Here is a 56482-nt window from a genome sequence, read left to right as displayed (position 1 = left end):
GCCGAGCCCGGTTGGGCGCAGGTAGAGCCTTGCCTCTTCTGGCAGGGACGACAGCGATGCGCGGGCGTGGTCGAGATCGGTCATGGCAGGCCACCCAAAAGAAAAGCCCCTCTCCAGGGAGAAGGGCTTTTCTTAACGTCATTCCCGACCGATCGGGAGTGTCTTGTGTTGGCCTTGTGCCTTAGCCCTGGGGCTGCGGCTCCGGCCCGCCGAAGGACCGGCCGCCGGTCTTCGGCACCGCCGACACGCCGGTGGACGGCGGCGGGGTGTCTTCCTCCACATCATGGCGCTCGATGGACTTGCCCTCGATCAGCGCCTTGATCTCGTCGCCGGCCAGCGTCTCGAATTCGAGCAGCGCCTTGGCGATCTTGTGCAGGTCTTCCTTGTGATCGGTCAGAACCTTCTTGGCGCGCTCGTAGCTCTCCATCACGATCCGCTTCACCTCGGCGTCAATCAGGCGCGCCGTCTCTTCCGAGATGTTCTGGGTACGGGCGATGGAGTGGCCGAGGAACACCTCTTCCTGGTTCTCGCCGTACATGAGCGGGCCGAGCTTGTCCGACATACCCCACTGGGTCACCATGGTGCGGGCCAACGAGGTCGCCATCTGGATGTCGCCGGATGCGCCCGAGGTCACCTTGTCGTAGCCGAAGATCAGCTCTTCCGCCACGCGGCCGCCCATGGCCACCGACAGGTTGGCGTACATCTTGTCGCGATGGTAGCTGTAGCTGTCCCGCTCCGGCAGGCGCATCACCATGCCCAGCGCGCGGCCGCGCGGAATGATGGTGGCCTTGTGGATGGGGTCGGAAGCCGGCTCATGCAGCGCGACCAGCGCGTGGCCCGCCTCGTGGTAGGCCGTCAGCGCCTTTTCCTCTTCGGTCATGGCCATGGACTTGCGCTCCACGCCCATCATGACCTTGTCCTTGGCTTCCTCGAAGTCGGTCATCGCCACCAGGCGCTTGCCCTTGCGGGCTGCCAGCAGCGCCGCCTCGTTGACGAGGTTGGCAAGATCGGCGCCCGAGAAGCCCGGCGTGCCGCGCGCGATCACCTTGGCCTTCACGTCCGGCGCCAGCGGCACCTTCTTCATGTGAACGCTGAGGATCTTCTCGCGGCCCTGAATGTCCGGGCGCGGCACCACGATCTGCCGGTCGAAGCGGCCTGGGCGCAGCAGCGCCGGGTCCAGCACGTCCGGACGGTTGGTGGCCGCCACGATGATGATGCCGTCGTTGGCCTCGAAGCCGTCCATCTCCACCAGCAGCTGATTGAGGGTCTGCTCGCGCTCGTCGTTGCCGCCGCCCAGGCCCGCGCCACGATGGCGGCCCACGGCGTCGATCTCGTCGATGAAGATGATGCACGGCGCGTTCTTCTTCGCCTGCTCGAACATGTCGCGCACGCGGCTGGCGCCGACGCCCACGAACATCTCGACGAAGTCGGAGCCCGAGATGGAGAAGAAGGGCACGTTCGCCTCACCCGCGATGGCGCGGGCCAGAAGCGTCTTACCAGTGCCCGGAGGGCCCACCAGCAGTGCGCCCTTCGGAATCTTGCCGCCCAGGCGCTGGAACTTCTGTGGGTCCTTCAGGAAGTCGACAATCTCCTGAAGTTCCTCGCGCGCCTCATCGATGCCGGCCACGTCATCGAAGGTGACGCGGCCCTGCTTCTCGCTGAGCAGGCGGGCGCGGGACTTGCCGAAGCCCATGGCGCCGCGACCGGCGCCGTTCTGCATCTGGCGCATGACGAAGATCCAGATGCCCAGCACCAGGAGGAACGGCAGCATGTTGAACAGCAGCTGCATCAGGAGGCTCCGGCTTTCCTCCGGCGCGGCCTTGAAGGTCACGCCCTTGGAAGCCAGCCGATCCACCAGGTTGGGATCGTCCGGCGCATAGGTGCGGAACGCCTGACCGTCGCTCAGGGTGCCGGTGATTTCAGGCCCCCGGATCTGGGCCTCCCGCACATGCCCTTCCTCCACCTGCGCCAGGAAGTCGGAATAGGCCAGCTGCGAGGCTGCGCCCGTCTGCTGCTGCGGGGAGAACATGTTGAACATCAGCACCAGGACGACGATGATGATCGCCCAGAGCGCGATGCTCCGGCCCAGGGTGCTTGGCCCACGTTTATCAGGCATAATTCTTCCTACGCTTCATGCGGCACGACTCTTCGCCGCCTTTGGCTAAGATAAGTTCTCTGTGCGGCGAAACAACTACCGGAATGCAGCATTCGACCGTCGGCCGCGCCGCTCCGCCGCGTTGGATACACAGGGACGGCCGGTCAGCGCCTGCGCGCTTCCGGCGTAAGCATCAAACCGCGTCCCGTCACACGCACCAGCGCGCCGCCCAGCGTTGCGCTCTCGCCGCGCTTCAACCCCTCGATCAGCCGGTCCAGTTCCTCCCCGCGCGGGGTGGTACGGGCAACTCCAACCTTGGCGATACAGTCCATCAGAGCACGCCGCAGGATCTCATCGGGGACATTAAGAAAGGCTTGCCGATCAGCGATGCTGAGGCCGCCTGTCTCGCACACCTCAACATAGGCGGTCAGGTGCCGCTCCACCACCCAGGCGATGGCGTCATTGGCCGCAGCCAGATGCCGGGCTGACGCAGCAATGCGCCTTGTCATCGCCTCCCCGTCCGGCTGTTCCACCAACCAGCGCCGCACCCGCACGCGGTCGAACCGCTCGTTCTCGTTGCTGGGGTCCTCGATCCACGGCTGGCCCCGCATCTCCAGCGCGGCGCGCAGCTGCGCCTTGGTGGCGTCCAGGAGCGGGCGCAGCAGCCAGGTGCCGCCGGCCAAGCGGCGCGCGGGCTGGATGGCGGCAAGCCCGGCAAGACCGCTGCCGCGCGCCAAGCGCATGAGGAAGGTTTCGGCCACATCGTCCCGGTGGTGGGCCGTCAGCACGGCAGGAACGCCATGACCCGCGCACCACTCATCCAGCAGACGGTAGCGGGCGGCCCGCGCTTCCGCCTGAATGTTGGCGGCGGGTTTTTCCCCTTCCCACAAAAGCGTCGTATGAGGAATGCCACGTGTGGCCAGCCACTGGCCCACCTGCGCCGCCTCCGCTCCCGATTCGGCGCGCAGGCCATGGTCAACGGTGAGCCCGATGATCCGCCCCGGCAGGCTTTCCGCCACCAGCAGCGTGAGCGCCAGGCTGTCCGCCCCGCCGGAGACGGCAACCGCCAGCCGCTGCGCGCCTTCGCCAAGACCGTCCAGCCCGGCCCACGCCGCCGCGCTGAGAAGAGCGGCGCGCACGGCCTCGGGCGTCAGGACGGCTTCTGGTTCATCCACCCCTGGCAGCTCACCCACACTTGGCCTTGGACCGGCCCTCGCCCAGGCGGGCCTTCAGCGAGCCGGTGATCTTGGACGGGTAGACCGCCTCCAGCTCGTTATAGGCCTGGCAGGCCTCCTCCGGCTTGCCCAGGCCCATCAGCGCGTCGCCCAGCCCCACCAGGCTGTCGGGCGCGCGGTTGGCCTTGGGAAACTGCTGGTAGGTATCAAGGAAGGCCTTGGCGGCCTGGGCATAGCTCTTGCGGACCAGATACACCCGGCCCAGCCAGTACATGGCATCGGGCGTGCGGGCGGACTTGGGGTTCCTGTCGATGAAGGTCTTCAGCGCCGCCTCGGCGCGCGGGTAGTCGTTCTGGTTCACGAAGGCGTAGGCCGCCTTGTACTGCTCCTCCGGCGTCAGGCCGGCGGCGGCAGCCGCATTCGCATTCGGATCGGTCGCGTTGGCGCTGGTCTCCCCGCTCTTCGGATCGAAGCCCGGCGGCGGGAACGGCTGGGGCTCGCCCGGCTCAGTTGCCGGAGCCGGGGTCTGGGCCTGGGCGCCGGGCGCCGGCGTCCGCACGCCAGCCGTGCCCGCGCCGGCAGCGCCGCCGGCTGCCGCTCCTGCGCCGGCAGCCATGGGATCGCCGCCCTCCAGCACGGTCAGGCGATATTCCATGTCCTCGCGCAGCTTAGTCAACGTGTCCTCGGCCCGGCGGGCGCGGAAATTGGCTTCCTCCACCTGGCCGGTGAGGTTGGCCAACTGCTCCTCAAGCTGGGTCAGGCGCGCCTGCATGTCCGCCAGAAGATCGCTGCGCGCAGTATCCTGCGCCGGGGCGGCCGGTGCGCCTGCGCCGCCTTGCGCTCCGGAGAACTCGGGCTCGAAATACTTCGAAGCCCCGCCCGGAAACACCTGACGCTGCACCGCCCGCATTTCCGCTTCCAGCTTGTCGATGCGCTTGCCCACATCCTCCGCCGACTGGGCCTGGGCCGGCCCCTGGACCAGGGGCATGGACAGCACGGCTAGGATGAGCGCAACGGACACCTGACGGCACTTCAGCATCGGGACAAGCCTCCTCTCGGCGGGTCTGCTCACGGCACTTCACATTTGGCTGATTAGTTACTGCCTGGCACCAGATTATGCCAGCATTGCGTGGCATGGGCCGCCGGATGCGCGGCTTGGCCTGAAAAACCAAACGCTCCGGCGCGGGGACGCACCGGAGCGTTCAGCGGTTTGGCGAAGATGCCAGGGTTTAGCTGGCAGCGCCCTGCAGCACGGTCACGCCACGGCGATTCTTGGCGTAGGATTCTTCATCCGAGCCCAGAACTTCCGGACGCTCCTTGCCATAGGAGATGGTGGTGACGCGGCCGGCCTCGACGCCCTGAGCAACCAGGAAGTTGCGGACGGCGTTGGCGCGGCGATCGCCCAGAGCCAGGTTGTATTCACGGGTACCGCGCTCGTCGGCGTGACCTTCGACGGTCACCTTCACGTTCGGGTACTTCTTCAGCCACTCGGCCTGCTTCGACAGGGTCGCGCGGGCGGCATCGTCCAGCGCATAGCTGTCATAGGCGAAGAACACGCGGTCGGAACCAGCGGTGTTCACGAAGTCCTGAACGCTGCCGGGGACAACCGACGGCGTCACGGGAGCCGGGGCCGGAGCCGGGGCCGGAGCCGGAGCGGCCGGGGCCGGCGGCGGAGCCGGCGGCAGCTGCTCTTCCTTCTTGGCGCAGGCGCCCATCAGAGCAAGCCCGCCAACAACAGCGATCAACTTGAATTTCTGCATGATTTCTTCCTTACGGCAACCAGTGGCGCGACCAGCCATTACGTACCGGTCGCCACGGTAGCGGTTATAGAATAGCGAAAATAACCGTCAAGCTACTGCATTGGCAAAGCGGAACAATTTTGCCCAACTGCGACCTAAAACCTACGGTAACAGGGGAGACCACGCCGGGTCCGAGCCATCCAGCGGGGTTGGCACCGGCCGTTCGTTCTGGCCGGTCAGGTCCACCGACCACAGCTTGCTGCCGCCGCCCGTGCCGCCCCGGCCGTACTTCTCCGTGCGGAAGAACACGATCACCCGGCCGTTGGGCGACCAGGTCGGTCCCTCATCCTGCCAGGCGTCGGTCAGCACGCGCTCGCCCGAGCCGTCCGGCTTCATCACGCCGATGCGGAACTTGCCCTCGTCCATCTTGGTGAAGGCGATGTAGTCGCCGCGCGGCGACCACACGGGCGTGGCGTAGCGGGATCGCTTGTTGCGGGTATCAAACGAAATCCGGTGCGCGTTCGTGCCGTCCGCGTTCATCACATAGAGCTGCTGCGAACCGCCCCGGTCCGATCTGAACACGATCTGCGTCCCATCCGGCGAGAAGCTCGGCGCGGTATCGATCGATGGCGAATGGGTGAGCTGGCGCAGCCGGCGGGTCCGCAGGTCCATCAGGTAGATGTCCGTGTTGCCGCCCCGGCTGAGGCTGACCAGCACCGAGTTGCCATCCGGCGCGAAGCGCGGCGCGAAGCTCATGCCGGGGAAGTCGCCGATCACTTCCTGCCGGCCGCTCTGCACGTCATAAAGGAATACGCGCGGCTTGTTCTGGTAGTAGGACAGGTAGGCGATCTGCTGCTGCGAGGGCGAGAAGCGCGGCGTCAGCGCCATGCTCTGGCCCGAGGTGAGGAAGCGGTGGTTGGCGCCGTCCTGGTCCATGATCGCCAGCCGCTTGATGCGGTTGGTCTTGGGGCCGCTCTCGCTCACGTAGACGATGCGGCTGTCGAAGTAGCCCTTCTCGCCCGTCACCTTCTCATACACGAAGTCGGCGCACTTGTGGGCGGTGCGCCGCCAGTCCCGCGGGTTGCGGGCGGTAAAGCCGGTGCGGCCCATCTCCTCCTCGCCGAACACGTCATAGACGTAGCAGGCAACGAGCAGCGAGCCGTCCGGGTTGGGCTGCACGTAGCCCGTCACCAGCGCCTGTGCCGCCACGGTGCGCCAGGCGGCAAACTGCGGGCTGGTGGCATCGGCCGGCGTCACCTGGGTGGTGAAGGCGCGCGGATCGATGGGGCGGAACAGGCCGGAGCGGTCCAGGTCCGCCGAGATCACCTTTGGAAATCTCTTGCCCCAACTGGCTGGCCGAACCGGCCGGCGTTGCCGTGTCGGTCGTCGCCGGGAAGGCGGGCACCGCCACCGGCACCGGCTGCACCACGCCGCCGGTCACGTCGATCCGGATAACGGCATGGGCGGGAGAAGCAGTAGCAAGAAGCGCGGCAAAGGCTGCAAGAAGCAAACGTTTCACGGCTCAACCTTTCACAATCGGGCGCGTTACATGAGGCGCGACGGATCGAAAACCAGTTCCATTTCCTGACCGGCCCAGATGGGGGCCAGCTCGGCAGGCAGCGAATAGGGCGCACAACGCAGAATAGCCCGTCGCGCCGCGCTGGCCAGAGCCTGGGCATAGGCCTGGTTGCCTGCGGTCACGCCGGTCTGGCCGACAATGACGGGCTGATCCAGAATCCGCCCCTGCGGATCGAGCCGCAGGCGCACGCTCACGGTCATGTCCATCACGTCGCGTCCACCGGTGGGCGGATTGAAGCAGCGGGAGACCTGCGCGTCCATCAATTGCTGGATGGTCGCGGCGGCGCGCGGGTCAAGCTTGGCGTTCTTGGAGATATCCTTCTCCAGCGTTTCCGCCAGCTTGGAGACGTTCAGCGGCTTGCGGTCCGCCTTTTCCAGCCGCTTGTCGATCAGGTTCTCGAGCTTGGAAGCGTTCAGCCGCTCCTTGGGCTTCTCCGGCTTCTTTGGCTCTTGCTTTTTCGGCGGCTTGGGCGGCTCGGGCTTGGGTTCCGGCTTCTTCGGCTCGGGCTTGGGCTCAGGCACGGCGTCAGGCTTCGGCTCGGGCTTGGGCGGCGGCGCGGGTTCCGGCTCCGGTTCGGGTTCCGGCTCGGGCTCGACCGCATCCGGCTCCACCGTTTCCTGCGGCGCGGCCTCGATGGAGGGCTTGGGCTTTTCGGTCACCTGCGGCACGTCGGCCACATCGACCAGCTCGATCGGAATGGGGTCCGTGGGCAGGCGCTCGGGCGCCGACACCGGCCAGTTGAGGGCCAGCACCGCTGCAAGCGCCGCATGGCCGACGCCCGATATGACCAAGCTCGACCGTTTCACGCCTTACTTCCCCTTATGCTCCGTAATGAGCGCAACCTTCTTGAAGCCGGCGGTGTTGATCGTGCCCACCACCTGCATCACCGCGCCATAGTCGAGGGTCAGAATCGGCCCGCACATAGATGCGCGGCTCATCGCGGCGCGCCTCGGCGATGGCGGCCAGCTTCGGAGCCAGCTCTTCCAGCGAGATCTGCATCTCGTCGATGAAGATCGCGCCCGAGGGGTCGACCGAAATCTGCACCGGCTTGTTGTCCTCGTCGTTGAGGGCATTGGCCTGCGCGTTCGGCAGGTCGACCGGCACGCCGGTCACCAGCAGCGGCGCCGTCACCATGAAGATGATGAGCAGCACCAGCATCACGTCGACCAGCGGCGTGACGTTGATGTCCGCCATGGGACGACGGCCGCGTCCGCGCCCGCCGCCGGATGGTACCACATGCATCGCCATGTCAGCCGTCCCCTCTCAATCGACCTTTTCGTCGAGCTGGCGCGACAGCTGCGCGTGGAACTCGTCGCAGAAGGTGGACAGGCGGTTGCCATAGCGGCCCACCTCGCCCTGGATCTTGTTGTAGCCGATCACCGCCGGAATGGCGGCGACGAGGCCGATGGCCGTGGCGAACAGCGCCTCGGCGATGCCGGGGGCCACCACGGCGAGCGAGGTGTTCTGGGTCTGGGCGATACCGGTGAAGGCACGCATGATGCCCCACACCGTGCCGAAAAAGGCCGACGAACGGCGCGACCGAGCCCACGGTCGCCAGGAACGTCAGGTTGCTCTCCAGCTTGTCCATCTCGCGCTCGAAGGTGACGCGCATCACGGTCGCCAGGCGCTGCTTCACCGAGGCCTTGTCGACCCGGCCGCCGGTGAACGAGCGCCGCCATTCCTCCATGGCCGCGCCGAACACCATGGCGAACGGGTGGTTGCCCCGCGCCTTGGCGTTTTCATACACCTTGTCCATCGAGGAGCCGGACCAGAAGCTGTCCTCGAACCGGTCGGCCTCGCGCTTGATCTTGGCGACGCGCCGGCCCTTGTCGATCATGATGGCCCACGTCCAGATGGAGGCAAGGACCAGGCCGATCATCACCGCCTTGACCACCATGTCCGCCTGCCAGAACAGAGCCCAGGCGGAGAAATCAACCTGACCCGCCGCAAGCGACACCGTATTTACAGCTTCTTCCATCACGCTTCCTCTTGGAGTTCCTCGCCCCGGCAGAGCGTCTCGAACTGCTCCCGCCAGGCAGCCGGCTGACGCCGCGGCCGTCCACCCTCGCCCACAAAGGCGACCGTGACCCTCGCGTCAGTCAGTATTTCATTCTTCCTGACAATCCGTTGCCGGATGATGCAGCTTGCCGGCCGCACGGCCTCGACCGTGGAGACCACCGTCACCACGTCGTCCAGATGGGCCGGCCGCTTATAATCGATCTGGAGGGACCCGACGACATAATTACCCTTGTCGGCTCCTTCCGCCTCAAGCCCCTGCCGCTGTTCGATGCCAACACATCTGAGCATGTCGGTTCGGGCGCGCTCCATGAACCGCAGGTAGTTGGCGTGATAGACCACGCCGCCCGCATCGGTATCCTCGAAGTAGATTCGCAGCGAATACCGATGGATACCGTCGTCGATACGGCCCTGATAGGCCACGTCGTCGTGCTGTGCCTCAGTCATGACGAGCCGATCGCATCAATGGAGCCCCCTGGTGCCGAACATGCGCTGCCCTTACCCTTCCCCGTCAAGAAGGGGAAGCGGCTGTTGCGTTCGGCTGGGCGGGGCAAGCCCCAGATGCTCGAACGCCGCCGGGGTCAGCATCCGCCCGCGCGCGGTGCGGGCGACGAACCCGATCTGGATCAGATAGGGCTCGATCACCTCCTCCAGCGTATCGCGGGGTTCGGAAAGCGCGGCCGAGATGGTCTCAACCCCCACCGGGCCGCCGTGGTAGGTGTCCGCGATCATGGAGAGGTAGCGCCGGTCCATCATGTCCAGCCCCAGCCGGTCCACGTCGAGGCGCGTCAGCGCCGCATCAGCCACGTGCCGGTTGATGACCGTCTCGCCCGCCACTGCCGCGAAATCTCGCACCCGGCGCAGCAGGCGGCCCGCAATACGCGGCGTGCCGCGCGAGCGCGCCGCAACCTCGCGCGCGCCGTCCGGCGCAATCTCGGTGCCCAGCACCTTTGCCCCGCGCCGCACCACCAGCTCCAGCTCGTCCGTGGTGTAGTATTGCAGCCTGACTGGAATGCCGAAGCGATCCCTCAGCGGCGTGGTGATGAGGCCGGAGCGTGTCGTTGCTCCCACCAGCGTGAACTGCGGCAGGTCGATCCGCACCGACCGCGCCGATGGCCCCGAGCCGATGATGAGGTCCAGCTGCCGGTCCTCCATCGCCGGGTAGAGCACTTCCTCCACCGCCGGATTGAGCCGGTGAATCTCGTCGATGAACAGAACGTCGCCTGCTTCCAGGTTGGTCAGCAGCGCGGCCAGATCCCCCGCCTTGGCGATGACCGGACCCGACGTCGCCCGGAAGTTCACGCCCATCTCGCGGGCGATGATCTGCGCGAGCGTGGTCTTGCCCAGCCCCGGCGGGCCGAAGAACAGCACATGGTCCAGCGCATCGCCGCGCGCCTTGGCGGCCTCGATGAAGACGCGCAGGTTCTCCCGCGCCGTCTGCTGGCCGATGAACTCATCCAGATGCTGCGGGCGCAGGCTCGCCTCGAGGAAATCCTCCTCGCTGCGCGCTCCCGCCACCAGTCGCTCTTGCTCGTCACTCATGGCTTGTGTTTACGCGTCCGCGAACAAAAGCGGAATAGCCAGCCAGCGTCATAAATCCCGTTTTTTGCGAATTTCAGCGGAAAAACTGCCAAGCCACGTCTTGCTTGAAGCAAGTTTGTTTCAAGGGCTGGTTTTATGCAGAGGTCTCGGCCCCCTGCACCCCCCTCATTTTAACGGCCGCGTTTCACGAGCGCGCCATGAATGGCATAAATCATTGAAATTACTATTAATTTAATAAAGATGTTATCGAGCGTGCCGACTATGCTCCCCTCCGACGGCCGCACCGCCGCAATCCTGCGGCGATGCAATCTCGCCGTCGGCAGGAGGTGGTTCACATTCAGATAGAATCCTTAGTTGCTATCGTCATCGGCATTTCCACGCTGATGATTGCCTTCGCGATGCTTGTCCTCAAGATCGTGGAGGTGGCTCGCTCGAAATAGGGCGGCACAAGGGTTCGGGGCCGACACCCCGGACCCATCTAATGAAAAAGCCCGGACGCCGACACGTCCAGGCTTTTTTCGGAAGGTTGTGTGGTGATCCACAGAAACCCTAGTTGCTAATATCCTTCATACCAAAACTGCCGGTCCGCCGTAAGCCCTCCAATAGTCGAATATCCAGCGCCTTACCCCGCCTTACAACCGCCCGCTCATGGCCTCTTTCAGCGCGGCCTTGATGAGATCGTCCAGCCCTGCGTCACCCACCTTGCCCTTGGCGGCGGAGACGGCGGCGCTGGCTTCCGCCGGGCGGTAGCCGAGGTTGACGAGAGCGGAGACCGCATCGGCCAGCGCCGATCCCGGCGAGGCTGCGGCAGCGGGGGCCACCTCGAAGTCCGGCAGGATTGCGCCCACCTTGTCCTTCAGTTCGATGACGATGCGCTGGGCGAGCTTGGGGCCGACGCCGTTGGCGCGGGCGACGGCCGCCTTGTCCTGATGAGCAACGGCGTTGCCGAGGTCCGTGGGCGACAGGGCGGTGAGGATGGAAAGCGCCAGCCGCGCGCCCACGCCCTGCACGGAGGTCAGCAGCTTGAACCACCGCTGTTCTTCGCTCTTTGCAAAGCCGAACAGGGTGATCGCGTCCTCGCGCACCTGGGTTTCGATGAAGAGCGTGATGGTCTGGCCCACCGGGGGCAGCTGGCCCAGCGTGCGGTTGGAGGCGTGGACGAGGTAACCCACCCCGTTCACGTCGATGATGACCGTGTCTTCGCCGATGGTATCGACGGCACCGCGGAGCTTGGCGAACATCAGGCCATCCTCTTGGCTTTGGCGAGCACCGCCTGCGCTCCGGCGGCGTAGGAGTGGGCAATGGCGACGGCCAGCGCGTCTGAGGCGTCGGGGCCGGAGATCTTCACCCCCGGCAGCAGGCGCTGCACCATGGCGTCCACCTGTTCCTTGGCGGCGTGGCCCACGCCAACGACCGCCTTCTTCACGTGGTTCGGCGTGTATTCGGCGACCGGCAGGCCGTAGAGGCTGGCCGTCATCAGAACGACGCCGCGCGCCTGCCCCAGCTTGAGGGTGGAGGTGGGGTTCTTGTTGACGAAGGTTTCCTCGACCGCCGCGCTGTCCGGCTGCCAGGTGTTGAACACTTCCAGCAGACCCTGGTGGAGCGCGACTAAGCGCTCCGCCAGGTCGTCCACCCGGTCCGTCGAGACCGTGCCGTTAGCGACGTGGGTGAGGCGCAGGCCGTCCACGTCGATAACGCCCCAGCCGGTCTTGGCGAGGCCGGGGTCGAGACCGATCAGGCGTTTGGCCTTGGCCACCCGCTTAGCCGAGCTTGGCCATCACGTCGTCGGGCACTTCATAGTTGCCCCAGACGGTCTGCACGTCGTCGTTGTCTTCCAGCGCGTCGATCAGCTTCATCAGGCTGATGGCGGCGGCCTCGTCCACGGTCACCATGTCGTGCGGACGCCAGGCCAGCTTGGCGCTGTCCGGCTCGCCGAGCTTGGCTTCCAGCACGCGGGTCACTTCGTGCAGGCTGTCCGGGCTGCAATAGATTTCGTGGGTTTCCTCGTCGGAGACCACGTCATCCGCGCCCGCTTCCAGCGCCGCCTCGAACACGGCGTCGGCCGAACCGGCCTTGGCCGGATAGACGATCTGGCCGAGGCGATCGAAGCTGTGGCTCACCGAGCCGTTCGCGCCCATGTTGCCGCCGTACTTGGAGAAGTAGGAGCGAACCTCGCCCGCGGTGCGGTTGCGGTTGTCGGTCAGCGCCTCGACGATCAGCGCGGTGCCGCCGGGGCCGAAGCCCTCGTAGCGGACTTCCTCGTAGTTCTCGACATCGCCGCCCTGCGCCTTCTTGAGCGCGCGCTCGATATTGTCGCGCGGCATCTGGGAGGCCTTCGCCGCGCTGATGGCGGCACGCAGACGCGGGTTATGGTCCGGGTCCGGCGCGCCCATCTTGGCGGCGACGGTGATTTCGCGGGACAGCTTGGAGAAGACGCGCGCGCGCTTGGCGTCCTGCGCGCCCTTCCGGTGCATGATATTCTTAAATTTGGAATGACCTGCCATAGACTCCGGTCTCGGCTCAAGACGCGACGCCTTGAGATCCGATCTCATCGTTGTTGTGGACTATCGCCTTGGCTCCTACACCAGACCCGGCATGGAAGAAAGGGGGTCAGGCGAGCTTTACCGCCGTGCCGGTCACGGTGACCATCAGCATGGAGCCACCCTGGCCGATGGTCTCGTAGTCGAGATCGACTCAATCACCGCGTCCGCGCCGAGTGCACGGGCCTCGGCAACCATCTCGGCAATGGCGGTGGCGCGAGCATCGCGCAGGGTGCTCTCATAAGCGCCCGAGCGGCCGCCGACGATATCCCGCACCGAAGCGAACAGGTCCTTGAAGATGTTGGCCCCGACGATGACCTCGCCCGTCACTACGCCCAGATAGTCGCGCACCGGCTTGCCCTCAAGAACGGCCGTCGTCGTCACCAGCATGTGCGGCTCCCTTTACAGTCCAGCGGTTAAGCCGAGCCTATCACGGGGCCGCCAAAGAAAAGCGGCAGCCCCGCGTGGGACCGCCGCCTGTTCATTCAACCGCCAGAACGGGCAGAGGCTTACTCCGCCATGCCGAGCGCGGCCAGATAAGTCTCCAGCAGCGCCTCGGCTTCCTGGCGCTTGTGCTTTTCCATGTTCCGCAGCTTGATGACCTGACGCATGGTCTTCACGTCGAAACCCTGCGCCTTGGCCTCCGCGAACACCTCGCGGATATCCTCTGCGATGCCCTTCTTCTCTTCTTCCAGCCGCTCCACGCGCTCAATGAGCTGACGCAACAGGTCGGCCGCAATAACTTCGCTCATCCCGCCTATCCTTGATGGAAACCTTTTCAGAACAGGCATCCGTAGCGGCCAAGGTCCGGCTGAACAAGAGGGTTGCGGCCAGTCCCCCTTTAGCTCTGGCCGCGCACGCGCTTGTTCACCTCAAGGCTGGCGTTCATCCGGTCCAGCTGCTCCTGGGTCGCGGGCTGCTGGTGGCGGGCCTTGAATTCCTCGTAGGGCATTCCATAAACCCATTCGCGGGCCTGGTGCTTGTCCAGCGCCAGTCCCCGCGCCTCGGCCTCTTCCGCCAGCCACTCAGAAAGACAGTTGCGGCAGAAGCCGCCCCAGCCCATCAGATCGACGTTTTGTACGTCCGTGCGTTGCTGAAGGTGGGTGAGGAGCCGCCGGAACGCCGCCGCTTCCAGTTCAGTCCGAGTCGCCCGGTCCATTTGACCGTTCTCCATTTGGGAATTCCCTTTATGCCTTATGTCTGTAATGTCTGCTAAGCAATATTGTCACCGTTGTCATTTGAGATAAGCGCGTCAAAACAATGTTCAAACCACGCCGCCGCAAGGTTCGCATTCTCGCCACGCTCGGTCCTGCCAGCCGCTCGCCTGAAATGATTCGGGCGCTGTTCGAAGCGGGCGCCGACGTCTTTCGCATCAACATGTCCCACGGCACCCAGGAAGGGCATGCGGAGGTCATCTCCCGCATTCGCGACCTGGAAGGCCAGCTGGGCCGCCCCACCACCATTCTGGTGGACCTTCAGGGCCCCAAGCTGCGCGTCGGCACTTTTGCCGACGGCACCATTGAGCTGACGGGCGGGCAGACCTTCGTGCTCGACCTCGACCCGGCGCCGGGCGACGCCACCCGCGTCCACCTGCCCCACCGCGAGCTGTTCGCGGCCCTTGCCCCCGGCCAGCGCCTGCTGCTCGACGACGGCAAAATCCGGCTGGAGACGCTGGAGGTGCACCCCAACCGTATCGTCACCCGCGTGATGGTGGGCGGCCGCCTCTCCAACAACAAGGGCGTCAACGTGCCCGATGCGGTCATCCCGCTCGCGGCGCTGACCGAGAAGGACCGCAGCGATCTCGCCTTCGCGCTGGAGAAGGGCGCGGACTGGATCGCCCTCTCCTTCGTCCAGCGGCCGGAGGACGTGGCCGAGGCCCGCAAGCTCATCCAGGGGCGCGCCGGGGTGCTCGCCAAGATCGAGAAGCCCGCCGCCGTGCAGCGCCTCGATGAGATTCTCGACCTCGCCGACGCGGTGATGGTCGCCCGCGGCGATCTGGGCGTCGAGGCTCCCATCGCCGAGGTGCCGCGCCTCCAGAAGCAGATCGTCGCCAGCGCCCGCGCCAAGGGCAAGACGGTGGTGGTTGCGACCCAGATGCTCGAATCCATGATCCAGTCGCCCACGCCCACACGGGCCGAGGTGTCGGACGTGGCAAACGCCATCTACGACGGCGCGGACGCGATCATGCTCTCCGCCGAATCCGCTGCCGGCGCCTACCCGCTGGAAGCGGTCAGCATGATGGATGAGATCGCCACCCAGGTGGAGCAGGACGTCACCTACCAGGCCCGCGTCCACTTCAGCGAAATCCAGCCCGAGGCCACCACCGCCGACGCCATCTCGGCGGCGGCCAGCCAGATCGCCCTGTCGCTCAGCGCCAAGGCCATCTGCTGCTTCACCACCTCGGGCTCGACCGCGCTGCGCGCCGCCCGCGAGCGGCCGATCACGCCTATTCTGGTGCTCACCCCCAAGCTGGAGACGGCGCGCAAGCTCGGCCTCGTCTGGGGCCTTCATGCCATTCGCACGCGCGACGTGGCCAACTTCGAGGAAATGGTCGGCAAGTCCAAGCGCATGGCGCTGCGCTCGCAGCTGGCGGACGGCGGCGATCAGATCATCCTCATGGCCGGCTACCCCTTCGGCACGCCCGGCTCCACCAACGTGCTCCACATCGCCCGCCTGCAGGGCGACGAACTGAAGAAACTGCCTCGCCGCTAGGCCATGGGGCTCAAGCAGGGGGCGTTCGGCCCCCTGCAGTCCTGCTCCCCTCCGCCGGGGAAACCGCGGCCTACCGCCAGTCGTCGATCACGCGGGCCAGCACATCCAGCGGCATACTGCCCGAAAGCAGCCCCCGGTCGTGGAAGACGCGCATATCGAAGCGGGTGCCAAGACGCGCCTGCGCCCTGGCGCGGGCTTCGGTCCACACACGCCAGCCCAGCATGTAGCTGCACGCCTGGCCCGGCTGCACACAGTAGCGCTCCACCTCGCGAGTGACGTTGTCCTCGCTGTCGCCCAGCGTCTCCCGCATGTAGGCAATGGCCTGTTCGCGGGTCCAGCGCTTGTAATGCAGGCCAGAGTCCACCACCAGCCGGGCGGCGCGGAACAGCATGGAGGCGAAGTAGCCCAGCCGTCCCAGCGGGTCGTTCTCGAAAAGCCCCATCTCGTCCGCCAGCTGCTCGGCGTAGAGTCCCCACCCCTCGCTGTAGCCCGAGAACAGCGGCATGCGCCGCAGCATGGGCAGGTCCGCCGCCTCGATCATCAGGGCATTCTGGAGGTGATGCCCCGGCAGCGCCTCGTGGTGAATCAGCGTCGGCAGGTCGAAGCGCGGCTGATTGGCCGTATCCCGCAGGTTGATGATGAACTGACCTGGACGGCTGCCGTCCAGGCTCGGCGTCTGATAGAATGCGCCGGGTCCGCCTGCCTCGATGGCGGTGGGCATACGGCGGATCTCCACCGGAGCCTTGGGCAACTGTCCAAACCATTGCGGCAGGCGGGCCCTCACCGCCTCCGTGAGCTGTTCGCCATAGGCAATCAGCGCGGCGCGGCCTTCCTCCGTGTTGGGAAAGAGGTACTTCGGGTTGCGGCGCAGCGCGGCGATGCGCTGCCCCACCGTGCCCTGCGTGAGCCCTTCCTGGCGCAGGATGGCATCCGCCTTCGCCGAGAAGCGGGCGACCAGTTCGAGTCCCAGCTTGTGGATCTCATCGGCGGGCATGTCGGTGGTCGTCGCGGTGCGAATGGCATATCCGTAGTAGTCGCCACCCTGCGGCAGCCGCCAGACGCCGGCGTCATGGGTGGCCGTGGGCAGGGCCGCCTCCAGCACGGCCCTCTGTCGCTGCAGGGCAGGATAGACCTCCTGAGCCACGATTGCGCCCGCACGCGCCTGCCAGTCGCCCGCAAGGCCCTTGGCCGCGGCCCGGCTGACCAGCGACGTGACCAGGTCCGAGTTTTCCGGGGCGGCTCCGAGGATCGCGTCGAGCTGAACCAGGGTCTTCTTCAGCACGAAGTCGGGCGGCGTCGCCCCCTTGGCGAAATCCGCCCGCACCCGCGCCGTTTCGTCATCCAGCGCCCCGGCCAAGGCGGAGAGACGGGAGAGATAGTATTCCGCGTCCTGCGCCGTCTCGACAGGGTGCTGGGTGGTCAGGAAGGTCGGCAGGTTCCGGTAATTGCCGGACAGCTGGGAGACGATGTATGGCACCGCCACGCCCACGTTCGGGTCGCCGAAGGGCATGCGGTAGCTCTCGAGCGTGGTTTTCGCCACATAGGCGGCGGTCTGGTGGTTGATCCAGTCTGCGCCGGACAGGGTGGCGGGGTCGAACCCGGCGAGCGCCCGCTCCAGATCGACGAAGATCGCCTTGTAACGCTCCACCCCTGCGAGCGAACGATCATCCAGTTGGCCGCGAGCCGACGCGTTCGCCCCGGTGTCGAGTCCTGTCATGGTCATCAGGGTGGGCGAGATGGCGAGGGCCCGCTGCATCAGTTCATCAAGAATCTGCGTCAGGGACTTGCCGTCCCTCTGCCCCGCGCTGCTCGGGCCGGATGCGGCGGCAGCGGAAGCAAGACGACCGGCGGCAAGCGCGACGGCAGCGGATACAACGAACTGACGGCGGTCAAACATGAAGGCCCCTTTGGACGATGACGAGGCGGGCCATAACTCGGCAACGGCCCGGTGCCCTGCAAGACCAATCGCCTGCAGGCCGAGACCTTAAATCATAAGCATTTAATTGCCCACCGTCCCGGCTTGGCCGAACGTCGATTCTTTTCCGGCGACGCTACCGGCCCGCGCTTAACCTAAAGCAGCCCCGCCGCTTCCAGTTCGGCGCGCAGCAGCTCGGGCGAGCGGAAGTGGTGCGGCACGAAGCCTGCGGCCGCGCTTGCCTGCACGTTGTCCAGCCGGTCGTCGATGAACATGCCCTCGCCCGGCTTGAGACCGAAGCGGCCAAGCGCAATCTCGTAGATGCGCGGGTTCGGCTTCATGACCTTCTCCACCCCCGAGACCACGATGTCGCGGAAGTGGCGCATGATCGGATAGTCGGCGCAGAAGCGGGGGAAGAATTCGGCCGAGAAGTTGGTGATGGCGAACAGCGGCACGCCCCTGGCGGCCAGTTCTTCCACCAGCGCGCAGGTGCCTTCGATGGCGCTGGGGATGGTTTCCATCCAGCGCGAGATCGTAGAGCGCGATCAGCTCAGCGTATTTTGGGTATTTGGCCGTCAGTTCCGGAATGGTCTCACGGACCGAGCGGCCGGCGTCGTGCTGAAAGTGCCAGTCGTGGGTGACCACGTTGGCGAGGAACCAGTTCAGTTCCTCGGGATCAGGGATCAGCTTGACGTAGAGGTGACGGGGGTCCCAGTCACACAGAACGCCGCCGACGTCGAAAACGACCGCCGACGGCCCTCCGGCAATCGCCACAGTTAGCCCTGGCGGGCCTTAAAGCGACGGTTGGTCTTGTTGATCACATAGACGCGGCCACGACGACGGATGACCCGGCAATCGCGGTGGCGGGATTTGAGCGACTTCAGCGAGTTACGGATTTTCATGACGCTTGCCGTTTTATGTCGTGGTTTAAACTTGAAGCAGCGCGGATATGGGTTGGCGGCCCTTTTGTCAAGTCTAACGCGCTTAAAATGCGCGCAAACGCCTACCCGGCGCACCGTTCCGGCGCGTCCCTGCTGCGGCGGGCGGACGAATGCGCTATAGAACGCCCACGCCCCAACAGCAATGGCGGGGCGGCCAGGGGTACGGGCATCAGAGACACCGACAAGCGGGAGAACGAACGGATGATAAGGCGTCTGCTGACCCGGCTGGCGAGTCGCAACGACATGGACGAACCTGAACCGGAGGCACCGCAGTTCGCCCATGCCGCCACGCCCGAGGGGGTACGGCTGGTTGCCATTGGCGACATCCACGGCCGGCTCGATCTGCTACAGGGCCTCATCGCGCAGCTGCGTGGCAGCTGCACCGCCGCGCCCGACCCTGATCTTCCGGCAACGGAGACCCATCTGATCTTTCTGGGTGACTACATCGACCGTGGTCCCCAGTCGGCCGAGACGATCGAATGGCTCATCAACCTTGCCCCCGCCTGGGCCATGCCCCACTTCCTGCGCGGCAACCATGAGCAGTGCTTTCTCGATGTGCTGGCGGGCACCGCGCCGGACGAAACGGCCGCTGCCTGGCTGGAATATGGCGGCATGGAAACCCTTTCGAGCTATGGGGTGAGTGCTCGCCTGCTTTACTCGGGCGATCTGGATGCCATCCGGGCCGCAGCGCGCGATGCCGTGCCGTTTCATCATCGTCGATTCCTCGCCGCCACCCAGCTCAGCCTGCGCTTCGGGGATTATGTCTTCGCCCATGCCGGAATTCGCCCCGGCGTTCCGCTGGACGCGCAGCGGGAGGAGGACCTGATTTGGATTCGCGAGCCGTTCCTGACGTCGGAGGAGGACTTCGGCGCAGTCGTCGTCCACGGCCACACCATCACGCCGGAGCCGCAGAACCTGCCCAACCGCATCGGCGTTGACACCGGAGCCTACCGCCACGGCGTCCTCAGCGCGGTCATCCTGGAGGAACGCAACCGCCGCTTCCTCTCCGTCGGCCCGCTGCTGCCGGATTGAGGGGGCACACAAGGTACAGATTTAAGGGGGTCTTGGCCCCCCTTAACATTCCCCCATTCGATTCATCGGGACGCACCCGGTCTTGTCCGCGGCGTAAACCAGAAAGGGCACAAGCGATCCCGCCATACGCGGCCCGATAAAACGAACGGGAGTGCAGAGGGTCCGAGATCTTCTGCGAAAATACCTGCGAATCAAAATTCGCGCCTACTCCCCCGCCGACGCCAGACGCCGCACCAGATTGGCGGTGGAGGGGTCCAGCCCCGCCACGTTGCCGGTTGCCAGCGCCGTCTCCACGCCGCCCGCCATGCGCTTGCCCAGTTCCACGCCCATCTGGTCGAAGCAGTTGATGCCCATGAGGCAGGCGAAGGCGTAGGTGCGGTGCTCGTAGAAGGCGAGCAGCGCGCCCAGCGCCTCAGGCGACAGCCGATCGAGCAGAATGAGCGTCGAGGGCCGGTTGCCGGGGTGGCGGCGGGCGGGGTCGCCGTCGCCGTCCGTGCCGTTCATCAGCGCGCTGGACTGCGCCAGGCAGTTGGCCAGCAGCGCCCGGTGCGAGGCCTCGTGCGGATGGTCGGGCCGGGCCACGGCGATGAAGTCGACCGGGGCCCAGTCAGTCGACTGGTGCAGCCACTGGAACACCGCGTGCTGCGCGCTGGTGCCGACGCCGCCCCACACCACCGGCATGGCCGGGCCGTCGTAGGGGCTGCCATCCGCCTTCACGCCCTTGCCGTTGCTCTCCAGCTCCAGCTGCTGAAGGTAGGGCACCAGTGAGACCAGCCGCTCGTCATAGGCGAACACGCCCCGCGTCGCGCGTTTGCAGCAGCGGGCGTAGGCATAACCCAGCACCGCCGCGATGGTGGGCGCGCTCGGCCCGTCGCCCGCCTCGGCGACGTGTGTGTCCATCAGCCGCCCCCCGGCCCGGAAAGCCTCGAACGCCTCCCAGCCGTATTGCAGCGCGATGGTGACGCCGACCGGCGACCACACCGAATAGCGCCCGCCGACCCAGCTGCCGAACGGCAGGATGTTTTCCTCAAGTATGCCGTCCGCCAGCGCCTTTTCCTTGGCGGCAGTGACAGCGATCACCGCCTGCGCCGGGGCAACCACCCCGCCCTCTTCCAGCCAGGTGCGGGCGAGGTCCAGGTTGGCCCTGGTCTCGGCCGTCGTCCAGCTCTTGGAGACGGCGACCACCAGCGTCCGGCGCGGGTCGAGGCCGTTGATGGCCTGCTGGAAGGCATGGCCGTCCACGTTGGCAAGGAAGCGGGCGATAAACCTGCCCCGGTATCCCGCCGCAAGCGCTTCCACCGCGAGCGCCGGCCCCAGCACGCTGCCGCCCATGCCGATGTGCAGCACCGCGTCGTAATCGCTGGCGGCGCGATGGCGCAGCCGCTCGACCAGCGCCTTCATGCGCTTGTCGCCCTCAGCCACCACCGCCCGCACCGGGCTGCCGTCCGCCGCCGTCTCGGGCACGATGAAGCCGCGCGCGGCGGTGTGCAGCGCTGCCCGCCCCTCGCTCGGGTTGACGATGCCGCCCTGCGTCAGGGCGCGGAATGCCCCGCTCCAGCCGCCCTGCGGCCACAGCGGCAGGGCGGCCTCCCACAGCTTGGGATGCCAATGGGTTTTGGTGAAATCGATGTGGAGCGGGCCGATATCCAGCACGAACGGCGGCTGGGGCGGCGCGGCGGCTGACAGTTGCCGGAGCGGCCTATGCACCAGTTCCTCGCAGATCTGATCAAAGCCGCTCGCAGGGACAGTCATGCTCACTCCAGCTGTTTTTACCTCACGCGGGACTCGACCTGCTGCTCCCAGCGGAGCGCGGTCTCAACGATGAAATCTAGGTTGCCGTAGCGCGGTTGCCAGGCAAAGGTTTCCTGAATCTTGCGGTTGTCCGCCACCAGCGCGGCCGGATCACCCGCGCGGCGCGGGGCGAGCTCGCGCCTGATCCTGACACCGGAGACGCGCTCCACCGCCTCGATCACCTCCAGCACCGAGAAGCCCCGGTTGTAGCCGCAGTTCAGGAGCAGGCTCTTCTCCGGCTCCTCGATCAAGCGCTCCAGCGCCAGCACGTGGGCGTTCACCAGATCGGAGACGTGGATGTAATCGCGCACGCCTGTGCCATCGGGCGTCGGATAGTCCGTGCCGTAGACGCTGAGCGAGGCGCGCTTGCCCAGCGCGGCCTCGGCCGCCACCTTGATGAGGTGGGTGGCGTTGCGGGTGGACTGGCCGGTGCGCCCCTCAGGGTCCGCGCCCGCCACGTTGAAATAGCGCAGCGCTGCGTGGTTGAACGGATAGGCCGCCGAGCAATCCCGCAGCATGATCTCGGTCATCAGCTTGGAGGCGCCGTAGGGATTGATCGGCACCGTGGGGCTGTCCTCGGCCACCGGCACCTGCTCAGGAATGCCGTAGACGGCGGCGGTCGAGGAGAAGATGAAGTGCTTCACCCCGTTCCGCACCGCGCTTTCGATGAGCGTGCGGCTCTTGGCGGTGTTGTTGTGGTAGTATTTGAGCGGGTTCTCCACCGACTCCGGCACCACCACGGAGCCCGCGAAGTGCATGATGGCCTCAACGCCGTGCTGCGCGCAGATCTTGTCCAGCAGCGCTTCGTCGGCGATGTCGCCCTGATGGAAGGGCACGTCCTCCGGCACCGCCCAGCGGAAACCCGTCACCAGATTGTCGATGACGACGACCGGATAGCCCGCGTCCTTCAACGCCAGAACCGCGTGGCTGCCGATATAGCCCGCACCGCCGGTCACCAGAACAGTCGTGTCCTTCAAAGCCCCCTCCAGAGAGTCTGCGCGGAAGAAACCGCACGAATTATACCCCTGCCCGGCTACTCCTTTGGTCGGGCCATGGCAACCACGGCGGTACGGCAGGGCCTTACGAGACAAAAACGTGGACATGAATTCCACGATTTCAACCTGTTAAAATCGGCAAGCCCGGCCATGGCCGCGCATAGGGCCGCCTGCCTGAACGTGCCGTGAATCGACCACGCGGCACCGGTCCATGATTGCTGTCCTGGCCAGAGGGGCTTAGATTTGCAGCCAATTCCTGTCAGGAGTCGCCCTTCGTGCCCGTTACCCGTCTTTTAGCAGCAGCTTTCCTCGCCACGTCCCTTGCCGCCTGCGCGGCCCCGCGCTTCGAGGCGGACGTGGTGCGGTTCCATCGCAACGACGTGGCCCAGGCGGGCACCGTCTCCCTGCGCCATGCCGACCCCAAGGTCACCCAGAGCCTCGAGTTTCAGCAATATGCGGCGATTCTGGGCGAGCGGCTGGCCCGCCACGGTTTCCGTCCGGCAAGCGGCGGCCAGGCGGACTTTATCGGCGAGGTGGGCTACGTCACCTCCACCCGCGCGCCCCTGCGCGATGGCTCCTCCTCGCCCATCTCCGTCGGCCTTGGCGTTGGCGGCATCGGCAGTCACGTGGGCGTCAGCGTCGGCACCTCCTTCGGCCTCGGCCAGAAGAAGGAGAACAACGGCACCCGCATCCACACCCTCTCCCTGCGGCTGATGACGCCCGATGGCAAGACCGTGTGGGAAGGCCGGGCCACCACCGAGACCGACCGGGAGGAAGGCGGCGACTTCGCCTCCCTGTTTCCGAAGCTGGCCGATGCCCTGCTCTCCAGCTTCCCCGGCCCTTCGGGCAAAACCACCCAGTACGTTGAACCTTCAGGAAGGTAATTCATCATGGCGCTTAGGGTGTCCGCCAACTTCGACAGCGGCAACATCGAGGTTCTTTCCATCGACAGCCCGGAGAACATCCGGCTCTCCATCCGGCGAGACCATAATTCAGATTTCTACCAGTGGTTCCACTTCCGCCTCACCGGCGCGGCGGGCGTGCCCTGCACGATCACCATCGTCAATGCGGGCGGCTCGGCCTATCCGGACGGCTGGCCCGGCTACCAGGCCCGCGTGTCGGAAGACCGCATGAGCTGGACGCAGGCGGAGACCAGCTACGCCAATGGCGAGCTGACCATCCACTACACCCCGATCGGCAACAGCGTGTGGTTCGCCTATTTCGCGCCCTACAGCATGGAGCGGCACCACGATCTCATCGCCGAGATGGCGCAGGAGCCGGGCGTTGACACCGTCGTGCTCGGCCAGACGCTCGACGGGCAGGATCTGGACCTGGTTCGCATCGGCGAGCCCAGCGCGGACAAGCGCAACGTCTGGGTCATCGCCCGCCAGCACCCCGGCGAGACCATGGCCGAGTGGGCGGTGGAGGGCATGCTGCGCCGCCTGACCGACCTGGCGGACCCCGTGACCAAGCGCCTGCGCGAGAAGTGCGTGTTCTACATCGTCCCCAACATGAACCCGGACGGCTCGCGCCGCGGCCACCTGCGGACCAACGCCGCAGGCGTCAACCTCAACCGGGAGTGGGACACCCCCACCATGGAGCGCAGCCCCGAAGTCCTGCTGGTCCGCAACCACATGGATGCGGTCGGCTGCGACTTCTGCCTCGATGTACATGGCGACGAGGCCCTGCCGCACAACTTCATCGCCGGCTTCGAGGGCGTGCTGGAGGCAACCGAGCACCAGTTCAAACTGCTGGAGCGCTACAAGACCACGCTGGCCCGCATCACGCCGGACTTCCAGACCCGCGTTGGCTACGTGCCCTCCAAGCCGGGCGAGGCCAACATGAGCATGTCCACCAACGCCATCGCGGGGCGCTACAAGTGCCTGGCCATGACGCTGGAAATGCCGTTCAAGGACGCGGCAGAAAATCCGGACCCGGTTCACGGCTGGTCGCCGGAGCGCTGCCAGCATCTGGGCCGCTCCTGCCTCGATGCGCTGCTGGAGCTTGCGGACAACCTGCGGTAATCCGGCAGCCCGGCAGAAGGAGGAAAGCGGCATGACGACGGCGGCGGAGCGGGACGTTCTGATCGTGGGCGCGGGGCATGCGGCGGCCATGGTCGCCGTCGGCCTGCGGCAGAAGGGCTTTGGCGGCTCCATCCTCATGGTGGGGGAGGAAGCCGCCCTGCCCTATGAGCGCCCGCCGCTCTCCAAGGCCTATCTCGCGGGCAAGCTGGAGCCGCATCGGCTGTTCCTCCGCAAGGCCGAGTTCTGGCAGGAACGAGCTGTCGAGGTGCGGACGCAGACCACCATCACCCGCCTCGACCCCTCGGCCCGCACGGCAACGCTCAGCACGGGCGAGGCCATCCGCTACGGCTGGTGCATCCTGGCGACCGGCGGGCGGGTGCGCCCCCTGCCCTGCCCCGGCGCGCACCTGCCGGGCGTGCATTACCTCCGCACCCTCGTTGATGTGGACGGCATCCGCGCGAGCCTCACGCCGGGGGCAAGGCTCGCCGTCATCGGCGGCGGCTACATCGGGCTGGAGGTGGCGGCCTCGGCCCGCAAGCTGGGGCACGAGGTCACGCTGATCGAGGCGCTGGACCGGGTGCTCGCCCGCGTCACCAGCCCGGTCGTCTCCCGCTTCTTCGAGGCCAAGCACCAGGCCGAGGGCGTGGACGTGCGCCTGAACACGGCCGTTGCCGCCATCGAGGGGGAAACCCGCGTCACCGGCGTGGCGCTGGCTTGCGGAGAGGTCATTCCGGCCGACGTGGTGGTGGTCGGCATCGGCATCCTCCCCAACTGCGAGCTGGCGCAGGACGCAGGCCTTGCCTGCGACAACGGCATCATGGTCGATGACCTCTGCCGCACGGCGGATCCCCGCATCCTCGCCATCGGGGACGTCGCCCGCCACCCGAACCGCTACGCCCCCGGCGGCCCGGTGCGGCTGGAATCGGTGCAGAACGCGGTCGACCAGGCCAAGACCGCCGTCAGCGTGATCCTCGGCGCGCCCGAGCCCTACGCCGACCTGCCGTGGTTCTGGTCCGACCAGTATGACATCAAGCTGCAAACGGCGGGCCTTGCCCTTGATTACGACGAGATCATCGTGCGCGGCACGCCCGATGCTGCCCCCTTCTCGGTTCTCTACCTGCGCGCCGGGCGGGTCGTCGCCATCGACTGCATCAACAGCATCAAGGATTTCATGGCGGGCAAGAAGCTGGTCACGGCCGGGCTGGAGCCGGACCGAACCCTCCTCTGCAACCCCGCCTTCCCGCTGAAGGACCTGATGGCCGTGCCGGCTTGAATAAGCGTTGCTTGTATATTGATCTTTAAGGGCTTTTTCAAAGAGTCGCGGCCCCTTTGCGCTCCCTTTCGTTTTGCCGAAGGCGTTTCCGGCACTCTCTGGAAACACGTCCGCATGAAACTGTTTCATTGGGCTGCCCCCGTCATCACCCGCACGGTCCGTCAAAACGAGGGGGATGCAGGGGGTTACAGGCCCTCTGCAAAAACCCCTCTCCCAAAACCTTCTTTGCCTGAGCGGAGCGAGTTGGCTACACAGCGGCGGAGCCTTTTGTTTCATCCGTTCGAATGGGATTGCGATGCCTCAGCTTGTCTTGATTCGTCATGGCCAGTCGGCCTGGAACCTGGAGAACCGCTTCACCGGCTGGTGGGACGTGAACATCACCGACAAGGGCGTCGAGGAGGCCCGCGTGGCTGGGCGCGAGCTGAAGGCCAAGGGCTTCGAGTTCGATATCGCCTACACCTCGCTGCTGACCCGCGCCAACAAGACCCTCAACCTCGTTCTTGAGGAAATGGGCGAGCTGTGGCTGCCGGTGGTGAAGGACTGGCGGCTGAACGAGCGCCACTACGGCGCGTTGACCGGCCTCAACAAGGCCGAGATGGCCGCCAAGGTGGGTGAGGAGCAGGTGTTCATCTGGCGTCGCTCCTACGACATCCCGCCGCCGGACCTGGAAGAGACCAGCCCGTTCGACGTCTCGAAGGACCGCCGCTACGCCGGGCTGCCGGTACCGCGCACCGAAAGCCTGAAGGACACCATCGCCCGCGTGCTGCCGCTGTGGGAAGAGAGCATCGCGCCCGACCTGAAGGCGGGCAAGCGCGTCATCATCGCCGCTCACGGCAACTCGATCCGGGGCATCGTCAAGCATCTGGACAGCCTGACGGACGAGGAGATCACCAAGGTCGAGATCCCGACCGGCCAGCCGCTGGTCTATGATCTGGACGACACTCTGACGCCCGAGCGCAGCTACTACCTGAACGACCTTTAAGGCATCTGACGCACCGAAGCGCCCCGGCCCAACCGGGGCGCTTTTTGGTTGCCTGCCAACCCCTCAGATTCGCTCAAAACATGAAATCGACGCTAAGGGGGTTTAAACGCTCTATGAGAGGTTTTTACCTATTTCAGCTAGGGTGGTAGCGGGCAGGCCCACTTTGGCGCTGCAAGAGGCCTTTGCGAGCGTTTACGGGCCATGCCGAAGCGAGACCTCGCCCTTGTAGACGTTGGGCAGAAAAGATGAAGAAGGGATGCAGTTCCTCCCTTCGATCCCCCATTCGTTTTTATCGGGACGCGCCGGTCTAGCCTGCAGCACAAGGCCGGAGAGAAGAACGCCACGACACATCGCAGGGCGCGGCCCGAAAAATCGAAGGGAGGCGCAAAAGGGTTCCGTGCGCGCAGGCGCACAAAACAGAATTATCCCTCCCGCAGAACCTGCAAAAACCGAAGCAGTTCACTCAAACAAAAACGGCGGCCCGAAGGCCGCCGTTTCCGTTTCAGCGTGGCGTAAGTTTTAAGAACTTACTGCTGACCGCTCGCTGCCGGAGCGCCACCCTGGGCGACGTTCTCGGCGTGGGCGGCCCACAGGTCCGCCAGCGGCTTCAGGTTGCCGCCGACCGACTGGAAGGCCGTGAGGGCTTCCTGCGCGCGGCCCGCGCCCACCAGGGCGATGCCGTACTGCAGGGTAACCTCGTCCTTGTTCTTCACGCCCTTGTCGAGGCCGAGCTTATAGAACTCGACCGCCTTGGCGTAATTGCCGTGGCTGAGATAACCCTGGCCCACCGTGGCCGCCGCCAGGTCGCCGGTCTTGCCGGAACGGGCTTCGGCTTCCAGCGAGGGCAGCTCCTTGATGTCGGCCGCGGCGCGGGTGCGCGCCGAGGTCAGCGTCTCGTTGGCCAGGGCCTTCGCCGAGTCGAACACGTTCGCGGCCATGCCCTTTTCCAGCACTGCCTTGGCTTCAGCCGGCAGACCGCGCTTCATGGCGAGCTCGGCCATTTCAATGTACTCGCGCTGACCCTCAAGTGCGTTGTTCACCCACTGCAGGCGATAGGAGTCGAGGATCATCGGGTCGGTGATGCCCTGCTGGCTGCGGTACAGCACCAGCGCATCCCGCCAGTTGGTAGCATTCGGGTAGTTCCGCACCAGCTCCAGCATGGCCGATTGCACGGCCGCGTTGTCGTTCGACTGGATGGCCGACTGGGCGATCAGCTTGTAGACGCTCTCTTCCACCGGCTGGCCGAGACGCTTGGCGGTGTCGACGGCCTGGCGGAAGGTCGCGCCCGCGTTGGCGTAGTCATCCTGCTGGTAGTAGATGCGGCCCATGTTGAGCATGGTCTCAACATTGTTCGGGTCGGCGGCCAGGGCCTCCTTCGAACGCTGGATCGCCTTCGGGTAGTTCTCGGCCTGGATCGCCAGGGCGATCAGGTTGTTGCGGATCTTCGGCACCTCGGTCGGCGAGGTGTACTTGTTGGCAGCCATCTGCTCGAGGGCCTGTTCCAGCAGGGCATTGTCCTGGGTGTCGGCAGCCGCCTGGAACTTGAAGTTGGAGATGAAGTACATGTCCTCTTCGGTCAGCTCGCCCTTGCTTTCCAGCTCGGCGATCTTGGCCTTGACGGTCGCGAAGTCCTTCTCGCCCAGCGCCTTCTGGATCTCGCTCAGGCTCTTGGCGGCCTTCTTGCTCGGCTTGGGCGGCTTGGGAGCCTCGCCCTTGTCCTGCGCGGCTACCGCCGGGGCGGCAATGACCGCCGCGCCCGCTGCCGTCATGGCGGCCAGCGCGAGCGCCGAAGCAACAGGACGAATGCGTGATTTCAGCATAATGGTTCTCTCCCGCTTGGCCGCCTTCTTCCCTTGCGGCCTTCCGAAATTCGGTGGGCTCAAACTTCATTAAGCCCAAAACACGTGGGGCCGGAAGTACCGGCCCCACGCTTAACCCACTATGAACTCTGGCATTGCCAGTGCGGCCCAAGGCTTACTGAGCGTAAGCCTCGTTGCCGACAAAGCCCATCTTGGTCACGCCGACCGTCTGGGCTGCGGCAAGCACTTGGTCAACGACCTCGTACTTCGCCATAGCGTCCGGACGAATGTGGATCTCCGGCTGGTTCGGCTGGTTCGCAGCCTGCCGGAAGTACTCCGTGATCGTCGGGAGATCGACGGGCTGGTTGTCCCAGTAGATCTGGCCGAGGAAGTCGACCTCAACCCGGTGAATGACGGGCTGTTCCACGTCAGTCGGCGGCGGGTTGTTGTTCTGCTGAGGCATATCCAGCTTCACGGCGTGGGTCTGGATAGGAATGGTGATGATGAACATGATGAGCAGCACGAGCATCACGTCGATCAACGGCGTGGTGTTCATATCGCCCATCGGGGCGTCATCACCCCCACCTTCTCCTACGCTCATTGCCATTTTCGTTACTCCTCGGAGTCGGTGCGTCAGCGCGTGACGGTCATGCCAGCCGGAGGTTCGGAGATGAACCCGACCTTCGGAATGCCAGCGACCTGCACGTTGAAGATCACACCGCCGATGTACTGATACGGCGTGTTACGGTCGCCACGGATATGGACTTCCGGAATCGGCTGACCAGCCTGGACGGCATTGATCACCCGCTCCTTCACCCGTTCCCGCAGTTCCGCTTTGCCGCCCTCGAGCAGCTGAGCCCCCCAGTAGACGTTGCCGTCCGCATCGACAGAAATGACGATGTTCTCAGGCTTCGTTTGCAGGGGGATGCTCGCCACCTTTGGCAGTTCCACCGGCGCAGTCTGGATCACGACCGGAACGGTGATGAGGAAGATAATCAGAAGCACCAGCATGACGTCGACAAGCGGCGTCGTGTTGATGTCCGACATGGCCTTGCCTTCACCGCCCCCGTCGTTTCCTACGCTCATTGCCATGGGATGGTCTCCCCGTGGTGAATTGACGGTGGACGACTTACTTCTTCGCGGCGGTGGCAGCAGCCGGAGCCGGAGCGGCCGGAGCCGTCACGCGGGCGCCCGACATCAGGAACGCATGCACGTCAGCAGCGAAGTTGTTGAGGTTGTCCATGATCGCCTTGTTGCGGCGGGTCAGCCAGTTGTAGCCCAGCACCGCCGGCACGGCGACGGCCAGACCGATGGCGGTCATGATCAGCGCTTCACCGACCGGACCCGCGACCTTGTCGATCGAGGCCTGACCGGACATGCCGATGTTCACCAGAGCGCGGTAGATGCCGACCACGGTACCGAACAGACCGATGAACGGAGCGGTCGCGCCCACCGAAGCCAGGAAGGCCAGGCCGCCCTGCAGGTGGCTGTTGATCGCGCCGACCGAACGCTGCAGCGACATGGTCACCCACTCGTGCTGGTCGATCTTGTCGGTCAGACGGCCCTCGTGGTGCTCGGTGGCGCGCAGGCCATCGTCCACGATCTGGCGGTAGGCAGTGTTCTTGCCCAGCTTGTTCGCGCCGTCCTTCAGGCTACCAGCAGTCCAGAACTTCTTATCCAGTTCCTTGCTCTGCTTCAGGATCTTCGACTGATCCCACGCCTTGGTGAAAATGATGTACCAGGAGACAAGCGACATGATCGCCATGAGGCCAAACGTGGCCTGGGCAACGATGCCACCCTGCTTCAGCGCAGCGGTAAAACCGTACGGATTGTCAACGGCAACCTGTTCCATTTCGAACTTCCTCTTTTGAATTCGTTTCTCGGCTTTTTATGCTCAATGATGCGCGCGCGATTAGCGGCGGATCTGCCACTTCACGCTCTGCGTCCGCGTTTCCTCGACCGGCTTGCCATCAGCCGTCGCCGGATCGAACCGGAAACGACGCTGAATGAGGTCGCAGGTCTTCTCGTCCAGACGCGGATGGCCCGAGCTCTCGACCACCGAGCACTGCGAAACGCGGCCTTCGGTGTTGATCGTGAACCGGACGCGGGTCACGCCCTCTTCCTCCGCACGCAGCGAAGCAGACGGATAGTCGTCCTCGCTGATAACGTTGCGGCGGCTGCCCTTGGCCGGAACCCGGTTGACGGGCTTCGGAGCCACGGCAGGCGTCGGAGGGGCGGGCTGAGTCACGCGCTGCGGCTCAACCTGCTTGACCGTGGTCTGCGAGGTGATTGGAGGCGGCGCCGGCGGCGGCGGCAGCTCGATCGGCAGATCGGGCGGCGGCACGTAGGGCGGGATTTCTTCCAGCTCTGGTGGCGGCGGCGGTGGTTCATCCTCAGGAGGCGGGGCTTCCTCGATCTCGGTAACCTCGATCGGCCCCTGAATGAGTTTGATGAACTTCGGCGCCAAGCCGGCAGAAAACGCCCAGCCGAGCATAATATGGATGACGATCACGACGCTGAGCGCGCCGATCCGTCCTTTACTCATTTGCTGGTCAGTGTACGCCATCGAAGGGGGTCAGCTCCTCTCCCATGAACTGAGATGATCCGTCATGGTGGCGCCACAGCCCATGTCTGTCCTCTGCTGCCGCAGCCCACACCAAAAACGAAAAGTGGACGCCCGCCGACGGAACGCCGGACCCCCACTTACCCTGAGTAGTAGCCGCGACGGTTCGCTGTCGCAACCGCTTTTTCGAAGGGTAAAAGGGCTCAAAATGGCCTCGCGGGACCCTATAAACCGCATAGTGGCGAAGCCTCCGCACCGCCTGAGCGCTTGACTTCTCCCCCCGGTCCGCAGTCAATCCGGGCCCATTGTTCATTGTAAAACAAGGTCCAGCCCACGCCCCTGGGCACCTGGACACAGCGGAGCCATATTACCAGTTGGATCCGCCGATTTAAGTAGAAGGGAAGCCATGCCGTCCTTGCGATCAGCCGTTCAAATTAAGCGACAAACGTCTCGCCGCTCCCTGCTGGCGACCCGGATTCTGCTGGCATCCGCCCTCGCCCTGGCCATGCCGACAGCGGTTTCGGCCCAATCCGGCACGGCGACTCCGGCCGCTTCCGTGACCTATCCGCTGGTCGCCAATCTCACGCTCAATGCCGATGTGGTGCTGGTGGCCACGATCCGGAAGCTGGAGCGCCTGTCCGCCAAGGAAGCGCCGGGCCTGTCCGAGGGCTACAACCGCTTCGTGATCCGCGCCAACGTGACCGGCGTCCTGCTGGCGCCCCGGGCGATTCCGGGCGAGATCACCTACATCTGGGACGCGCCCGAGTCCGTCTACGGCAAGCGTCCCAAGCTGAAGGAGGAAACCGTTCTCCTCTTCCTGCGCTCCGTGCCGGGCAACGACCGGATTTATCAGCTGGTCGCGCGCAACGCCCAGGTTCTGAACCCCTCGCCCGCCATCCAGATGGTGCGCGACGTCGCCGCCGACCCGAATCGGGCAACGGGCTTCGGCCTGCGCGTGACCGGTGTCGTTGACGCCACCCGGATGCAGCGCCGCAGCGATGAGGACTTCGCCACCCACTTCCTCATCCAGACGGCCGAGAAGGGCATGATGACCGTCAGCGTGCCCGACACCGCCACCGGCGCAGGCTCCATCCAGGTGGCCATGCCGGACAGCCTGGGCGAAACCCGGCCGCTGGAGCGTAATTCGCTGGTGGGCTATTTCCTCGCCTGCGGCCTGCCCGACAGCCTGCCGGAGCGGGTACTGGAGACCGCCGCCGCCATTGGCGACGAAGCCGCCGTGAAGACCGGCTATCAACGGCTGCGCGACACCGTGGGGCCGTGCCAGTGACGGCCAGCCCCGTAAAGTCCGTTCTGGTCACCGGCGCGGCCCAGCGCATCGGCCACGCCATCGCCCTCCGGCTCGGCCGGGCGGGATGGCGCGTGGCGGTGCACTACAACACGTCTGAAAAGGCCGCGGCGGAGACGGTGGAGGCGATTCGCGCCGACGGCGGCTTCGCCGTCGCGGTGCAGGCCGACCTTGCCCGCGACGAGGAGACCGCCGGCCTTATCGGCAAGGCGGTCGAGGCGGTGGGACCGCTGACCGCGCTGGTCAACAACGCCTCGGTGTTCGACCGGGACCAGTGGGATACGGTCACCCGCGAGGGCTGGGACCGCAACCTCACCATCAACCTCTGGGCGCCCTTTCACCTTTCCCAGACCTTCGCCCGGCAGCTACCGGAGACGATGGAAGGGGCGATCGTCAATCTCATCGACCAGCGGGTATGGCGGCTCAACCCCGACTTCACCAGCTATACGGTGAGCAAGACCGGCCTGTGGACCCTGACGCAAACGCTGGCGCAGGCGCTGGCCCCGCGCATCCGGGTCAACGGCATCGGGCCGGGGCCGGTCCTGCAAAGCATCTACCAGACCCCCGACCGCTTCGCGCGGGAAGCCTCGCGCATCCCGCTGGCGCGCGCCGTCGCCCCGGAGGAGATCGCCGAGACGGCGCTGTTTCTTCTGGACCAGCCCTCCATCACCGGCCAGCTGATCGCCGTGGATGGCGGCCAGCACCTCGCCTGGAAAACCCCCGACCTCGATGGGACCTACTGACATGGAAAACAATCTTGCCGCCCTGCCGGGCGCCACGCCCTCCCCTGCCGTCAATGCCATCCGCCGAGTGTTCGTGCGCGATCTTCTGGTGCAGACCGAGGTCGGCGTTCTCGAGTCCGAGAAAGGTCGCGTCCAGCCGGTGCGACTCAACCTCGACGTCATCACCGATGCCACCCGGCCGCACGACGACCAGATCGAGAACGTGCTATGCTACGCCGAACTGGCGGACGGGATGCGTCGCATCCTGAGCAATCGGCACATTCACCTGGTCGAGACCATCGCCGATGAGATTGCCGAATTCGTGCTCGCCTACCCCCAGGCCCTTGCGGTCACGGTGCGGGTGGAAAAGCTGGAGGCGGTCGCCGGAACGGAGTCGGTGGGCGTAGAGATCACCCGCACCCGTATCGGCTGATGAATGGTAACCGCAGGAATAAGTTTTACACATCCCCGCAAGGCCGCCGTGTATCAGGGAAATTCAGCTATTGGAGCCGCTCCGTCTCAGGGCGTAACAGTGTTGACATGAAAAAAGTAGATCTTTTTCAATAGCTTGTTGAATATGCTCAAAAAACAGGCAAGTGGCAGGGAATGGCAGAGTTCTGCGGGTTTGGGCAATCCACCAACGGCATGCCCACAAACTTATCCACAGGCGGCGTGGATAAGTTCACAGCATCAGATCGAGCCCTGGCCATAGGCTTGATTCGTTCTCGCCCGTAACATCAATCCTTCTAGGGGCTAAGGCCTAGCCCCCCTATATTGGCGCTCATGAGTCAGTCCCCGATCAACGATCGCTTTTTGGAAGAACAGGCCATCTTCACCGTGCAGGGCGGCGATGCCCCGGACTTGGAGCGTGGCGTCTCGGTCATCCGCGAGGTGGTCAAGACCCTGCCCACCCGGCCCGGCGTCTACCGCATGGTCGATGCGCGCGGCGATGTGCTCTACGTGGGCAAGGCCAAGAGCCTGAAGCAGCGGGTGGTGAGCTACACCCAGGTGAACCGGCTGCCGGTGCGCCTGCAGCGCATGGTGGCGCAGACGCGCTCCATGGTGGTCGTCACCACCCACACGGAGGCCGAGGCGCTGCTGCTGGAGGCCAACCTCATCAAGCACTACCGCGCGCCGTTCAACGTGCTGCTGCGGGACGACAAGAGCTTCCCCTTCATCGTGCTGCGGGAAGACCATGCGTTTGCCCAGATTTCCAAGCACCGGGGCGCGCGCGCCAAGGGCAAGGCCAACTACTACGGCCCCTTCGCCTCCGCCGGCGCGGTGAACCGCACGCTGAACACGCTGCAGAAGGTGTTCCTGCTACGCTCCTGCACGGACAGCTTTTTCTCCAACCGCTCGCGCCCGTGCCTCCTGTACCAGATCAAGCGCTGTTCGGCCCCGTGCACCAATCGCATTGATGCGGAGAGCTACGCCGGGCTGGTGCGCGACGCCAAGGCGTTCCTCTCAGGCCGCAGCCAGGACGTGCAGAAGCGCCTTGCCGCCCAGATGGAAGAGGCGGCGGAGAATTTGGACTTCGAGCGCGCCGCCGTGTTCCGCGACCGGCTGCGGGCCCTCACCTTCATCCAGCAGGAGCAGGGCATCAACGCCGAAAGCGCGGGCGATGCGGACGTGGTGGCCGCCTGCCAGAAGGGCGGCGTCACCTGTATCCAGATCTTCTTCATTCGCGGCGGCCAGAACTGGGGCAACCGCGCCCTCTTTCCGCGCCACGACAAGTCCGAGACGCTGGAGGACGTGGTTTTCGCTTTCCTGACCCAGTTTTACGAGGACAAGCTGCCGCCGCGCCGCATCCTGCTGGACCGGCAGCTGCCCGAAATGGACCTGCTGGAGGAAGCCCTTTCCACCCGCGCCGGGCATCGCGTCTCCCTGGAAATGCCGCGCCGGGGCAAGCTGGCCCAGCTCGTCGAGCTGGCCGCGCGCAACGCCAGCGACGCGCTCGACCGGCGGATGATCGAATCCAGCAGCCAGGCCAAGCACCTGGCGCTGCTGGCGGAGGTGTTCGATCTGGAAGCTCCGCCCCAGCGCATCGAGGTCTACGACAACAGCCACATCCAGGGCACCAATGCCGTCGGCGGCATGATCGTCGCTGGGCCCGAAGGCTTCCGCAAGAACGCCTACCGCAAGTTCAACTTCCGCTCGACCGAACTGAAGCCGGGCGATGATTTCGCCATGATGCGCGAAATGCTCACCCGCCGCTTCGCCCGCCTGCAGGAGGAGGACCCGGACCGCAGCAAGGGTGACTGGCCGGATCTCGTCTTCATCGACGGCGGCAAGGGCCAGCTGAGCGTGGCGCTTTCCGTGCTGGAAGACCTCGGCATTGAGGATATGCCCATGGTCGGCGTCGCCAAGGGGCCAGATCGCAACGCCGGGCGCGAAGTCTTCCACCTGCCCGGCGGGCGGGAAATGACGCTGGAGCCGGGCAGCCCCGCCCTGTTCTTCATCCAGCGCCTGCGCGACGAGGCCCACCGCTTCGCCATCGGCAGCCACCGGCAGAAGCGGGCGCGGGACATCACCAAGAGCCCGCTCGACGACATCCCCGGCATCGGGCCAAGCCGCAAGCGCGCCCTGCTGCTGCATTTCGGCACGGCACAGGCTGTCACCCGCGCGGGCGTCAACGACCTCGCCAAGGTGGACGGCATCTCTACCGCCATGGCGCAGGCGATCTACGACCACTTCCACCCGGTGCGCTGAGTTCGTTCAAGTTTTTGGTATTTTGGTTTTTTGCAGGAGGGTCGCGGACCCTCCTGCACCTCTCTTTCACTTTGAATCGGGCGCGGGAAAGCGGTCGCAGCCCAGTGAAATCCTGTTCATCCGGCCATGTTTCCAGCGCATTCCCGAAACACGGCCCGACAAACGAATGGGGGTTCCAAGGGGGCTCGAGGCCCCCTTAGTAAATCCTTGAGATACGCTCAGGACTGGACCGGCGCGCCCTGCGGCTGGCTTTGTTTTGCCAGCTTCTTGGCGGCGCGGAACGCGAGGAGATTTTTGATCTCGCCGTTTCCGATGTTCAGGAACATGTTGGCTGCCTGCAGGTCGCCGTACTTGATGGCGCGATTGACCATGTCGGACCGTAGGGCGTTCGCCTGGAACCTTTCGGTGGTCATGGCGTCACGCAGGTTCGCCTCGTCAGATTTGTTCGGCAGCTTCGCCAGTTCGGCTTGCTGCTCCGCCTGATCCATGGCGGTCTCGTGCCCGGAGAGGGCCGCAAGTTTCCGGAAATGATCCGTCTTCTCCGTGTTGGCCACGCGCTCGAACACGGCGGCGAGAGCCTGATTGCCCCGCTCCCGCGCCTGCTGCGCGAAAAGCGTATATTTGGCCGCATCAAAGGCCTCGTTCTTCATCGCTTCGTCCAGGTCGTTCTGCACCAGCACGAACCGGTGAGCGCTTTCCTGAGCACTCCCTTGGGCGAGCGCAACATTTGCCGAGCCAAGTGCTGCGGCAATCACCAAGCCAAACATCAGACGGTCACGACGCTTTACGCTCATCACACCCTCCAACAATCACGCTATTCTTGAGTGGAGAGCCTGACTTGGCGCTTATTCCCACAGAAAAGCAGCGCCTTGCGATTATTGCTGACAAGTATAGCAATAATCATGCCACCTCTCCATTCTGAGGAAACAAGCCTGATTTATTAAAGTTCCTCTGATTATATTTTACGCATCCGCGCCTGGACCTTAACTGGGCTTTCGAACCTTAGCAGGCGTGCTGCTCCTTTTCAGCCGGCACACCCAGGGCGTTGAGGGAGGCGCGCTTCGCCCCGGCCCTGCGCTGACGCGCGAGGAAGAAGGCAGCCAGGGGCTTGGACACCAGGGTGGTGGCCACTGCCATGCCGATGAAGGCGCTGAAGCATTGGCTGCTGATGATGCCCCCGTCCAGCAGGATGCGGAGCGCGACAATTTCCATCAACCCCTTGCACTGCAGCAGGGAGCCGAGCGCCAGCGCTTGGTTCCAGCTGTCGCCGAACAGGCGGGCGGGAACCGCCGCCCCCAGCAGCTTGCCCAGCCCAGCGGCCGCCGTTGCCAGCAGGAAAGCGGCGAGAATCCCTTCCTCCCCCAGGCTGCTCGTCACCTGAAACGAGGTGCCGAGGAAGAAGAAGGGCAGCAGCGCATAGGTGGTCACCGGGCGGATAACGGTGATCGCCCGCCCGGCCATGTCCCGAGGCAGGATCGCCCCGGCCAGAAATGCGCCGATGACGAAGTGCACGCCGATTATGTCTGCAACGGTGGCCGAGACGCAGCAGGTGATGATGCATAGGCTGAAAGCAACCGCATCGGCCACAGGCGTCGCCGCCGCCCGGCTCCACCAGCGCACGAGCAGCGGGCGCACCCCCCACACCATGACGGCAACCTGCACCCCGGCGAGCGCAAAGGTGGCAACGACCACGGTGGCTGCCGATGATGAACTACCGGTGGCGAGAATGATGAGCGCGGACAGGCCCACCCAGATGACGCTGTCGTCGAACAGGGCAGCAGACATGGCCGCACGGCCGAGCGGCGTGGTCTCGATGCCCATGTCCTGCAACACGAGGGCAAGGATGGGCATGGCGGTCACGGCGATGCAGGCCGCAACCGCCGCCGAGAAGAGAACCGGACTCACGCCCTCGCCAATCATCGATGGGTGGGCGCTGCCCAGCCAGGCTCCGACCAGGCCGCCAAGAACCAGGGGCGTAATCATGCTGGACAGGCTCACCGCCGTGAGCTTGGCGCTTTTGCCACGCAGGTCTTCCAGGCTGAAGGCGCTGCCGACCGTACAGGCGAACAGCATGACGCCGAACCAGCCGATGCCGGTGATGTAGTCGTGGCTGGCGACGGGGAAGGTGCGGCTCCACAGCTCGGGCGCGAGTTGCCCGGCAAAGGTGGGGCCGAGAAAGATGGCGACCACGATTTGCAGCACGCCCAGCGGCGCGAGCCGCGCCAGCGGCCGGATGCGCCACAACAGATACGGCAGGCCGATGACGAGCGCGGCCTGCGCCATCAGCAGCGTGCTGGGTTTGAAGTGCAGAAATTCCATCGCGAACCGCCCTCCCCGTCCGACAGATCCGCCAGGCCCTCAGATGCTCCTAGGGCGCCATAGGCGCGGCCCGCCATTTGCTTTTCGTTTGGGATCGAGAATGAGGGATGGGTAAACGCTGTCAAGCTTAAACAGCCTAGTCTTTACGCATCAACACGCGCCAAAGACGAAGACGCGAAAAACGCCGCGCATATGAAAAAAGCCGATGCACCCCATGGGAGTGCACCGGCTTTTCCGTTTTGCCGCAGGGCGTGCCCGAAGCCGGGCCGTCCCTGCTGGTCGTTACTTCTTCGCCAGCGCGGCCTGAGCGGCGGCAAGGCGAGCAATGGGCACGCGGTAGGGCGAGCAGGACACGTAGTCGAGCCCAACGCTCTCGCAGAAGCGGATGGAGGCCGGGTCGCCGCCATGCTCGCCGCAGATGCCGAGCTTGATGTTCTGGCGCGTCTTGCGGCCGCGCTCAGCGGCGATCTGCACCAGTTCGCCGACGCCCTCCACGTCGATGGAGACGAACGGGTCCTTGGCGTAGATGCCCTTGTCCACGTAAGTGCCGAGGAAGCGGCCGGCGTCGTCGCGGGAGATGCCGAGCGCCGTCTGCGTCAGGTCGTTGGTGCCGAACGAGAAGAAGGCGGCGTGTTCCGCGATCTCGCCCGCCCGCAGCGCGGCGCGCGGCAGCTCGATCATGGTGCCGACCATGTAGTCGAGCGTGGTGCCGGTCTCGGCGAACACGGCGGCGGCGGTGTCTTCCACCACCTTTTTCATCAGCGCCAGTTCCTTCGGCGTCGCGACGAGCGGGATCATCACCTCCGGCACCACGGTCTCGCCCGAGGACTTGGCCACCTGCACCGCCGCCTCGAAGATGGCGCGGGCCTGCATCTCGTAGATTTCAGGAAAGGTGACGCCGAGGCGGCAGCCGCGATGGCCGAGCATCGGGTTGAACTCGTGCAGCTCGTTGGCGCGGCGGCGCAAGCTATCAACGGAAACGCCCGCCTGGCTCGCCACTTCCGCGAATTCCTCCTCGCGGTGCGGCAGGAACTCGTGCAGCGGCGGATCAAGCAGGCGGATGGTGACCGGCAGGCCCGCCATGATGGTGAAGATCTGCACGAAGTCCTCGCGCTGATAGGGGAGCAGCTTGGCCAGCGCCGCGCGGCGGCCGGCCTCGTCCTCGGCCAGGATCATCTGACGCACGGAGACGATGCGGTCCGCGTCGAAGAACATGTGCTCGGTGCGGCACAGGCCAATGCCTTCCGCGCCGAAGTCGCGGGCGGTGCGGCAGTCCAGCGGAGTTTCGGCGTTGGCGCGCACCTTGAGGCGGCGATCGGCGTCCGCCCACTCCATCAGGGTGGCGAAGTCGCCTGCCAGCTCCGGCTGGATGGTCGGCACCGCGCCCACCATCACCTCGCCGGTCGCACCGTCGATGGTGATGATGTCGCCCGCCTTTACCTCGCGGCCCTGGCAGCGCATCACCTGCGCCTTCATGTCGATGGCGAGCGTGCCCGCGCCGGAGACGCAGGGGCGGCCCATGCCGCGGGCGACCACCGCCGCGTGGCTGGTCATGCCGCCGCGGCTGGTGAGGATGCCGCGCGCCGCGTGCATGCCGTGGATGTCTTCCGGCGAGGTCTCGATGCGAACAAGGATCACGTCCTTGCCCGCGTTGGCGAGGCGCTCGGCCTCATCCGCCGTGAACACGACAACGCCCGAGGCCGCGCCCGGAGAGGCGGGCAGGCCCTTGGTCAGCACATCGCGCTTGGCCTTGGGATCGAGCGTCGGGTGCAGCAGCTGGTCGAGCGCCTGCGGATCGACGCGCAGAATGGCTTCCTCGCGGGTGATGAGGCCTTCATTGGCCATATCTACCGCGATCTTGAGCGCCGCCTTGGCGGTGCGCTTGCCGGAGCGGGTTTGCAGCATCCACAGCTTGTTGCGCTGCACGGTGAACTCGATGTCCTGCATGTCGCGGTAGTGCCGCTCCAGGATCTCGAACACCTCCGCCAGCTGGCCGTAGGTCTCGGGCATCGACTCTTCCATGGAAGGAGCCGTCGCGCCCGCCTTCTCCCGCGCGATCTTGGTTAGGTACTGCGGCGTGCGGATGCCCGCCACCACGTCCTCGCCCTGGGCATTGATGAGATATTCGCCGTAGTAGGCGCGCTCGCCGGTGGACGGATCGCGGGTGAAGGCGACGCCCGTGGCCGAGTCCTCGCCCATGTTGCCGAACACCATGGCCTGCACGTTGACGGCGGTGCCCCAGTCTTCCGGAATGTCGTTGAGGCGGCGATAGACCTTGGCGCGCTCGGACTGCCACGAGCCGAACACCGCGCCGATCGCGCCCCACAGCTGATCGTTCACATCCTGCGGGAACGGGCGGCCCAGCTGCTTCTCGACCAGCCCCTTGTAGGTGCCAACGAGGCTCTTCCAGTCGTCCGCGTCCAGCTCCGTATCGAGGGAGACGCCCTTCTCTTCCTTCAGGATTTCCAGCTGCTCCTCGAACAGATAGTGCTCAAGGCCGAGCACCACGTCCGAATACATCTGGATGAAGCGGCGGTAGCTGTCCCAGGCAAACCGGGGATTGCCGCTGTTGGCGGACAGGCCCTCCACCGTCTCGTCGTTGAGGCCGAGGTTCAGCACCGTGTCCATCATGCCCGGCATGGAGACGCGCGCGCCCGAGCGCACCGAGACCAGCAGCGGGTTGGCGCGATCGCCGAACTTTGCGCCGACGGTGTCCTCGACCTTGGCGAGAGCCGCTTCCACCTGGCCCTTCAGCTCCGGCGGGTAGGACTGGCCGTGGTCGTAGTAATAGGTGCAGACCTCAGTGGTGATGGTCAGGCCCGGCGGCACCGGCAGACCGATGGAGGCCATTTCAGCCAGATTCGCGCCCTTGCCGCCGAGAAGCGTCTTCTGGCCCGCATTGCCTTCCGCTGCTCCACCGCCGAAACTGTACACCCACTTGGTCATGGTCTGCTGCCTCTCCGTTCGCGCCCTTGTAACTTTGCTGCAACGCAGCGCCGTTTCGCGCACTCAAATGACGGTGACGCCACAAAAGTCAACCCAAACATCGTTGGGGTGGCGATATGCGTCGCCGTTTGCGTCTGGAGCCGCGACCCGCTTTGCGTGCGGATCGCGGCTCCAGACTGTTATGGCCACACTTGTCTGCCGCAGGGCGCACTGCCGCCCTGCCTGAAAACGGCTTTATCCCTCGATGCGGCCGAAATCCGCCACCGTGTGAACGGCCGCGCGCAGGGCGTTCAGCAGGTTGAGGCGGTTCGCGCGCACCGCTGCATCCTCGGCGTTGACGGTCACGTTATCGAAGAAGGCATCGACCAGCGGCCGCAGCCGGGCCAGCACGGACATGGCGCCGCCGAAGTCCTCGACCTTCAGCAGCCCGTCCACCTCGGCCCGAGCGCCCAGCAGCGCCTCGTGCAGCGCCCGCTCTTCCCCTTGCGTGAAGAGCGCGGGATCAACCGCGCCATCAAAGCGGCGGCCGTCCTTCTTCTCCTCGATCCGCAGGATGTTGGCGGCGCGGCGGTAGCCCGCCAGCAGGTTGGAACCGTCCTCGCTTTCCAGCAGGGTGCCGAGCGCCGACACGCGGGCCAGCAGGCGCACCAGATCATCCTCGCCGCCGAGGCTGAACACGGCGTCGATGAGATCGTGCCGCACGCCCGCCTCGCGCTGCTGCACCTTCAGCCGGTCGGCGAAGAAATCGAGCAGGCTTTGGTCGACGGCACCGTCCGCGCCGTCCTGGCCCAGCGCCTTGCGAGCAGCCTCAAGCACCGGCAGCAGCGGCAGGCGCAGTTCATTCTCGAGGATGAGGCGGATGACGCCGAGCGCCGCGCGACGCAGCGCATAGGGGTCCTTGGAGCCCGTCGGCTTCTCATTGATGGCGAAGAAGCCGGTGAGCGTATCCAGCTTGTCGGCCAGCGCCACGGCGACGGAGACCGGCGCGGTGGGGCAGGCGTCATTGGGGCCGACCGGGCTGTAATGCTCGCGGATCGCCTGGGCGATCTGCAGCGGCTCGCCCTCGGCTTCCGCATAGTAGCCGCCCATCACGCCCTGAAGCTCGGGAAACTCGCCCACCATGCCGGTGACCAGATCCGCCTTGGCGAGGCGCGCCGCGCGCTCGGCAAGATCAGCGTCGCAGTTCGGGATGAACCGAGCGAGATCACGGGCCAGCCTTGCCACCCGCTCCACCTTGGCGGCAAGCGTGCCCAGCTTCTCGTGGAACACGATCTCGCCGAGCCTCGGCAGCCGGTCCTCAAGGCGGATCTTCAGGTCTGTCTCATAGAAGAACTTGGCGTCCGACAGGCGGGCGGCCAGCACCCGCTCGTTGCCCGCCACGATGGCCTTGCCGCCATCGCTCGCTTCCACGTTGGAAACGCAGATGAAGCGGTTGGCGAGCTTGCCCGTTTCGGGCACGCGCAGGGCGAAATACTTCTGGTTGGCCCGCATGGTCAGCTGGATGACCTCGGGCGGCACCGCGAGGAAGCTCTCATCGAACTGCCCCATCAGCGGCACCGGCCATTCGGTCAGCCCTGCGTTCTCGGCGAGCAGGCCGGGGTCCTCGATCAGCTCCAGCCCGGCGGCCTCCGCCAGCTTGCGCGCGCCCGCATCGATCATCCGCTGACGGTCCGCCAGGTCGAGAACGACCCGGCTGACGCGCAGCTTGGTGCGGTATTCCTCGGCGTTGTTCACCGGGAAGGGCGACGGGCCCATGAAGCGGTGGCCGCGGGTGATGTTGCCGCTCCGCACGCCTTCCACCTCCAGCGGCACCACCTGGCCGTCCCACAGGCACAGGATGGATTGCAGCGGGCGCACCCAGCGCAGGGAATCGGTGGAGATGGAGTGCTCGCCCCAGCGCATGGACTTGGGCCACGGGAAGCTACGGATGACGCCGGTGATGATTTCGGGGAGCACCTCGAGCGTCGGCCTTCCTTTCCGGGAGATGCGGGCGAAGAGGAAGGTGCCCTTGCCTTCCGTGCGCTCCTCCAGCTGGTCGCGGGTGAGGCCGGTGGACTTGAGGAAGCCTTCGATCGCCTGGGCGGGCGCATCGACGCGCGGCCCGCGCCGCTCTTCCTCCAGGTCCGGCTGGGCCTCGGGCAGGCCCTTCACCGCCACGGCGAGGCGCCGGGGCGTCGCAAACGCTTCCAGCGCTTCCGGAACGAGCCCCTGCGTCTTCAGGGCATCGCCCAGCAGGCGGGCAAGATCCTCGCTCGCCCGCGCCTGCATGCGCGCCGGAATTTCATCCGATTGCAGCTCAAGCAACAGTTCAGACATCAGGCGGCACTCCACCCGAAATCACGGGCCCAGCGGTCCGCGTTCACGGCAATCCAGCCCTCGCAGCATCCCTTGGCCAGTTCGCGCACGCGGCCGATGTAGGCCTGGCGCTCGGCCACCGAGATGACGCCCCGGGCATTGAGCAAATTGAAAAGATGGCTGGCCTTGATGGCAAAGTCATAGGCCGGCAGCGGCAGCTTCGCCTCCAGGAGCGCCTTGCAGCTCTCCTGCGCCTCGCGGAACTGGCGGAACAGGATCTCGGTGTTGGCGTGCTCGAAGTTATAGGCCGAGAACTGCTTCTCGCTGGCCAGAAACACGTCGCCGTAAGTCACGCCCTGGCCGTTGAAGTCCAGATCGTAAACGTTATCGACGCCCTGGATATACATGGCCAGGCGCTCAAGGCCGTAGGTGATCTCGCCCGCCACCGGCTTGCAATCGAATCCGCCCACCTGCTGGAAGTAAGTGAACTGGGTGACTTCCATGCCGTCGCACCACACTTCCCAGCCCAGGCCCCAGGCGCCCAGCGTCGGGCTCTCCCAGTCGTCCTCGACGAAGCGGATGTCGTGCATGCCCAGATCGATGCCGATTTCCTTCAGCGAGCCGAGGTAGAGATCGACGATGTTCTCCGGGCTCGGCTTCAGGATCACCTGAAACTGGTAATAGTGCTGCAACCGGTTCGGGTTCTCGCCGTAGCGGCCGTCGGTCGGACGCCGGGACGGCTGGACATAGGCGGCCTTCCACGGCTCCGGCCCGAGCGAACGCAAGGTGGTCGCCGGATGGAAGGTGCCTGCCCCCATCTCCACATCATAGGGCTGCAGAACAACGCAACCCTGCTGCGCCCAGTAGCGCTGGAGAGTGAGAATGAGTTCCTGAAACGATGGCTTTTTCGCGTCGGCCACTGTGCCGCCTACCCCGCTGTTGAAACGGACGGCGGACCCTAACGGCGGCCCTGACCAGGGTCAAGTTTATGTGTAGCGTATGCGCTGGCCTGCCGCACACGCCCCCCACCTGCTTTGCTGAGGGGCGGCAAACGCTTCGTTTCGCCCCGTTTTGGCCCTGCTCGCGCCCTTGCCTTTTTCGGGTTGGTCCGCTAGAGACAGCGGCTTCGCAAACCGGGCGGCGCATCCCTGGAGGTCCGCCCATGTTCTATGGAGATTACCCATGAGCCAAGTGCTTTCTCTGAAAGCCGAGCTGCGTGACGGTGCTGGCAAGGGAGCCGCCCGCAAGACCCGTTATCAGGGCCTCGTTCCGGCCGTTATCTATGGCGCCAAGAAAGAGCCGACGCTGATCGCCGTGTCGGACAAGGAGCTGTGGAAGCTCCTCAACAAGGGCCATTTCATGAACTCGATGGTTGAAATCGAGATCAACGGTTCCGTCGAGCGCACCCTGCCCCGCGACGTCCAGTTCCACCCGGTGACCGACCGTCCGCTGCACGTGGACTTCCTGCGCGTCTCCGGCAACACCACCGTGACCGTGGCCGTGCCGGTCCGCTTCGAGGACGAGGCACAGAGCCCCGGCCTGAAGCGCGGCGGCGTGCTGAACATCGTTCGTCACGAAGTCGAGCTGGTCTGCCCGGCCGACAAGATCCCTGACGAACTGGTGGTGTCGCTGAAGGGCCTCGAGGTCAACGACTCGCTGCACCTCAGCAACCTGAACCTGCCGGAAGGCGTCTCCACCGCCATCACCGACCGCGACGCGACCGTCGCCACCGTCGTGGCGCCGTCGGGCCTGAAGTCGGAAGAAGCTGCTGCTGAAGGCGAAGCGACCGCCTAAGCCTGGCGTCAGCACAGCCACAAAGGGGGCGCGGGATTTGATCCTGCGCCCCTTTTGCTTGTAGGAACGGGAGAGTTTTTCAGGGGTTCGGCCATGCTGCTCTTTGTTGGACTGGGCAATCCCGGCAGTCAGTACGAGCACCACCGCCACAACATCGGCTTCATGGCGGTGGAGAGAGATCGCGCGTGAGCACGGCTTTGGCCCATGGCGCAGCCGGTTTCAGGGCCTGGCGGCGGAAGGCACCATCGCCGGCGAGAAGGTGCTGCTCCTGAAGCCGCAGACCTACATGAACCTCTCCGGCCAGTCGGTGGCGGAGGCCATGCGCTTCTACAAGCTGCCGCTGGAGGCCCTCGTCGTGTTCCATGACGAACTGGACGTCGCGCCCGCCAAGCTCAAGATGAAAACGGGCGGCGGCGCAGCCGGACATAACGGCCTGCGCTCCATCGATTCTCACCTTGGCCCCAACTACCGGCGCGTGCGCCTTGGCATCGGCCACCCCGGCTCGAAGGAGCGGGTCCATGGCTGGGTGCTGGGGGACTTCGCCAAGGCGGACCAGGACTGGCTGGAGCCCCTGCTGGACGCCGTAGCAGCCGAGAGCCAGTGGCTGGCCAAGGGCAACGACGCGCGCTTCGCCTCCGCCGTCGCCCAGCGCCTCACCCCGCCCCGGCCGAAGAAGGAGGCGCAGGAGAAGGCAGCGGGCGCAAAGGCTGCTGCTCCTGCCCCGGCCGCGCCGGGAACGCCGGTGGCGCGGGTCATTTCAGCCTCGCCTCGCCCGGCTCCGGCTGCTGCGCCCTCCAATGCCCCTTCGAACGCGAGCCGGGTGATGCCCACCCTGCAGTCGCTCTTCGACAAGTTCGGCAAGAAGCGCTAATACCCCTTCCAAATCGTCAAACCCGGGCGCGGGCCCAGCGGACCCGCCCGGCAAGCCAGTTGCGAGACAAGGATCACCATGGGTTTTCAATGCGGCATCGTCGGGCTGCCCAACGTCGGCAAGTCCACCCTGTTCAACGCGCTGACCGAGACCGCCGCCGCGGCCTCCGCCAACTACCCGTTCTGCACCATCGAGCCGAACGTGGGCCAGGTGCCGGTGCCGGACCCGCGCCTTTACGAAATCGCCAAGCTGGCCAAATCCGCCAAGATCATCGAGACCCAGCTGGCGTTCGTGGACATCGCCGGTCTTGTGCGCGGCGCCTCCAAGGGCGAAGGGCTCGGCAACCAGTTCCTCGGCAACATCCGCGAGGTAGACGCCATCATCCACGTGCTGCGCTGCTTCGAGGGGGACGTCACCCACGTCGAGGGCCGGGTCGATCCCATCGCCGACGCCGAGACGGTGGAAACCGAGCTGATGCTTTCGGATCTGGACAGCCTTGAGCGCCGCCTCGTCGCGATTTCCAAGAAGGCCAAGGGCGGCGACAAGGAAGCCAAGGTGCAGGAAGCCGTGTTCACGCCGGTGCTCGACCTGCTGCGCGACGGCAAGCCCGCCCGCCTCTACACGCCGAAGGACGAGGAGGAGGCGCGCGTCTTCCGCCAAGCCCAGCTCCTCACCTCCAAGCCGGTGCTTTACGTCTGCAACGTGGATGAGGGCAGCGCCGCCACTGGCAACGCCTATTCGCAAAAGGTGGCCGAGAAGGCCGCCGCCGAGGGGGCGTTCAGCGTCGTCATCTCCGCCGCCATCGAGGCCGAGATCGCCCAGATGGACCCGGCCGACCGCCCCGCCTTCCTTTCCGACCTCGGCCTGGAGGAAACCGGCCTCGCCCGCGTCATCCGCGCCGGCTATGGCCTTCTCAGCCTCATCACCTTCTTCACCGTCGGCCCCAAGGAGGCCCGCGCCTGGACCGTCCACAAGGGGGCCAAGGCTCCGGAGGCTGCCGGCGTCATTCACACCGACTTCGAGCGCGGCTTTATCCGCGCCGAGACCATTTCCTACGACGACTACGTGAAGTTCGGCGGCGAGCAGGGCGCGAAGGAAGCGGGACGGATGCGTCTTGAAGGCAAGGATTATGTCGTTCAGGATGGCGATATCATGCTGTTCCGCTTCAATACGTGAGGCTGACTTGAAGTACTTCGAGGATTTTTGTGTCGGTCATGAGGAAACCTTCGGCCGCTACGCCGTAACGGCTGAAGAGATTGTTGAGTTCGCCGGCAAGTACGACCCTCAGCCTTTCCATTTGGACCCCGAAGCTGCCCGCCAGAGCCTGTTCGGCACGCTGTGCGCGAGCGGCTGGCATACCTGCGCCATGACCATGCGGATGCTGACCGAGCGCATGAAGGAAACGGGCGAGCTGGGCCACGGCTCGCCGGGCGTGGAGCAGATCCGTTGGCTGCGCCCGGTGGTGCCGGGCGACGTGCTCAGCGTGCGGGTAAAAGTGATCGGCACTCGCCTGTCCGGCAGCCGGCCGGGCTTTGGCCTTGTGACCTTCGACCAGAAGACGGTGGATGCCGAGGGCAAGCCGGTCATGTCGCTGATCTCGACCGTCTTCTATTCCCAGCGCCCGGCGTGAGTTTTTGAGCCATAAGGGGGTATTCGCAGGAGGGGCTCGCCCCTCCTGCAAAGCCCCGATCAAGCCCCAGGGAAGTCGAGCAGGCTGAACACCGGCACGCCGGCGTCGCGCAGCCGCGCGCTGCCGCCCAGGTCCGGCAGGTCCATGACAAAGCCGCTGGCAGCCACTTCAACGCCGACGGAGCGGAACAGGCCGACCGCCGCCAGCGCCGTGCCGCCGGTGGCGATGAGATCATCGACCAGGATCACCTTCTCGCCGGGCCGGACGGCATCCACGTGGATTTCCACCCGGTCGGTGCCGTATTCCAGTTCGTAGTCCCGCCCTACCGTCTCGAACGGCAGCTTGCCCCGCTTCCGAACCGGCACGAACCCCAGCCCCAGGCGCGCGGCCACCGCGCCGCCGAGGATGAACCCGCGCGCCTCGATGCCCGCCACCTTGTGTCCGCCCGTGCCCTGTAGCTGTTCGGCCAGCCGGCGCACGCTCTCCTTGAGGCCAAAACCATCGCCCAGCAGCGGCGTGATATCCCGAAACTGCACGCCCGGCAGGGGGTGGTCCGGAATGGTGCGGATAAGCTGCTTCAGGTCGTCGTTCGGCGCGGTCATTTCATATCTCCCATCACCCGCCCGGCAACCACGGCGAGGCGCCCCCGCGCCTCCTCCGGCCAGGCAGACGGGGGCGTCAGGATCGCGTTATCCAGCGCCCGGTCGCAACCGGACGGACAGGCATCGGACCTTGGGGCGAGCCGCGCCGCCATGTCCGCTACCAGCGCCTGGGCGAGCCGACCGTTGTTGGACAGCACATTGAGCACATCGGCGGCCTCAACGGCGGCGTGGGCTTCATGCCAGCTGTCGAAATCGGTCACCATGGCGACGCTCTGGTAGCAGATCTCCGCCTCGCGGGCGAGGTAGGCTTCGGGCAGGTTGGTCATGCCGATCACATCCGCGCCCCAGGAGCGGTAGAGCCGGCTCTCGGCGCGGGTCGAGAACTGGGGCCCTTCCATGCAGAGGTAAGTGCCGCCCTTTTGGTGAGGGATGCGGAGCGCCGCACAGGCCTCGGCCGCCACGGCCCCCAGCCGCCCGCAGGCGGGCTCGGCCATCGAGACGTGGGCGACCACGCCCTCCCCGAAGAAGCTGCGCGCCCGGCCCTGCGTGCGGTCGATATACTGGTCAACGATGACGAACGTGCCCGGCGGCAGATGCTCGCGAAAGGAGCCGCAGGCGGAAATGGAGAGGATCTCCGTCACGCCCAGCGTCTTCAGCGCCGCGATGTTGGCGCGGTGGTTCAGCTCGTGCGGCGCGAGGCCATGGTGCCGCCCGTGCCGGGGCAGGAACACCACCTCCCGGCCCGCCAGCCGCCCGGTGAGCAATGCCTCCGACGGGCTGCCCCACGGCGTCTCCACGGTCTGCCATTCCGCATCCTCAAGCCCCGCCATGCGGTAGAGGCCGCTGCCGCCGATAATGCCAAGACGCCCGCCCTGCCGATGCCCAGCCATGGTTCCTCGCTGCCTGTATTTGCCGTGCCCTCAAAAAAGCGAAAGGCCGGAGCGCAGCCCCGGCCTTTCCCTCAGATCAATCAAGTCTCACGATCACGCCATGGTGTCGTGCGGCTTGGGGCCCTTCACGCTGGCCCAGATCTTCTTGTAGCTGATGATGCTGAGCACCAGCAGGATGCTCAGGAAGGCGATGGCGCCAACGCCGGTGCGCTTGCGGTTTTCCAGCTTCGGCTCGGCGGTCCAGGTCAGGAACGCAGCCACGTCCTTGGCCATCTGGTCGACGGTTGCCTTGGTGCCGTCGGCGTAGGTGACCTGATCGTCCGACAGCGGCTTGGGCATGCCGATGACCGTACCCGGGAAGTACGGGTTGAAGCTGCGGCCCTCCGGCACGTCGAAGCCAGCCGGCGGGTTCTGATAGCCGGTCAGGATCGAGTAGATGTAGGCCTCATGGCCCTCGCGCGCCTTCACGATCAGCGACAGATCCGGCGGAGCCTTGCCGTTGTTGGCAGCAGCCGCCGCAACCTCGTTCTCGTACGGACCATGGAAGTGGTCCGACGGCAGAGCCGGGCGGGTGGTCGCCTCGCCGGTCTTCTCGTCGATGGCCGGAACCTCATAGCTCTTGGCGATCGCCTTGATCTCGGCCTCGTTGTAGCCGAGGTCGGCCAGCGAGCGGAAGGCCACCAGGTTCAGGCTGTGGCAGGCGGAGCAGACTTCCCGGTAGACCTGGAAGCCGCGCTGCAGCTGCGCGCGATCATAGGTGCCGAAGATGCCCTGATGGGCGAAGTGCACTTCCTTGTGCTCCTTCTCCAGCGCCTTCACCGGATCGGGGTGCGCCTCGTCACGCGGAGTGAAGGCGCCCACCAGGAGAGCGAGCGAGAAGATCGCGCCCACACCGTAGGAAACATAACGGATCATTACGCAGGTCCCCCTTACTCGGCCGGCTGAGCGACGGTTTCGCCCGGCAGAACTGGATCCGCAATGCTGCGCGGCAGCGGCTTCGGCGTTTCAAGACGCGCGACCAGCGGCACGAGGATCAGGAAGTGAATGAAGTAGTAGGCAGCAGCGAACTGGCTGATGCGGACGAACGGTTCCTCGGCCGGGGCCTGACCGCAGAAGCCCAGCAGCAGCACGTCGAACATCAGAAGCCAGAACAGCTGCTTGTAGACCGGGCGGAAGCGGGCCGAACGGACCGGCGACGAATCGAGCCACGGCAGGAACAGCAACAGCAGGATCGACGAGAACATCGCCAGCACGCCCCACAGCTTGGCCGGGATGCCGAAGAAGTCGACCGTGAAGGCGCGCAGGATCGCGTAGAACGGCCAGAAATACCATTCAGGGACGATGTGCGCCGGGGTCGCCAGCGGGTTGGCCGGGATGTAGTTGTCCGGGTGGCCGAGCGCGTTCGGCAGGAAGAACACGAAGGCGGAGAAGACAATCAGCGCCACCACCACGCCGACCAGGTCCTTGATCGTGTAGTACGGGTGGAACGGAACCGTGTCCTGCGGACCCTTCACGTCGATGCCCAGCGGGTTGTTGGAACCCGGAATGTGCAGCGCCCAGATGTGCAGGATCACAACGCCGGCGATGACGAACGGCAGCAGGTAGTGCAGCGAGAAGAACTTGTTCAGCGCCGGGTTGCCCACGAACGGCGCGCCCAGCAGCCAGGTCTGGATGTCCGAGCCGATCAGCGGAATGGCGCCGAACAGGCCGGTGATCACCTGCGCGCCCCAGAAGGACATCTGGCCCCACGGCAGCACGTAGCCCATGAAGGCGGTGGCCATCATGAGGAGGAAGATCACGACGCCCAGGATCCACAGCATCTCGCGCGGTGCCTTGTAGGAACCGTAGTAGAGGCCGCGGAAGATGTGGACGTAGACCACGATGAAGAAGAACGACGCGCCGTTGGCGTGCATGTAGCGGATCAGCCAACCGAAGTTGACGTCGCGCATGATGCGCTCGACCGAGGCGAAGGCGACGGTTTCGTTGGCCGCGTAGTGCATGGCCAGCACGATGCCGGTGACGATCTGCACCACCAGGAACAGACCGGCGAGCGAGCCGAAGTTCCACCAGTAGTTCAGGTTCTTGGGAGCCTCGTAGGTTCCCAGGGATTCAACAACAAGCCGGGGCAGCGGAAGACGGCTGTCAATCCACTTCATCACCGGCGATTTGGGTTCGTATGGCTTGGCCCAATGAAACGACATGTCTTACCTCACCCGATCACAATGGAGGTCGGCGTCTTGAAGGCGTACTGGGGCACTTCAAGGTTCTTCGGCGCCGGGCCTTTGCGGATACGTCCCGAAGCATCGTAGTGCGAACCATGGCACGGGCAGAAGTAACCGCCGTACTCGCCCTTCGGCTCGCCCTGGGCGGTGCCGAGCGGCACGCAGCCCAGGTGGGTGCACACGCCCAGGGTGATGAGCCAGTTGTCGTGGCCTGCCTTGACGCGTTCCTGATCGGTCTGCGGGTCGCGCAGTTCGGAGACGTTGACCGCACGAACGGTCTGGATCTCCGCCTGAGTGCGGTTCCGGATGAACACCGGCTTGCCCTGCCACATGACCTTGATCGCCTGACCGGCCGCAATCGGCGTCAGGTCGACCTCGACCGTGGAAAGCGCGCGCGTGTCCGCGGCAGGGTTCATCTGAGAAATGAACGGCCAAGCCGCCATGACGGCGCCGCCCGTCACGAAGGCACCGGTGGCGATGTGGATGAAGTCGCGGCGGCGAACGCCCTCCTCCGTCGTCCCTGGCTGAGCGGCGGCTGGTGTTTCGGCTGTAGCCATATCTGTCGTGGTCCCTGATGCAACTACGACCGGCGGCCCCATAGCCGTCGGTCCAAAAGCCCATTGGGAGGCCCCCATGCCCCCAATATGCCCGGTTCCATAATAACCCTGACAGTGTGGCGCAATGGGCAATTTGGCCGCATTGCCCTCTATGCAACCCTCGGAAATGATTTAAGCCTCTGTTTCAAGACGCAGATTGCACCGGAAAGGCAGGCACATGCGCGACGAAAAGCGGCGGATCAGACTGGCGGCAATCCTCGCCGTATTGGCTATTAGCCTCTATACGGCGATGGCGCTGCCGCTGACCGGCTGGCTGGAGCCGCTGGAGCCCCGCTCCCCTGCCCAATGCATACGGCTGGCCGGCCCGGTGGGGGCGGAGGACTTCGCCGTCGACTGGGAACGCAAGCGCGCCTACGTCTCAAGCGCCGACCGCTATGCCGTCAACCATGGCGGCCGGCCGAAGGGAGATATTTTCCTTCTCGATTTCAGCGGGCCAACTCCAACGCTCACGCCCCTGAACGCGCGGAAAGACGATGGTTTCTTCCCCCATGGCCTCGATCTGCTGGTGGACTGGGACGGCAGCCGCCGCCTGTTCGTCGTCAACCACGGGGCGGATGGAAAGCGCCATTCCATCGAAGTGTTCGACGTGGGCAAGGATGGTCAGCTGATCCACAGCCGCACCATCGGCAGCACGGCCTTTACCTCGCCCAACGACATCGTCGCCATATCGGCCGACCAGTTCTACGTTACCAACGATCCCTTCGACGATCCGACCTGGAAGCGCCTTGCCGCCACCTATCTGATGCTGCCCACCAACACGGTCGCCTACTATGACGGCCGCCGGGCCCATGTGGTGGCCGAGGGACTGCAATTCGCCAACGGCATCATTCGCTCGCCCGACGGACAATGGCTGCTGGTGGGCGAATCGGTTGGCCGCTCCGTCACGCTGTTTCGTCGCAACCCGTTCACCGGGGAGCTGGCGAAGGAACGCGAGATCCCCCTGCCCATGGCGGCGGACAACCTTGTTCTGCACCCGGATGGGACGGTGGTCGTTGCCGGCCATCCGCGTCCGCTGGCCTTCCAGGCCTATGCGAAGGCGCCGCACAAGCGACGCGCGCCCTCCATGGTGCTGCAGCTCGATCCCAAGGACCTGCCCTTCCCCGCGCCCCCGCGCCCGGACCTGCCCCTGCCCTTCGTGGACGACGGCAACCAGCTGTCCGCCTCCTCGGTGGCGATGGTGGACCAGAACAACCGGCTGTTCGTCGGCTCGGTCTATGAGCGCGGGGTCTTGATGTGCCAGGGGGCAAGCCGCTAGAGCCCCTTGCCATGCGTCTTGCCCTGTTTGAACCCGAGATTCCGCCCAACACCGGCACCATGCTGCGCCTGTGCGCCTGCCTGGGCGTGCCGGTGGATATCGTCGAGCCGTGCGGCTTCCCCTTCTCCGACCGTGCTCTCCGGCGCGCAGGCATGGATTACATGGATTTCGTCGACCTGCGGCGGCATATCGACTTTGCCGCCTTCAACGCCTGGCGCCGGGAAGCGGGGCACCGGCTGGTCCTGGTGGAGACCACCGGGACCCTGCGCCACATAGACTTCGGCTTTGCGCCCAAGGATATACTCATGCTCGGTCGCGAAACTTCCGGCACCCCGCCTGAGGTGGAAGCGGCCTGCGATGCCGTCGTGCGGATACCCATGCTGCCGTCGGCGCGCTCGCTCAATGTTGCCACAGCCGCCGCCATGGTTCTGTCCGAGGCATTGCGGCAGACGGGAGGATTTCCGCAATGACGGACCAGATGGACGACCGCAAGAGACAGGCCGCGCAGTGGTTCGAGCAGTTGCGGAACCAGATCTGCGCCGCCTTCGAGGCGATCGAGAACGAACAGACCACCGGCCCCGGCTCCGACCTTCCCCCCGGCCGCTTCGAGCGCAAGGCGTGGGAGCGCACGGATTACACCGGTGCGCCTGGCGGCGGCGGCGTCATGTCCATTATGAAGGGCCGGGTGTTCGAGAAGGTTGGCGTCAACATCTCAACCGTCGAGGGCACCTTCGCGCCTGAGTTCGCCAAGCAGATCAACGGGGCAGCCGAAGATCCGCGCTTCTTTGCCACCGGCATCAGCCTCGTTGCCCACATGCGCTCGCCGCTGGTGCCCGCCGTGCACATGAACACGCGGTTTCTCGTCACCACCAAATGGTGGTTCGGCGGCGGGGCGGACCTCAACCCGCCCTTTCCCGTCGGGCAGGACACGGCAGACTTCCACGCCGCCTTCAAACAGGCGTGTGATCGACATGACCCGGACTACTATCCGCGCTTCAAACAGTGGTGCGATGAATACTTCTACATCCCGCACCGCAACCGGGCGCGGGGCGTCGGCGGCATTTTCTACGACCACCTGAACACCGGCGACTGGGGCAAGGACTTCGCCTTCACCCAGGACGTGGGCAAGGCCTTCCTCGATATCTACCCGCAACTGGTGCGCCGCCATGTGAAGGAGGAGTGGACCCCTGAGCAGCGCGAGGAACAGTTGCGCTATCGCGGCCTCTATGCTGAGTTCAATCTGGTCTACGATCGCGGCACCACCTTCGGCCTCAAGACCGGCGGCAACGTGGAGGCCATTCTCATGAGCCTGCCGCCCGAGGCCAAGTGGCCCTGAGCCCCCGGCTTACCTGAGTTCCGGCCTGAACGTAAAAGACCCCGCAGGTTGGCCGCCCGCGGGGTCTTGAAAGGTGATTGTCGTAACGACATCTGACTGGTGCCGCCACCATATAGCCACCGGCACCCAGCACAACAGCTCTATGGTCTAATATTCGTCATCCACCGCAAGGTGGCTAAATTAATTCTATTATATTTCAATCGCTTACGACCATAGAGTTCTTGTGCAGCCTCGCTTCGCCTGCTCCTATCCCTCTTGTCCGTCTGGCTGGTTGTTTGGCCCGGCAGCGCGTCCTGCCGTCAACCGCCTCAATCCGCACACGTGTGGAAATTTGCGGGCTTAGAAAGGGTGATCAAAGAAATGACATCTGACGGGATGGCGATTGTCGTCGCCATGCTGGCCTTGCTCGTGCAAGCGGTCCGCTTAGGGCTGTCGCTCGGGCGGCGCGGCAGGGATTGACGCGAATGCCAAGGGGAGTTTCCGGATCGCCCGGACGCCTTGGGGCTGGCCGGGGCTCCCCGCTCCTGTTTTTCCGGTGGGTCAACTCATCGGGCAAAGAAAAGCCTCTCCCCGGCATGCCGGGAAGAGGCCAGTCTTCGTCGAGATTATTCGGTCAGGGAAGCGTGCGGGCCTTAGTTGGCCTGCCGCTTCAGAAACGTCGGGATCTCCAGCGGATCATCACCCTGGGCGCGCTGGCCGCGCGGCTGCGGCGCGGGGGTTTCCTGCGCTGGCTCCTCGGCCGGAGCCGAGCGGGTAATGCCCATCATGCGCTCGAACAGGGTTGGCGCGCGCTGAGGCTCGGGGCGCTTCATCGGGCGCATCGGCTCCGGATAGACCGGCGCGGCAACCGGCTCGGGCGCCACATGGGCGGCAGGCGCCGGCGCAACCGGGGCCGGACGCGCAGCCTCGACCGGCGGTTCAGCGCGAACCGGCGCGGCAGGCGCAGCCGGAGCAGCGGCCGGAGCCTGGGCGGCCTCGGGCTCCTCCACCTGATTGCTGGCATCGAGCGAGAGGATGTCCTCCTCCACCGGAGCGGCAGGCTCGGGAGCCGGGGCAGCCGCAACCGGAGCCACGGGAGCCGGAGCGCCGGCAACCGGCTTGGCAGCAGCGGCGGTTGGGAAGGACGACGCGACCGGCGCAAAGCCCATGCCGGGGCGCGCCGCCGGCTGCTGGGGCTGCTGGGCGGCCGGGGTGGCGGCATCGATGCCGGTGGCGACCACCGACACGCGCATACGGCCGGTCAGTTCCTCGTTGAAGGCCGAACCGACGATGATGTTGGCTTCCGGATCCACCATCTCGCGGATGTGGTTGGCGGCCTCGTCCACCTCGAACAGGGTGAGGTCGTCGCCACCGGTGATGTTGATGATGACGCCCTTGGCCCCGCGCATGGACACCTCGTCCAGCAGCGGGTTGGCGATGGCAGCCTGGGCGGCCTCGATGGCGCGGCTCGGGCCCTCGGCCTCGCCGGTGCCCATCATCGCCTTGCCCATCTCGCTCATCACCGTGCGGATATCGGCGAAGTCGAGGTTGATGAGGCCCGGCATGACCATGAGGTCAGTGATGCCGCGCACGCCCGCGTGCAGCACCTCGTCCGCCATGCAGAAGGCTTCCTTGAAGGTGGTCTGCGGGTTGGCGATACGGAACAGGTTCTGGTTCGGAATGATAATCAGCGTGTCGACGTGCTTTTGCAGCTCGGCGATGCCTTCATCGGCCGAGCGCATGCGGCGCGCGCCCTCGAAGCTGAACGGCTTCGTCACGACGCCGACGGTGAGGATACCCTTCTCGCGGGCCGCGCGGGCGACGATCGGCGCCGCGCCGGTGCCGGTGCCACCGCCCATGCCGGCGGTGATGAAGCACATGTGGCTGCCCTCGAGCGCCGTCTCCAGCGTCTCCAGCGTTTCCTCGGCCGCGGCGCGGCCGATTTCGGGACGCGAGCCCGCGCCGAGGCCTTGGGTAATCTTGAGGCCAAGCTGGATGCGGGTCTCGGCCGGGCTGCTGGCCAGCGCCTGCGCGTCCGTGTTGGCCACGACGAAGTCCACGCCCTGCAGGCCAGACCGGATCATGTTGGCAACGGCATTGCCGCCTGCGCCACCCACGCCGATCACGGTAATGCGCGGCGCAAGCTCTGTCAGCTCCGGCCGCTTCAGTTCAATACCCATGCCCTAACCTCCTTGTCTCGACGAAGTTCGTATCTGACCGATAATTGGTTCAGTTTGTTATCGTTTTGGTCCATCGGGGCCCTGGTCACAAGCTTC

At 65.5% G+C, this 56482-nt stretch carries 51 protein-coding genes and 5 pseudogenes (2 of these 56 only partly in view); 17 read left to right on the top strand and 39 right to left on the bottom strand.

All coding sequences use genetic code 11. The annotated features are described in order from the left end of the window. From folP to L0C21_RS05340, 17 genes and pseudogenes are all read right to left on the bottom strand, one after another. Positions 1-84, bottom strand: partial view of a dihydropteroate synthase gene (gene folP / locus L0C21_RS05420; protein ID WP_259277387.1) — the 5' portion only. 1065 nt of this gene lie to the left of the window's left edge; only the first 84 of its 1149 coding nucleotides appear in the window; its start codon is at positions 82-84; the stop codon falls past the left edge of the window. 97 nt (positions 85-181) lie between these two features. Further along, positions 182-2116, bottom strand: coding sequence for an ATP-dependent zinc metalloprotease FtsH (gene ftsH / locus L0C21_RS05415; protein ID WP_259277386.1), 1935 nt, complete (start codon positions 2114-2116; stop codon positions 182-184). Positions 2117-2259: 143 nt separating this feature from the next. Continuing rightward, complete coding sequence (gene tilS, locus L0C21_RS05410) at positions 2260-3270, bottom strand: tRNA lysidine(34) synthetase TilS (RefSeq protein ID WP_259277385.1); 1011 nt, start codon at positions 3268-3270, stop codon at positions 2260-2262. Positions 3271-3280: 10 nt separating this feature from the next. Continuing rightward, positions 3281-4309, bottom strand: a complete 1029-nt coding sequence (ybgF, locus tag L0C21_RS05405; RefSeq protein WP_259277384.1) for a tol-pal system protein YbgF — start codon at positions 4307-4309, stop codon at positions 3281-3283. 190 nt (positions 4310-4499) lie between these two features. Next, positions 4500-5030, bottom strand: coding sequence for a peptidoglycan-associated lipoprotein Pal (gene pal, locus L0C21_RS05400; RefSeq protein WP_259277383.1), 531 nt, complete (start codon positions 5028-5030; stop codon positions 4500-4502). Between the two features lie 141 nt (positions 5031-5171). After that, positions 5172-6519: pseudogene (tolB, locus tag L0C21_RS05395) on the bottom strand (Tol-Pal system beta propeller repeat protein TolB). A gap of 35 nt (positions 6520-6554) precedes the next feature. Further along, complete coding sequence (gene tolA / locus L0C21_RS05390; RefSeq protein ID WP_259277382.1) at positions 6555-7394, bottom strand: cell envelope integrity protein TolA; 840 nt, start codon at positions 7392-7394, stop codon at positions 6555-6557. Between the two features lie 3 nt (positions 7395-7397). Then, positions 7398-7836: pseudogene (gene tolR / locus L0C21_RS05385) on the bottom strand (protein TolR). A 15-nt stretch (positions 7837-7851) separates the two neighbouring features. Beyond that, positions 7852-8566 (bottom strand): annotated as a pseudogene (gene tolQ, locus L0C21_RS05380) (protein TolQ). Next, positions 8566-9051, bottom strand: coding sequence for a tol-pal system-associated acyl-CoA thioesterase (gene ybgC / locus L0C21_RS05375; protein WP_259277381.1), 486 nt, complete (start codon positions 9049-9051; stop codon positions 8566-8568). Before ybgC ends, tolQ begins: the two are co-directional and overlap by 1 nt. Before the next feature lie 51 nt (positions 9052-9102). Beyond that, complete coding sequence (gene ruvB, locus L0C21_RS05370) at positions 9103-10146, bottom strand: Holliday junction branch migration DNA helicase RuvB (RefSeq protein WP_259277380.1); 1044 nt, start codon at positions 10144-10146, stop codon at positions 9103-9105. Between the two features lie 632 nt (positions 10147-10778). Then, positions 10779-11387: a Holliday junction branch migration protein RuvA gene (gene ruvA, locus L0C21_RS05365; protein ID WP_259277379.1), complete on the bottom strand. Its 609-nt coding sequence runs from the start codon at positions 11385-11387 to the stop codon at positions 10779-10781. Continuing rightward, a complete protein-coding gene (gene ruvC / locus L0C21_RS05360; RefSeq protein WP_259277378.1) occupies positions 11387-11902 on the bottom strand; it encodes a crossover junction endodeoxyribonuclease RuvC in 516 nt (171 codons plus the stop codon). The genes ruvA and ruvC overlap by 1 nt, the downstream gene beginning before the upstream one ends. A 4-nt stretch (positions 11903-11906) precedes the next feature. Further along, positions 11907-12650, bottom strand: coding sequence for a YebC/PmpR family DNA-binding transcriptional regulator (locus tag L0C21_RS05355; RefSeq protein ID WP_259277377.1), 744 nt, complete (start codon positions 12648-12650; stop codon positions 11907-11909). Between the two features lie 106 nt (positions 12651-12756). After that, positions 12757-13076: pseudogene (locus tag L0C21_RS05350) on the bottom strand (heavy metal-binding domain-containing protein). A gap of 119 nt (positions 13077-13195) precedes the next feature. Further along, positions 13196-13438 (bottom strand): DUF2312 domain-containing protein, encoded by a 243-nt coding sequence (locus L0C21_RS05345; protein ID WP_259277376.1) that lies wholly within the window; start codon positions 13436-13438, stop codon positions 13196-13198. Between the two features lie 89 nt (positions 13439-13527). Continuing rightward, positions 13528-13845: a DUF1244 domain-containing protein gene (locus L0C21_RS05340; protein ID WP_259277375.1), complete on the bottom strand. Its 318-nt coding sequence runs from the start codon at positions 13843-13845 to the stop codon at positions 13528-13530. A gap of 101 nt (positions 13846-13946) precedes the next feature. Here L0C21_RS05340 and pyk point away from each other — a divergent pair, with 101 nt between their 5' ends. Next, complete coding sequence (gene pyk / locus L0C21_RS05335) at positions 13947-15398, top strand: pyruvate kinase (RefSeq protein ID WP_259277374.1); 1452 nt, start codon at positions 13947-13949, stop codon at positions 15396-15398. Positions 15399-15468: 70 nt separating this feature from the next. Here pyk and L0C21_RS05330 read toward each other — a convergent pair whose 3' ends face one another. The 3 genes from L0C21_RS05330 to ykgO all read right to left on the bottom strand — a co-directional run bounded on the left by L0C21_RS05330 (position 15469) and on the right by ykgO (position 18215). Further along, the gene (locus L0C21_RS05330; protein ID WP_259277373.1) at positions 15469-17295 is read right to left on the bottom strand and encodes a DUF885 domain-containing protein; all 1827 of its coding nucleotides are present in this window, start codon (positions 17293-17295) and stop codon (positions 15469-15471) included. A gap of 173 nt (positions 17296-17468) precedes the next feature. Further along, positions 17469-17834, bottom strand: coding sequence for an HAD-IA family hydrolase (locus L0C21_RS05325; RefSeq protein ID WP_259277372.1), 366 nt, complete (start codon positions 17832-17834; stop codon positions 17469-17471). Positions 17835-18089: 255 nt separating this feature from the next. Further along, entirely contained in the window at positions 18090-18215 is a 126-nt protein-coding gene (gene ykgO / locus L0C21_RS05320; protein WP_259277371.1) for a type B 50S ribosomal protein L36, read from the bottom strand. Positions 18216-18455: 240 nt separating this feature from the next. Between ykgO and L0C21_RS05315 the strand changes: the two genes are divergently transcribed. Further along, positions 18456-19286, top strand: coding sequence for a metallophosphoesterase family protein (locus L0C21_RS05315; protein WP_259277370.1), 831 nt, complete (start codon positions 18456-18458; stop codon positions 19284-19286). Positions 19287-19490: 204 nt separating this feature from the next. Here the strand turns inward: L0C21_RS05315 and L0C21_RS05310 are convergent, their stop codons facing one another. Next, complete coding sequence (locus L0C21_RS05310; protein WP_259277369.1) at positions 19491-21038, bottom strand: phosphoglucose isomerase-related protein; 1548 nt, start codon at positions 21036-21038, stop codon at positions 19491-19493. A gap of 17 nt (positions 21039-21055) precedes the next feature. Next, positions 21056-22054, bottom strand: a complete 999-nt coding sequence (gene galE, locus L0C21_RS05305) for a UDP-glucose 4-epimerase GalE (protein WP_259277368.1) — start codon at positions 22052-22054, stop codon at positions 21056-21058. A gap of 293 nt (positions 22055-22347) precedes the next feature. Between galE and L0C21_RS05300 the strand changes: the two genes are divergently transcribed. From L0C21_RS05300 to gpmA, 4 genes are all read left to right on the top strand, one after another. Further along, complete coding sequence (locus L0C21_RS05300; protein ID WP_259277367.1) at positions 22348-22956, top strand: DUF4136 domain-containing protein; 609 nt, start codon at positions 22348-22350, stop codon at positions 22954-22956. Positions 22957-22962: 6 nt separating this feature from the next. Then, positions 22963-24096: a M14 family metallopeptidase gene (locus L0C21_RS05295; RefSeq protein WP_259277366.1), complete on the top strand. Its 1134-nt coding sequence runs from the start codon at positions 22963-22965 to the stop codon at positions 24094-24096. Between the two features lie 31 nt (positions 24097-24127). Further along, entirely contained in the window at positions 24128-25369 is a 1242-nt protein-coding gene (locus L0C21_RS05290; RefSeq protein ID WP_259277365.1) for an NAD(P)/FAD-dependent oxidoreductase, read from the top strand. Positions 25370-25664: 295 nt separating this feature from the next. Beyond that, positions 25665-26351, top strand: a complete 687-nt coding sequence (gene gpmA / locus L0C21_RS05285) for a 2,3-diphosphoglycerate-dependent phosphoglycerate mutase (RefSeq protein ID WP_259277364.1) — start codon at positions 25665-25667, stop codon at positions 26349-26351. Positions 26352-26878: 527 nt separating this feature from the next. On the opposite strand, the gene L0C21_RS05280 is transcribed toward gpmA, so the two are convergent. The 5 genes from L0C21_RS05280 to L0C21_RS05260 all read right to left on the bottom strand — a co-directional run bounded on the left by L0C21_RS05280 (position 26879) and on the right by L0C21_RS05260 (position 30716). After that, complete coding sequence (locus tag L0C21_RS05280; RefSeq protein ID WP_259277363.1) at positions 26879-28171, bottom strand: tetratricopeptide repeat protein; 1293 nt, start codon at positions 28169-28171, stop codon at positions 26879-26881. Positions 28172-28325: 154 nt separating this feature from the next. After that, positions 28326-28757: an ExbD/TolR family protein gene (locus L0C21_RS05275; protein ID WP_259277362.1), complete on the bottom strand. Its 432-nt coding sequence runs from the start codon at positions 28755-28757 to the stop codon at positions 28326-28328. A 26-nt stretch (positions 28758-28783) separates the two neighbouring features. Next, complete coding sequence (locus L0C21_RS05270) at positions 28784-29242, bottom strand: ExbD/TolR family protein (RefSeq protein WP_259277361.1); 459 nt, start codon at positions 29240-29242, stop codon at positions 28784-28786. A gap of 37 nt (positions 29243-29279) precedes the next feature. Then, positions 29280-30002, bottom strand: coding sequence for a MotA/TolQ/ExbB proton channel family protein (locus L0C21_RS05265; protein ID WP_259277360.1), 723 nt, complete (start codon positions 30000-30002; stop codon positions 29280-29282). Positions 30003-30062: 60 nt separating this feature from the next. Next, the gene (locus L0C21_RS05260; RefSeq protein WP_259277359.1) at positions 30063-30716 is read right to left on the bottom strand and encodes an energy transducer TonB; all 654 of its coding nucleotides are present in this window, start codon (positions 30714-30716) and stop codon (positions 30063-30065) included. Between the two features lie 403 nt (positions 30717-31119). Here L0C21_RS05260 and L0C21_RS05255 point away from each other — a divergent pair, with 403 nt between their 5' ends. From L0C21_RS05255 to uvrC, 4 genes are all read left to right on the top strand, one after another. Continuing rightward, positions 31120-32001 carry a hypothetical protein gene (locus L0C21_RS05255; protein WP_259277358.1) on the top strand — a complete coding sequence of 294 codons (882 nt, stop codon included), beginning with the start codon at positions 31120-31122 and terminating at the stop codon, positions 31999-32001. After that, a complete protein-coding gene (locus tag L0C21_RS05250; RefSeq protein ID WP_259277357.1) occupies positions 31998-32762 on the top strand; it encodes an SDR family oxidoreductase in 765 nt (254 codons plus the stop codon). Before L0C21_RS05255 ends, L0C21_RS05250 begins: the two co-directional genes overlap by 4 nt. A gap of 1 nt (position 32763) precedes the next feature. After that, entirely contained in the window at positions 32764-33174 is a 411-nt protein-coding gene (locus L0C21_RS05245) for a dihydroneopterin aldolase (RefSeq protein ID WP_259277356.1), read from the top strand. Positions 33175-33524: 350 nt separating this feature from the next. Further along, on the top strand, positions 33525-35450 hold the full coding sequence (uvrC, locus tag L0C21_RS05240; protein WP_259277355.1) for an excinuclease ABC subunit UvrC: 1926 nt from the start codon (positions 33525-33527) through the stop codon (positions 35448-35450). 218 nt (positions 35451-35668) lie between these two features. Here the strand turns inward: uvrC and L0C21_RS05235 are convergent, their stop codons facing one another. The 5 genes from L0C21_RS05235 to L0C21_RS05215 form a co-directional block, all read right to left on the bottom strand. After that, positions 35669-36244, bottom strand: coding sequence for a ferritin family protein (locus tag L0C21_RS05235; protein WP_259277354.1), 576 nt, complete (start codon positions 36242-36244; stop codon positions 35669-35671). Positions 36245-36452: 208 nt separating this feature from the next. After that, the gene (locus tag L0C21_RS05230) at positions 36453-37769 is read right to left on the bottom strand and encodes a cation:proton antiporter (protein ID WP_259277353.1); all 1317 of its coding nucleotides are present in this window, start codon (positions 37767-37769) and stop codon (positions 36453-36455) included. Positions 37770-38051: 282 nt separating this feature from the next. Beyond that, a complete protein-coding gene (gene ppdK, locus L0C21_RS05225) occupies positions 38052-40715 on the bottom strand; it encodes a pyruvate, phosphate dikinase (RefSeq protein WP_259277352.1) in 2664 nt (887 codons plus the stop codon). Between the two features lie 234 nt (positions 40716-40949). Then, positions 40950-43031, bottom strand: a complete 2082-nt coding sequence (gene glyS / locus L0C21_RS05220; RefSeq protein ID WP_259277351.1) for a glycine--tRNA ligase subunit beta — start codon at positions 43029-43031, stop codon at positions 40950-40952. Continuing rightward, the gene (locus L0C21_RS05215; protein ID WP_259277350.1) at positions 43031-43930 is read right to left on the bottom strand and encodes a glycine--tRNA ligase subunit alpha; all 900 of its coding nucleotides are present in this window, start codon (positions 43928-43930) and stop codon (positions 43031-43033) included. The genes glyS and L0C21_RS05215 overlap by 1 nt, the downstream gene beginning before the upstream one ends. A 262-nt stretch (positions 43931-44192) precedes the next feature. On the opposite strand from L0C21_RS05215, the gene L0C21_RS05210 reads away from it, so the two are divergent. The 4 genes and pseudogenes from L0C21_RS05210 to L0C21_RS05195 all read left to right on the top strand — a co-directional run bounded on the left by L0C21_RS05210 (position 44193) and on the right by L0C21_RS05195 (position 47305). Continuing rightward, positions 44193-44804 (top strand): 50S ribosomal protein L25/general stress protein Ctc, encoded by a 612-nt coding sequence (locus L0C21_RS05210; protein ID WP_259277349.1) that lies wholly within the window; start codon positions 44193-44195, stop codon positions 44802-44804. A gap of 93 nt (positions 44805-44897) precedes the next feature. Continuing rightward, a pseudogene (gene pth / locus L0C21_RS05205) lies at positions 44898-45459 on the top strand (aminoacyl-tRNA hydrolase); the annotation flags it as partial. A 294-nt stretch (positions 45460-45753) separates the two neighbouring features. Then, complete coding sequence (gene ychF, locus L0C21_RS05200; RefSeq protein ID WP_259277348.1) at positions 45754-46851, top strand: redox-regulated ATPase YchF; 1098 nt, start codon at positions 45754-45756, stop codon at positions 46849-46851. 7 nt (positions 46852-46858) lie between these two features. Continuing rightward, positions 46859-47305: a MaoC family dehydratase gene (locus tag L0C21_RS05195; protein WP_259277347.1), complete on the top strand. Its 447-nt coding sequence runs from the start codon at positions 46859-46861 to the stop codon at positions 47303-47305. Between the two features lie 59 nt (positions 47306-47364). Here L0C21_RS05195 and L0C21_RS05190 read toward each other — a convergent pair whose 3' ends face one another. The 5 genes from L0C21_RS05190 to petA form a co-directional block, all read right to left on the bottom strand. Then, positions 47365-47907 (bottom strand): adenine phosphoribosyltransferase, encoded by a 543-nt coding sequence (locus L0C21_RS05190; protein ID WP_259277346.1) that lies wholly within the window; start codon positions 47905-47907, stop codon positions 47365-47367. Beyond that, on the bottom strand, positions 47904-48797 hold the full coding sequence (locus L0C21_RS05185) for an S-methyl-5'-thioadenosine phosphorylase (protein WP_259277345.1): 894 nt from the start codon (positions 48795-48797) through the stop codon (positions 47904-47906). The genes L0C21_RS05190 and L0C21_RS05185 overlap by 4 nt, the downstream gene beginning before the upstream one ends. A gap of 93 nt (positions 48798-48890) precedes the next feature. Then, complete coding sequence (locus L0C21_RS05180) at positions 48891-49712, bottom strand: cytochrome c1 (protein ID WP_259277344.1); 822 nt, start codon at positions 49710-49712, stop codon at positions 48891-48893. A 14-nt stretch (positions 49713-49726) separates the two neighbouring features. Next, entirely contained in the window at positions 49727-50998 is a 1272-nt protein-coding gene (locus tag L0C21_RS05175; protein WP_259277343.1) for a cytochrome b, read from the bottom strand. Positions 50999-51006: 8 nt separating this feature from the next. After that, on the bottom strand, positions 51007-51576 hold the full coding sequence (petA, locus tag L0C21_RS05170) for a ubiquinol-cytochrome c reductase iron-sulfur subunit (RefSeq protein ID WP_259277342.1): 570 nt from the start codon (positions 51574-51576) through the stop codon (positions 51007-51009). Between the two features lie 217 nt (positions 51577-51793). On the opposite strand from petA, the gene L0C21_RS05165 reads away from it, so the two are divergent. Genes L0C21_RS05165 through hemF form a run of 3 tightly spaced genes read left to right on the top strand, consistent with a single transcriptional unit; the run spans position 51794 to position 54227 of the window. Further along, entirely contained in the window at positions 51794-52891 is a 1098-nt protein-coding gene (locus tag L0C21_RS05165) for a strictosidine synthase family protein (RefSeq protein ID WP_259277341.1), read from the top strand. An 11-nt stretch (positions 52892-52902) separates the two neighbouring features. After that, positions 52903-53361 carry a tRNA (cytidine(34)-2'-O)-methyltransferase gene (locus L0C21_RS05160; protein ID WP_259277340.1) on the top strand — a complete coding sequence of 153 codons (459 nt, stop codon included), beginning with the start codon at positions 52903-52905 and terminating at the stop codon, positions 53359-53361. Then, positions 53358-54227 carry an oxygen-dependent coproporphyrinogen oxidase gene (gene hemF / locus L0C21_RS05155; RefSeq protein WP_259277339.1) on the top strand — a complete coding sequence of 290 codons (870 nt, stop codon included), beginning with the start codon at positions 53358-53360 and terminating at the stop codon, positions 54225-54227. Before L0C21_RS05160 ends, hemF begins: the two co-directional genes overlap by 4 nt. Positions 54228-54859: 632 nt before the next feature. On the opposite strand, the gene ftsZ is transcribed toward hemF, so the two are convergent. Together ftsZ and ftsA are read right to left on the bottom strand one after the other, a co-directional pair. Then, entirely contained in the window at positions 54860-56386 is a 1527-nt protein-coding gene (gene ftsZ, locus L0C21_RS05150) for a cell division protein FtsZ (RefSeq protein ID WP_259277338.1), read from the bottom strand. Between the two features lie 85 nt (positions 56387-56471). Beyond that, a protein-coding gene (gene ftsA, locus L0C21_RS05145) for a cell division protein FtsA (RefSeq protein WP_259277337.1) crosses the window boundary here: on the bottom strand, positions 56472-56482 show its 3' end. The gene runs 1267 nt beyond the window's last position; 11 of the gene's 1278 nt are visible here — the last part of the coding sequence; its start codon lies beyond the right edge, outside the window; it ends in the stop codon at positions 56472-56474.

The sequence above is a fragment of the Pedomonas mirosovicensis genome, assembly GCF_022569295.1.
Lineage (GTDB): Bacteria > Pseudomonadota > Alphaproteobacteria > Sphingomonadales > Sphingomonadaceae > Pedomonas > Pedomonas mirosovicensis.
The sequence above is the reverse complement of the archived record's forward strand: the minus strand, read 5'-3'. Positions and strand labels throughout refer to the sequence as shown.

Bases quoted from the DNA above. Each gene is read 5' to 3' on its own strand.
- ftsH (WP_259277386.1), bottom strand. From the start codon at position 2,116: ATGCCTGATAAACGTGGGCCAAGCACCCTGGGCCGGAGCATCGCGCTC.
- ybgF (WP_259277384.1), bottom strand. From the start codon at position 4,309: ATGCTGAAGTGCCGTCAGGTGTCCGTTGCGCTCATCCTAGCCGTGCTG.
- pal (WP_259277383.1), bottom strand. From the start codon at position 5,030: ATGCAGAAATTCAAGTTGATCGCTGTTGTTGGCGGGCTTGCTCTGATG.
- ybgC (WP_259277381.1), bottom strand. From the start codon at position 9,051: ATGACTGAGGCACAGCACGACGACGTGGCCTATCAGGGCCGTATCGAC.
- ruvB (WP_259277380.1), bottom strand. From the start codon at position 10,146: ATGAGTGACGAGCAAGAGCGACTGGTGGCGGGAGCGCGCAGCGAGGAG.
- ruvA (WP_259277379.1), bottom strand. From the start codon at position 11,387: ATGTTCGCCAAGCTCCGCGGTGCCGTCGATACCATCGGCGAAGACACG.
- L0C21_RS05355 (WP_259277377.1), bottom strand. From the start codon at position 12,650: ATGGCAGGTCATTCCAAATTTAAGAATATCATGCACCGGAAGGGCGCG.
- L0C21_RS05345 (WP_259277376.1), bottom strand. From the start codon at position 13,438: ATGAGCGAAGTTATTGCGGCCGACCTGTTGCGTCAGCTCATTGAGCGC.
- L0C21_RS05340 (WP_259277375.1), bottom strand. From the start codon at position 13,845: ATGGACCGGGCGACTCGGACTGAACTGGAAGCGGCGGCGTTCCGGCGG.
- pyk (WP_259277374.1), top strand. From the start codon at position 13,947: ATGTTCAAACCACGCCGCCGCAAGGTTCGCATTCTCGCCACGCTCGGT.
- L0C21_RS05330 (WP_259277373.1), bottom strand. From the start codon at position 17,295: ATGTTTGACCGCCGTCAGTTCGTTGTATCCGCTGCCGTCGCGCTTGCC.
- L0C21_RS05325 (WP_259277372.1), bottom strand. From the start codon at position 17,834: ATGGAAACCATCCCCAGCGCCATCGAAGGCACCTGCGCGCTGGTGGAA.
- ykgO (WP_259277371.1), bottom strand. From the start codon at position 18,215: ATGAAAATCCGTAACTCGCTGAAGTCGCTCAAATCCCGCCACCGCGAT.
- L0C21_RS05315 (WP_259277370.1), top strand. From the start codon at position 18,456: ATGATAAGGCGTCTGCTGACCCGGCTGGCGAGTCGCAACGACATGGAC.
- L0C21_RS05310 (WP_259277369.1), bottom strand. From the start codon at position 21,038: ATGACTGTCCCTGCGAGCGGCTTTGATCAGATCTGCGAGGAACTGGTG.
- L0C21_RS05295 (WP_259277366.1), top strand. From the start codon at position 22,963: ATGGCGCTTAGGGTGTCCGCCAACTTCGACAGCGGCAACATCGAGGTT.
- L0C21_RS05290 (WP_259277365.1), top strand. From the start codon at position 24,128: ATGACGACGGCGGCGGAGCGGGACGTTCTGATCGTGGGCGCGGGGCAT.
- gpmA (WP_259277364.1), top strand. From the start codon at position 25,665: ATGCCTCAGCTTGTCTTGATTCGTCATGGCCAGTCGGCCTGGAACCTG.
- L0C21_RS05280 (WP_259277363.1), bottom strand. From the start codon at position 28,171: ATGCTGAAATCACGCATTCGTCCTGTTGCTTCGGCGCTCGCGCTGGCC.
- L0C21_RS05275 (WP_259277362.1), bottom strand. From the start codon at position 28,757: ATGGCAATGAGCGTAGGAGAAGGTGGGGGTGATGACGCCCCGATGGGC.
- L0C21_RS05270 (WP_259277361.1), bottom strand. From the start codon at position 29,242: ATGGCAATGAGCGTAGGAAACGACGGGGGCGGTGAAGGCAAGGCCATG.
- L0C21_RS05265 (WP_259277360.1), bottom strand. From the start codon at position 30,002: ATGGAACAGGTTGCCGTTGACAATCCGTACGGTTTTACCGCTGCGCTG.
- L0C21_RS05260 (WP_259277359.1), bottom strand. From the start codon at position 30,716: ATGGCGTACACTGACCAGCAAATGAGTAAAGGACGGATCGGCGCGCTC.
- L0C21_RS05255 (WP_259277358.1), top strand. From the start codon at position 31,120: ATGCCGTCCTTGCGATCAGCCGTTCAAATTAAGCGACAAACGTCTCGC.
- L0C21_RS05245 (WP_259277356.1), top strand. From the start codon at position 32,764: ATGGAAAACAATCTTGCCGCCCTGCCGGGCGCCACGCCCTCCCCTGCC.
- uvrC (WP_259277355.1), top strand. From the start codon at position 33,525: ATGAGTCAGTCCCCGATCAACGATCGCTTTTTGGAAGAACAGGCCATC.
- L0C21_RS05235 (WP_259277354.1), bottom strand. From the start codon at position 36,244: ATGAGCGTAAAGCGTCGTGACCGTCTGATGTTTGGCTTGGTGATTGCC.
- L0C21_RS05230 (WP_259277353.1), bottom strand. From the start codon at position 37,769: ATGGAATTTCTGCACTTCAAACCCAGCACGCTGCTGATGGCGCAGGCC.
- ppdK (WP_259277352.1), bottom strand. From the start codon at position 40,715: ATGACCAAGTGGGTGTACAGTTTCGGCGGTGGAGCAGCGGAAGGCAAT.
- glyS (WP_259277351.1), bottom strand. From the start codon at position 43,031: ATGTCTGAACTGTTGCTTGAGCTGCAATCGGATGAAATTCCGGCGCGC.
- L0C21_RS05210 (WP_259277349.1), top strand. From the start codon at position 44,193: ATGAGCCAAGTGCTTTCTCTGAAAGCCGAGCTGCGTGACGGTGCTGGC.
- ychF (WP_259277348.1), top strand. From the start codon at position 45,754: ATGGGTTTTCAATGCGGCATCGTCGGGCTGCCCAACGTCGGCAAGTCC.
- L0C21_RS05190 (WP_259277346.1), bottom strand. From the start codon at position 47,907: ATGACCGCGCCGAACGACGACCTGAAGCAGCTTATCCGCACCATTCCG.
- L0C21_RS05185 (WP_259277345.1), bottom strand. From the start codon at position 48,797: ATGGCTGGGCATCGGCAGGGCGGGCGTCTTGGCATTATCGGCGGCAGC.
- L0C21_RS05180 (WP_259277344.1), bottom strand. From the start codon at position 49,712: ATGATCCGTTATGTTTCCTACGGTGTGGGCGCGATCTTCTCGCTCGCT.
- L0C21_RS05175 (WP_259277343.1), bottom strand. From the start codon at position 50,998: ATGTCGTTTCATTGGGCCAAGCCATACGAACCCAAATCGCCGGTGATG.
- petA (WP_259277342.1), bottom strand. From the start codon at position 51,576: ATGGCTACAGCCGAAACACCAGCCGCCGCTCAGCCAGGGACGACGGAG.
- L0C21_RS05165 (WP_259277341.1), top strand. From the start codon at position 51,794: ATGCGCGACGAAAAGCGGCGGATCAGACTGGCGGCAATCCTCGCCGTA.
- L0C21_RS05160 (WP_259277340.1), top strand. From the start codon at position 52,903: ATGCGTCTTGCCCTGTTTGAACCCGAGATTCCGCCCAACACCGGCACC.
- hemF (WP_259277339.1), top strand. From the start codon at position 53,358: ATGACGGACCAGATGGACGACCGCAAGAGACAGGCCGCGCAGTGGTTC.
- ftsZ (WP_259277338.1), bottom strand. From the start codon at position 56,386: ATGGGTATTGAACTGAAGCGGCCGGAGCTGACAGAGCTTGCGCCGCGC.